The organism is Sporosarcina aquimarina, from assembly GCF_023715615.1.
In the GTDB taxonomy this organism is placed as follows: Bacteria; Bacillota; Bacilli; order Bacillales_A; family Planococcaceae; genus Sporosarcina; species Sporosarcina aquimarina_A.
Genome location: NZ_JAMBOM010000002.1, coordinates 1 through 57,671, shown reverse-complemented (window position 1 = coordinate 57,671; position 57,671 = coordinate 1). Strand labels below are relative to the sequence as shown.

Genomic DNA, 57,671 nt, shown 5'->3' with positions numbered 1-57,671 from the left:
TGTGCATGTTTTTTAATGAATTTTTGTTAGTCAAAACTTTTTTCAGATGCTGTCCGTCAAACAAGTAAGACGTGATCGCGACATGTTTAAAATTGGAGAAGGTGGATCATTTGTCATGACAAAAAATGAAAAGTTTGGACTGGTAGAGCGTTTTTTACTCGATAATAAAAATGCTCATTACCGTATTGCCTACAGCTATGTGAAAAACAAAGAAAACGCATTAGACATTGTGCAAGATGCGATATTCAAAGCACTTCAATCCATTGATCGTCTAGGTGAAATCAAGTATTTAAAGACCTGGTTCTATCGAATTCTGGTGAATACTTCTATCGATTTTATCCGAAAACATCAGCGTGTGACGGTGATGGACAATGAGATTCTCGATGGGTATTTGCCACAATCAGAAGATGATCCTACAGATATGGATTTGAACGATGCAATCGATGCGCTGACACCTGATGAAAAGTCGTTAATTATCTTACGTTTTTTTGAAGACCTGAAGATTGAAGAGGTAGCGGCTGTCTTGGGTGAAAATGTTAATACAACCAAAACCAAGCTATACAGAACATTAAAGAAGTTACGTGTAGAAATTGGAGAGGGGATTTAGGATGAAACAGATAAACAAACTTAAGAAGGAATATGATGATATTGAAATCCCTTCTGAATTGGACCAAATGGTAAAACAGTCTATACAACGAGCTAAAGCCTCAAAAAAGAAGCATACCCCTTTGAAGCAGTGGTCGATTGGTGTAGCTGCAGCAGCGGCCTTATTCATCGGTAGCGTCAATGTCAGTCCCACCTTGGCTCAGTCCATGGCGAATGTACCTGTCCTTGGTGCTATCGTGGAAGTCATCACAGTGCAGACGTTAACAATGGACAAAGAGACTTACCAGGCGGAACTGAAAACACCAGCAATTAGTGGTTTGGAAGATAAAGGCTTGCAAGCATCGTTGAATGAGAAGTACATCGAAGAAAACAAAGAGCTCTTTAAGCAATTTAAAGCAGACGTTGCGGACATGGAAGAGGTCGGTGCAGGCCACATAGGAATTGACACTGGGTATGAAGTAAAAACCGATACGGATCGATTATTGTCAATTGCTCGTTACGAGGTGAATACGGTTGGATCGTCTTCCACTACAATGAAATACGATACGATTGATAAGCAAAATAATATTTTAATTACACTACCAAGTCTTTTTAAAGATGATTCCTATATAGAAGTAATTAGTTCCTATATAGCAGGCGAGATGAAGCAACAAATGGCGGATAACGAAGACATTTCGTATTTTGCATTCGAAGGATCTGATCTGGACTTCCAAGCAATCCATTCTGATCAAAACTTCTATATTACTGCTGATCATAAACTCGTGATCTCTTTTGACAAGTATGAAGTAGCACCTGGTTACATGGGAGTTGTCACATTTGAAATCCCTTCCGCTATTTTGGGTGATGTTCTTGTGAGTGATACGTACATTCAATAATTTGCTTTTTTCAGCAGCAGATGACTGATTTGGTCTGCTGCTTCCCTCGTTTAAATAGAAAAATTTTTTAACTTACATAAGCTAAGAGAATGACACATTCAGCATAAGAATATTCATAAAGTGACAGGAGGATTAGTTTGAAATGAGTGCATTGCATCAACAAGAGACTAGGAAAAGGAAGAGGTTGAAAAAACACTATTTCGTAATTCTACTACTCATTCTATTTGGCACTGGTTTTTTTGTAGGGAAATCATATTCTGCCCGGGAACTACCAAATATGTCTGATGAACCTTCAAGTGCACAAGAAATAATCGATCAATCAGAAGATTCTAGTCCTCAACCTGAAGAGACAACTAAAGTAGAACCACCAAAAAAGGAACCTGTTGAAGAAGAAAAAAAGCCAGAAAAAGTAGTCTATCTGACGTTCGATGATGGCCCAAGTAAGTTGACTGAGCAGTTTTTAGATATCTTGCAGGAGCACGGAGTGAAGGCTACATTTTTCATGCAAGGAAATAATTTAAAGAAAGAACTCTTACAGAAAAGCGTGAAACGAGCCGTACAAGAAGGTCACTACATCGGCGCCCACAGCATGACTCACAATTACAAAACACTTTATACCAACCAGCAGTTTGTACCGGAGATGGTCAAAACACTAGAATTAGTGCACGATATAACAGGCACGAATCCTCACTTAGTCCGTCCCCCTTATGGCTCAGCACCAGGATTGAAGGACGAACGAATACGAACACAACTTGCGGATGCACATATTAAAGTTTGGGATTGGACCATCGATTCGAACGATTGGGAACTTGCAGGAAAGCCTTCTCGGATTTTACAGAACATAAAACAGGGCACGACTTCGGACAGAGAAATTGTCTTGATGCACGAAAAGCCACAAACCTTGGAGGCACTCCCTGGAATTATTAAGTTTTATAAAGAACAAGGATACGAATTTGCTGTCTATGACGAAGCGCATCACTTTGTACTCAATTTCCAGAATGATTTAGAGCTATAAGGATAGGTGTCAATTCTATTAAGGTGTAGAAAAATACAGTCTTGAATGTTCTGTAAAACATGGAAGTTTGGTGCACAAAATAACATACAAATAAAATTCATGGATATAGTGCGCTTTACAATAAGAGTTTTTAGTGATACTATTCATAAAATTAAATGCGACGAAGAGAAGAGTAAATAATCGTTTTCTTTTTAGAGAGCTCCGGTTGCTGAAAAGGAGTAAGAAATAATTATTGAAGCAAACCTCTGAGCAGCACCTTGGAACCTGAAAAGGGGGATATGGTTACAGGAGCTCCTGTTATAGAGCTAGAGTATACACATAACATTGTGTTGTACTTGATGAGATTAATATGGTGACATATTAATAAACTGGGGTGGCACCGCGATTATGGAATCTCGCCTCCAAGACACTTGTCTTGGGGGTGGGATTTTTTTGTTGGTCTTCTATAATAAAGGGGGAGAGCATAATGAGGATTAGAAAGTTAATGAACGGTTGGCGTTATCCCTCTATTCTGCTGTTCAGTATTGGAGTTTCTAGTGTTGGTAGTTGGATTTACTTCATCGCTTTAAATCTAATTGTTCTTAACCTAACTGGATCTGCAATGGCAGTTACAGGTTTGTATGTCGTAAGAGCTTTGTCCACCTTACTTACGAATAGTTGGTGTGGAAGTCTTATAGATCGCTATAATAAGAAACTGCTCATGATTATTCTTAGTTTTTTCCAAGCGTGCCTCATTGCTATATTGCCTTACTTTTCATCTCTTGTTCTTATGTATAGCATGGTATTTCTAATTACAATGGCGAGTTCCATGTATCATCCAACCTCAATGACTTATATTACAAAGTTAATTCCGATGGAGCAGAGAAAACGGTTTAACGCATTACGTAGTTTGCTCGATTCAGGAGCTTTTCTTACCGGTCCAGCGATTGCAGGACTTATGTTTACAATAGGAACACCCAATATGGCTATATACGTAAATGCCATAGCTTTACTTGTATCAGCATTTATTACAATGGCGATGCCTAATGTTGAAGCTGTTGAGGAATTCTCAAGAACTGAAGTTAGAAAATTGACTGTAGGTCTTCTGAAAGACGACTGGAAACTGGTCATACAGTTTACTCGAAACTATTCATACACAATGCTTATTTACTTTCTGTTCAGTGTCATGATCGTATTGATGACAGCTACAGATTCTTTAGAAGCTGCATTTGCAACTCAAGTACTCTCCTTATCTGAAGGGGAATATGGACTTCTGGTCAGTAGTGCGGGTGCAGGATTATTAATAGGGTCAGTAACGAATACATTCACTGTGGTAAAGGTACCTACTTCATGGCTGATAGGGATAGGCTCTCTATTGACCTCAGTGGGGTATATCGTTTTTTCATCCTCTTCTACTTTTCACATTGCAATCGTCGGATGCTTCGTCTTATCGTTTGCTTCTGCCTTTGCAAATACAGGTTTCTATACCTTTTATCAAAATAATATACCTGTAGATGTGATGGGGAGGATAGGAAGTATTTATGGGGTTATTGAAGCCTTCCTCGTCATCCTTCTTACAGTTGTTTTTGGGATTCTTGCAGAAGTGATTTCGATTAGAGTTGTTGTGATTACGGGGGCTTGGATAATGTTAGTAATCGCTATTGTCTTATTTGTTTACAATATACAATCTTCCAAATCAAACTTGTATTCCACTTCGATGAAAGACTTCAAAGAAGAGTAATGAACCTCTTTAGGCTAAAGTAGACCGGGAAAAATATAAACTACGATGAACAATTGTAATAATTTGGTGAGATAAAGACTTTTAAATTTTCTGTGTTTGTGCAATAATAAGTGAAATAGATTTTAAAAAGCGATGACAAGGAAAGTAAGTCAACCTCAATTTTCTAACAGAGAGCTCCGGAATCTGAAAAGAAGCAGAAAATAGTTGATCGAAAATGGCCTTTGAGTAGCAAAGTCGACTTTCATTTTGATGAGATAGGCTTTGACGAGATGTGACACTCGTTATAACTGTCAAAGTACATGCGTAATACGATGTACTTACTGAGGCTAATGAATAAATTTGTTAGCGAATTAAGGTGGTAACACGAGATAACCTCGTCCTTAGACATGCTTTATGTCTACGGGCGAGGTTTTTTATATTGGGGAGGGATAAGTCATGACAGTATTTATTGGAGGCGCATGGCCATATGCAAATGGTTCGTTGCATTTAGGACATATCGCTGCGTTATTGCCAGGTGACATTTTAGCTAGATATTACAGACAAAAAGGAGAAAAAGTACTCTATGTATCAGGTAGTGATTGTAATGGGACTCCCATTTCCATTCGTGCCAATCAAGAGAATACCTCGACTGAAACAATTGCCAACCGGTATCACGAAGAATTTGTCCAGTGTTTTCAGAAGTTAGGTTTTTCTTATGATTTCTACTCGCGTACTGATGCCGAACATCATCATGATTCCGTACAAAACATATTCTTAAAACTATATGAGAACGGACATCTATATAAAAAGACGATAGAACAAGCTTATTGTGAAACAGATCATCGCTTCTTGCCAGATCGGTTTGTCGAAGGGATTTGTCCGAATTGCGGCGCTAAAGCAAGGGGGGACCAATGTGATGCGTGTTCTTCGATTTTAGATCCACTCGATTTAATCGAAAAACGGTGTAAAATTTGTGGGAATCCACCTGCTATTAAAGAAACAGAGCACTTTTACTTCTTGTTTAGTGAATTCCAAAAACGATTAGAGACATTTGTAGAGGAAGCAAAGAAGGAAGGGAAGTGGCGTGAAAATGCGATTCGTTTGACCACAAGATATTTAAGCGAAGGGGTTCCTGATCGAGCTGTAACCCGTGATTTACCCAATGGTGTTGAAGTGCCCATTATAGGCTTTGAAGGAAAGAAAATTTACGTATGGATTGAAGCCGTCGCAGGATATCTAACGGCAAGTATTGAGTGGGCGAAACAGCACGGAGAATCACTTGAAGACTGGTGGAATGAGGAAACTGTTTCTTACTATGTACACGGGAAAGATAACATCCCGTTTCATACAATCATTTGGCCATCTATTTTAATGGGCATTAATAATCCAGCACTCCCTTCTCACATTGTTTCTAACGAGTATTTAACATTGGAAAAACAAAAACTATCGACAAGTAACAATTGGGCAGTTTGGGTTCCATATTATTTGGAGAAGTATGATGCAGATTCACTGAGGTACTTTTTGACAATCAATGCACCAGAAAACAAAGATACTGATTTTTCATGGAGAGAATTTGTGTATAGTCATAACAGTGAATTACTAGGTGCCTATGGCAATTTTATAAATCGTACACTTAAATTTATCGAAAAGTATTATGAGGGAAAAACACTCGAGGAAGAGATAGATACAGAAATTAGAGAGAAAACAAAAAATCTCTATCAAGACGTTGGTTTACTCATCGAAGAGGCTCATCTGAAAAATGCATTAGAGCATATTTTTGAGTTTGTACGATATGCAAACAAATATTTTGATGATCAGAAGCCATGGATTCAAGTTAAAGAAGACTTGTCTGCATGTAACCGGACAATGGCTAATTGCATCTACATCATTTCCAATCTTGCACAGCTCCTCAATCCGTTTCTTCCATTTTCAAGTGAGCGTGTGCAAGAAATGCTAGGACTTAATGAGATGACCTGGGAGGAGGTCGAGGTATCTGCACAGTCCCTTAAAGAAATTAAACCGCTATACACTAGAATTGAGCTTGAAAGGATTGAAGAGGAAATCGAGAATTTGAAAAAAGGAATGACTAATAATTAGGGGACGATGATTTTTGTTATGGAAGGGCATGAATTAGCAAATAGTTTCGGTCTAACTAAGAGGTTTGTTAGATCGAGATGTAGAAGGTTAAAAGGGGATAAGTTTGTATTTAAGGAAGTAGGGTGTGCACGTAGAAGTTAATAAAGAATGGGTTTGACTATAGTCTTTGCAGAGGAATATTTGTTAATAACATTGTAACCGGACAACAAAAATATGTGATAGCAGGAGAGAAAAAATGACGTTCACTAATTTTGAGGAATATGATGATCCGATTTTATACGATAAAGAAAATGAGGGGTATTTATCAGAACTACCATTTTTATTAAATTGGGCATCCAAAACAGAAGGAACGATTATTGATTTGGCTTGCGGTACGGGCAGACTGACAATTCCTTTAGCGAAAAGTGGATATAAACTTCTGGGAATAGATATCCATAAAGGAATGTTAAAAGAGGCAGAAAAGAAATCATCAAACCTTGGTTTGAAAATAGATTGGGTGGAGCAAGACTGTACTAAACTGTCTCTCCCGATAACAAGTAGTTTGATCTATTCAGTAGGCAACTCATTTCAACATTTCCTAACAAATGATGCACAAGATGCATTTCTAACTTCTGTGTATAAGCATTTAGATATTGATGGAGTTTTCATTTTTGGGACAAGATTTCCGAGTGTTGAGGAATTGTTGCAACCGAGTACGGAAGAGTATTGGAAATCCTACACGGATACTGAAACGCTGAATCGAGTGAATGTTTATACTCTAAGTACTTATGATTCTTTAAATCAAGTTCAACACTATACCACTATTAGAAGATACAAAGCCCAGGATGACGAAGTTGTAGAAGAGAAGAGAACAAACATAAGTTTAAGATATGTATTCCCTAGAGAGATGGAAAGAATATTGTTTTTACATGGTTTTGAAATAATTAACGTGTATAAAGATTGGAATGAAAGTTCTGTAACTAACGATAGCTATGAGATGATCTACGTTTGTAAAAAAAGAAAGCCATTGTAACTATTACTAGGTTGCATTCCATGGATAGGGAGGAAGAAATTTGGAGTTTCCTGAGTTAGAAACAGAAAGGCTTAACTTAGTACAAGTAACGAAAGAACATATCGAGAGTTTCTATGAAATTATGTCCCGAGATGAAGTTACTCAATACTATGGTATGGAGAGCCTAAAAAGTTTAGAAGAAGCCTCTCGAATCATTGAATCATTTGAAAGCACATTCAGTAATAATCGTGGAATTAGATGGGGAATAGTGACCAAAGATAAAGACGAATTTATTGGTACCTTGGGGCTTAATAATCTTAGTAGATGGAGCAAAAAAGCAGAAATTGGTTTTGAGCTACATCCTTTTTATTGGCAGCAAGGATATACTTCTGAAGCTGTAAAGGAAATAATAAGATATTCATTCGATGAACTTGGGTTGTTTAGAATGGGAGCTGTAACTTATCCGCAAAATGATCCATCCATCTTGTTATTAAAGAAACTTGGATTTTCTAAGGAAGGGACACTCCGTGGTTACTTATATCAGGGCAATCGATCGCACGACGCTCTCATGTTTTCACTACTCCAACCGGAATGGTGAAAATTTGTGATTCAGAAGAAGTGAATTAGTTAAGGGAAATTAGAATTCTACTTGAAGCGACGATAGCTGAGCCGAAGTTTGGAGGATTCGATGGATATTAGACTCGCAAGCACAAAAGACGTTGAACAATTAATAAAAATGCGATGGGATTTTACCGTTGAGTATGACGAAAGTAAGAAAGAGGAATCGTATGAGGATTTTAGGAATGAATGCCATACGTTTTTGGAAGAAACACTTAACAGTAACCAATGGACTATTTGGGTTGCGGAAGAAAATGAAAAGATTGTATCTCACATTTACGTGGAGTTGATCCAAAAAGTACCACGTCCAGGTAAACCAACGCGTCCATTTGCGTATATGACAAATGTTTATACGGTGCCCGAATACAGAAATCAGGGGATAGGAAGTATCATACTTCGTTCAGTGAATACGTGGGTTAAAGAAAATAATTTTGAATTTGTAATCGTCTGGCCAAGTGAAGATTCGATTAATTTTTATAAGAAAAATGGCTACGCCCATTGTAATGAACCCATGGAATATGTCCCTCAATAAGCTGTCGAAAGGACATACTTAATAATTGAGTCCTATAAAAACGTTCAGGATCAAGTGGTAATAGGTGTAGTTTTAACACATGAAATATAGCTAGAGGTGGTTTTGAGATGTACGGACTTATTTACTTATTTATTGTATTGGGGCTAGTGGTCTTAATCTTTGTATCATTTTATCTAAATATTAAGAGGATATTAAGAAATTCTGCAATAAGAGAAAGTGATTCGCTAAAAAATGGAGAAGCCCTTCAGATGATTATCAAACAAAATGAAAAGATAATATCCTTGTTAAAAGAAAAGTGATGGGTGGAGAGGTTAGATGGAGGTATTGATTGAGAAGTTACAAGAATCAGATGCGGAGGACTTGTATAAGTTTGAGCTTGAGAACAGAAAATTTTTTGAAGAAACGGTACCTACTCGAGGAGATGACTATTATGAGCCAGAGGTTTTTAAAATTAGGCATGAAACTTTACTCGAAGAACAAGCTGATGAGATTTCCTATTTCTATTTAATAAAAGATGAAAATGGTAATATTCTTGGAAGAATGAACTTAGTGGATATTGATGGAATTCATAAAATTGCTCATTTAGGCTATAGAGTGGGACGGCTGTATACTGGGAAAGGCGTTGCAAAACAAGCATTGGAATTATTATTAGAAACAGTAGTTGAGCGAGATATAAAACAGGTGAAGGCCAAGACAACAACTACTAACATAGCTTCTCAAAAAGTATTGGAGAAAAACGGATTTAAACAGATGGCATGCGAAGATGAAGAATATGAGGTGAATGGCCAAAGGGTAACATTCATTTATTATATATGGAATCGTCAGGTTTAAAATTATTAACATAACGACGCTAATTCGTAATGAGTCTTAGCGTCATCTAAATACATAAGGGCCAGTTAAAAGGAGAATAGGATAATGAAAAGAACAATACTTGTGTTGTTACTCTTTACGATTTTAGCTGGCTGTACAGGAATAGCCTCACACAATTCATACAAACAAGCACAAGGAACAGTTATCTGGAATGATCAAGCGTATACAATGGCAGTAGGTGAATTCGAATGGCAAGAAGAGGATTTTCAATTCAGGAAAATCAGTAATTCGGAGATGGATGAGCAATCTGCAGAATTCGACACCTTACTAGTGGAACAAGGTGGAAAATTGAAAATTATCATCGATCAAAACCCTTCTTCCATTACACTCCATCAACTGAGTGAAGATCATTCTCGTACGATTGTTGAACTTAAAGACAATGAAATGACCCTACCACGGGAAGCGGGGTATTATAGTTACGAAGTGAATGTAGTATGGCACCACGGAAAAGCGACTTATACGTTTAATGTATCTATAGAATGAAATTCCTCCTAATAGACGGGATACATATGTTTTCTGTCGACAATGTGGTTCTTTCAAAATCAGTAGAAAGCTCTATTGTCATCATACTAAATATCGCCAGCATGGGCGATAAGAAGAAAATCAAACTCCAATAAACGCCTTACTGACCTGGATTGAAACTTATGCTTCGGAAAAAGGAATATTATGATACAACTATGCATTTCAAAAGCCACTATCCTTCAAATTGGAGGATGGTAGCTTTTGAGTGCTATTAAAACGACTAGCTAAAATTATTTGAACTCCTCACTCTTCAAACTCACCCGGAACTGCATGAAATGCAGAAAATGTATCTTCCTCGATATCTGTAATCGCTCGTATGTAGAACTTTCCTTCCTCAGAGGGCATTCTTTTTTTGAACGTTTCACTCGTATACTCAGCTACCGGCCAACCGTTTTTCATCTCTGTTTCATTCACCAACATGGAATCGGTAGGTATGTGGTTTTTAACTCGTTTGAAGAGTTCATCTTTTGAAGGTAGGGGATCTTCAGAGTAGCAAGAAACCTAAAACCCATTTATCACCATTTTGTCATCTGCCTAAGCTTGTATATTATTATTTTTTGTTTCCAAAATAGGATGCACAGAGCCTTCGCCTTTATCGTGAAATGCGATCACTTCATCTATTTTAGCATTCCAGTCATTTTCACCATCAGGTCCTAAAATGTTCTCAAGAACTGGCAACGTATCCCCGAGACCGCCTTCTTTTGTTGCTTGGTCTTCATAAATAGAAGGATCAATGGTATCATCTAGAGCCTCATCATTTGTAGTATCTTCCGTTTCAACTTCTTTAGAATTGTCGATTTTAATTGCGTCTTTACTCTCTTCATTAGACTGACATCCTGCTTGTAAAAGTTCCCCGAGTAGAAACGGAATCATAACCTTTCCGTACTTCACAACAATCTCCTCCAAAGTATACTTTGTTTGAAAGTTCATACGTTTCTAAATCAAACAAACCTCCGAATGTAAAGCATATTAAAGGGCTGCTGCGGCATATTTAAGAACGAAGCTTCATAGATTATCTATTGAGGCATCTAGTGGTGAGATTAGAGATAAGGTGGGTGGTTTTTTGAACTATCAATCGAATCGTTTGGGACAAATCCCTCCGTATTTATTTGCAGAGATCAATAAGAAGAAAGTTGCGATGATTGAAGCGGGAGTGGATGTGATCGACTTAGGCATTGGGGATCCTGATTTGCCAACGCCTCCGCATATTGTTGAGAAGCTAGTAGAAGAGATGCAAGATCCTGCGAACTTCAAGTATCCCAGTTTTATAGGATGTCTTGAGTATCGGCAGTCAATTGCAGATTTCTATTTACGACACTATGGTGTGGAACTCGATCCCGAAACAGAAGTACTAGCCCTCATCGGCTCAAAAGAAGGGATTGCTCATTTAATCCCAGCGTTGATTGATCCAGGGGATACGGTCTTGATACCGGACCCGAGCTATCCTGTCTATAGAATGGCAACGTTACTTGCGAATGGACAATATTATGACATGCCATTGTTGAAAGAGAATAATTTCCAACCGGATTTCGATTCAATTCCTCAAGAAGTAGTTGACAGTGCCAAACTGATGTTTCTAAATTATCCTGGGAATCCAACTTCAGCCACGGTTGATGTTAATTTCTTCAAAAAGGCAGTCGCGTTTTCACAAGAGCAAGGCATTCCAATCGCCCATGATTCTGCTTACAATATGGTGACGTATTCAGACTATACTGCCCCAAGTATTCTGCAGGTTAAAGGTGCTAAAAAAGGTTCGGTTGAATTCGGTTCGCTTTCAAAAACCTATAATATGACGGGATGGAGAATTGGATTTGTCGTCGGCAATAAAGAGATCATTAAAGCGCTATCGGTCTTGAAGAGCAATACGGATACTGGACAATTCACCCCGATCCAAAAAGCAGCCGCATTTGCTTTAAATAGTGATCAGAATTGTGTCGTAGCGCACAACAGTATTTATGAAGAAAGAATGGCGGTCGTGTTGGAAGCTCTCTCTTCAATCGGCATACAGGTAGAACCTCCAAAAGGTAGTTTTTTTGTTTGGGCACCGGTTCCGGAAGGCTATACTTCCACTGAATTTGTCACGCATATTTTAGAGAAAACTGGGGTAATCGTTACACCTGGTAACGCCTTCGGACCTAGTGGAGAGGGATATTTCCGTATCTCTTTATCAGTTCCGACTGCGAGACTATTCGAAGCCATTCATCGAATCAAGGAAAGCATTTAGTAGATTCTTAAAATTATGAAGGAGGCAGTAATATGATAAATCGCAAAGGCATTCAAGTTGTTCATCCAAACAAAAAAGGAACTACCACTTACGAAGGAGAAAAAGTGAAAAAATGCCTTAACTATATAGACGGAGAATGGTGTGAATCCTCATCCGGTAAATTTGTGGACGTGCTAAATCCAGCTAACGGAAAAGTGCTAGGAGTAGTCTCTCAGTCATCAGAGATAGACGTGAATCGCGCTGTTCAAGCAGCAAAAAAAGCTCAAAAAGAATGGCGTCTTGTTCCGGCACCTGAGCGCGCAGAATACTTATATACCATTGCAAATTTGTTGAAAGAACGTAAAGAAGAATTGTCGCAGATCCTAACAAGTGAAATGGGAAAAGTGATTGACGAAGCTCGCGGAGAAGTACAGGAAGCCATCGATATGGCCTATTACATGGCAGGAGAAGGCCGACGCCTCTTTGGAGATACGGTTCCTTCAGAGTTGCGCAACAAATTTGCGATGAGTGTACGGGTTCCAATCGGCGTTGCAGGATTGATCACCCCTTGGAATTTCCCAATAGCAATCGCTTCCTGGAAGTCGTTTCCTGCCCTTGTGTCAGGGAATGCAGTCGTATGGAAACCCGCAACTGAAACTCCGATTATTGCGTACGAATTCGCAAAGATTTTTGAAGAAGCAGGATTGCCAAAAGGGCTCCTGAATTTAGTGAATGGTTCTGGAAGAGAAGTAGGGAATGCAATGGTCGAACACCCGGATATCGATTTGATTTCTTTTACGGGGTCAAATGAGGTCGGAAGTGCTATCAATGCTCGGGCTGGAGAACTGCTCAAACGAACTTCATTAGAAATGGGCGGTAAAAATGCTGTCATTGTATTGGATGATGCGGATCTTGATCTCGCAGTTGATGGTATTTTATGGGGGGCATTTGGTACAAGCGGCCAACGGTGTACAGCAACAAGCCGAATTATCGTTCATCAGGATGTAAAAGAGGACCTGGAGAACAAGCTTGTAGAGCGTGTCGGGGAATTATCCCTTGGTGACGGCACGGATGAACGTGTAAAAGTGGGTCCGGTGATCAATCGTTCCTCTCTAGGTAAAATCCATGAGTATGTGAAAATCGGTCTCGAAGAAGGAGCTACACTTCTAGTTGGGGGGAGAATGGTAACAGATAGCGGACTTGTTACTGGGAATTTCTATGCGCCAACCATATTCACCGATGCGACGGTTGATATGCGAATTGCTCAAGAGGAAATCTTTGGCCCGGTAGTCTCTATTATCCCTGTGAAAAGCCTAAAAGAAGCCATCGAAGTGAACAATAGTGTGAAATTCGGATTATCCAGCTCGATTTTCACTTCTAATGTCAATCTAGCGTTTCAAGCCATGAGGGATCTCGATACAGGGATTGTTTATATCAATGCGGGGACGACGGGAGCAGAAATCCATCTCCCTTTCGGAGGGACGAAAGGGACAGGAAACGGACATAGAGATTCTGGTGTAGCAGCACTTGATGTCTATACAGAATGGAAATCCGTCTATGTAGATTACAGTGGGAAATTGCAACGAGCGCAAATCGATAACTATTAAATTTTGAAAATAGTAGCCGCCAGCATTAGTGACGATCCGTGTCAGTAATGTTGGTGGCTTTTGAAATTCTTGTAGATGCCTTGAGATAGGTTCATGAATCATTCGCAAGGCTTGAACATATAGTTAACTAGCTTGTACCTCAATGGCATGGGACAAATAATCGATACGGATGGCATGAAAGGTGGAGATGTCACTCTATACTTGCATGTGCTCGTAAATATGTAAATTGGAGGGGTAAAGATGAAGAAAATGATGTGGCTATTGATTTTATCACTAGTATTAGCGGCACCTCTTGCAGGGTGTGGAGGAAAAAGTAAGGACAAGGCTGACGAAGTGGTCAAGACAGATGTGGCAAATCGGATCACCGATTCCAAAGTCATGAAAGTAGCCTTTGAAGGGACATACCCACCGTTTAACTTTTTGAACGACAAGGACGAGTTCCAAGGATTTGATGTCGATATTTCAAATGAAATCGCCAAAAGATTAGGTGTTGAAGCTGAATTCATCGCAACGAAGTGGGATGGACTAATCGGAGGACTGAAAGCGGACAAGTTTGACATCATTATTGGTCAGATGACAGTCACAGAAGAACGGAAAAAAAGCGTAGACTTCACGGACCCATATGTTGTGACTGGTTCTGTTTTAGTAACGCGCGAAGACACGAATGACATTACTGAACTCGCTGATATTAAAGGGAAGAAAGTAGGAGTCGGCGGAGGAACAACGTTTGAGGAAGTTGCGAACAGTGTTGAAGGCGCAGATGTAAAGCTGTATAAAGCTGTAAGCGATTACATTCAGGACTTAACGAATAAACGATTGGACGTCATCATCAATGACCAGTTGCTCATGAACTATAACATTAAAGAGAACAACTTACCAATTAAAGTCACGAGCGACATTTTAAATAAAGATGAAATTGGAATGGCTGTCAATAAAGGAAATGAAGACTTTATAGAAAAAGCGAATAGCGCTCTTAAGGAGATGAAAGAGGATGGAACTTATAAAGAAATTTATAAAAAATGGTTCGGAACAGATCCTTTAGATAAGTGATAGTACCCTAGAGTAACCAAAAGCAGGATCGTTGTTTACTCTAGGTCTTTCATTCACAAAAAATTGACAGAGGTGAACAAATAATATGAGAGTAGTCGTTTTAGGAACTGGGATGATTGGCACAACAATCGTAAGTGAACTGGCGAAATTCAAAGAAATTAAATCCGTCATGGCAGTCGATGTCAGACAGGAAAGTATCGATAAATGTCTCGAAATTGCGGATAATCCAAAGGTGTTTGGAAAGACGGTAACGTTATCAACGGAAGATGATTTCATAAAAGTACTCGAAGACGCGGATGTAGCAGTTGGATGTCTCCCTCATTCGTTAAGCTTAACCGCTGTAAAAGCTGCAATCGTTTCACAATGTCATTTAGTAGATCTAGTCGGGTCCATGTTCAAAGAAAAACTAGAATTACATACTCAAGCACAGGAGGCTGGAGTCACGATTATCCCAGGGTGTGGGGTTGCACCGGGCATCACAAACTTCTTGGCAGCACAAGGAATCGAAATGCTGGATGAAGCCGAGGAAGCAGTCCTGATTTGCGGGGGAATTCCTAGATGGCCGGTCCCGCCACTATGGTACCAGGTCGTTTTTCGCCTAGAAAGTGTATTGGGTCTCTATACAAAGCCTGCATTCGCGATCAAAAATGGCGAAATTGTAGAATTACCGGCGCTTTCTGAGCTTGAGTCAATGTCGTTCCCTTACCCGGTTGGTGACTGTGAAGCCGTCATAACAGATGCGCATAGCACTGCATTTACATTTAAAGGAAAAGTGAGAAACTTAACTGAAAAAACAGTTCGCTATCCTGGGCATTGGGAGAAAATGAAGGTACTAGGAGAGTTAGGCTTTTTAGATAATAAGTCCATTGAAATTGAAGGAGTTATCACTACTCCCGTAAAAATTTCTGAAAAGATACTTGCGCCAAAAATGGTAGGGGAATCAGTTGAAGACGTAACGGTTGTTCGAGTGGAAGTGAAAGGAACTAAAGAGGGCAAATCTAGAAACTATACATGGGAAATGGTTGATGTATACGACCATGAACGAAATATATCTTCGATGGCAAAAACAACTGCACTTCCTGCCGCGATAGCAGCAAAGTGGATTGCAGAGAAGAAGATACTAGAAACAGGTGTGGTTCCCATAGAATCGATCATTGTTAACGAGAGGTTTGATCCTTTTGTTGAAGAACTAAAAGAGCTTGGGATCCATATTGAATTTAAAGAGTAGCATTAGGAATAATTTGTTTTACTTTGATAGAAAGTCTGGAAGGAAGTGAAGTAGTGGATGTTACGATCATAATCGACTCATTGCCCTCCCTATTAAAAGCAACAATCATGACGCTTTTTTTAAGTTGTATCTCCGTACTTATTGCACTCGTGATAGGTTTTTCCACAGCACTAATCCGAATTCTAAAGATCAAGGTCGTATACGAAATCGCCAGTATCTATATTTCTGTTATTCGAGGAACGCCACTTCTGGTGCAAATATTTGTCATTTACTATGGATTGCCGCAAATCGGTATTTCACTAGATCCTATTTCTTCAGGGGTTATGGCACTAAGTTTAAATGCGGGTGCCTATCTTTCTGAATCATTCCGTGCATCCATCCTTGCGGTTGATAGGGGCCAAATGGAAGCTGCCATTTCAATGGGGATGACGTATGGGCAAGCTATGAGGAGAATTATTCTCCCTCAAAGTCTTCGGATTGCAATCCCGACATTATCAAATTCATTTATCGTTCTCGTGAAGGATACATCGCTAGTCTCTGTCATCACTGTTACTGAACTACTGCAAATGTCTAGTTTGATCATCGCAAAAACGTTTGAGCCATTAACGATTTATTTAACAGCCGCAGCCATTTATTGGATTCTAATTACGTTCTTTACAACATTGCTTGATAAATTCGAAAAGCGATCATCAAAGCATTTAGTTCGATAACGTAGGTAGGAAATCTAGGTTTAGGGGGAGGCTATCTTGCAGGTTATTGAAGTTAAAAATCTTAAAAAAGCTTTCGGAGACAATCCTGTTTTAGATGGAGTCGACCTGTCTGTAAACAAAAGTGAAGTTGTCGTCATAATGGGGCCAAGCGGTTCAGGAAAATCCACTTTTCTTCGTTGTTTAACTTATTTAGAAGAGCCGAACGCAGGCATAATTAGAATTGGTCCCCACGAACTTCATACAGGGGGGAAACTAGATCGAAAACGCAAGAAAGAGATTAGGGAGTTACGAAAGAAAACTGGCTTTGTATTTCAGTCTTTTAATCTATTTCCAAATAAGACCGCAATCGAAAACGTGATGGAGGGTCCCTTGACGATTTACGGCGTTACGCCGAACGAAGCAAAGGAGTTAGCGGAATCCCTACTTGTCAAAGTAGGTCTGGGAGATCGTTGTGATCATTATCCATCCCAGTTGTCAGGCGGTCAACAGCAACGAGTAGCAATTGCTAGGGCGTTATCTCTAAATCCTACCGTCATGCTCTATGATGAACCCACGTCAGCATTGGACCCCGAACTAGTCAGAGAAGTTCTACAGGTGATTAAAGATTTGGCAGAAGAGGGGATGACAATGGTCATCGTTACACATGAAATGAATTTTGCGAGAGAAGTGGCGGATCGAGTGATTTTCATGGATGGCGGTGTCATAATCGAACAAGGGGACCCCAAAGAACTATTTGATAATCCAAAGGAAGAACGGACAAAAAGATTTCTTACGATGGCGGAGTGAGATCGAAGTTTGTATTTGGGTCATTAACTACACAAATAAAAGCAGGAGGCGAAAAGACTTTCTTTTCGCCTCCTGCTTTTTTGGCTGGGAATAACAAGACATTGTGAACTACACTATAATAAGATTATTTGACCATTTTGTTGTCTAAACAACTACATACTTATGAAATGAGGGAGTACAGAATCAAATATCTATAAACCTTTTAAAAAATATTCAGAATAGGATTGACAACAATAATGTATTAAGCATATAATACGCTTGTAGTGTATGAACTACCTAATACATACACTGAATTGGTTTGGTATTACAAAAGGTTGATATAGGAGTTGTTTCAATGAATGTAAATTTTAATAATCGTGATCCGGTCTATTTGCAAATTGTTCGTTATTTTAAGGAAAAAATTGCAGTGGGAGGATTGAAACCTGGCGAAGAAATCCCATCAAGGCGGGAGTTGGCGAATCGGATGAAAGTTAACCCTAACACCGCGCAACGAGCGTATAAGGAAATGGAGGAACAAGGTTTGATTTATACGGAGAAAAATCATCCAAGTAGAATCACATCGGATAAAGTGACATTAGGTAAGGTAAGAGATGAACTACTTGCTGAGGCAGTTGATATGTTTGTGACATCTGTTCGTTCCATTAATGTACCAGTAGAAGAATTGCTGGACTTGGTAAAGGTAAAGTACACAGCTAACGGTGATAAGGAGGATTAAACATGATTGAAGTAAAATCGGTTGAAAAGAAATACGCACGTAAGAAAATATTAAAAGGCGTATCTTTCACAGCAAACAAAGGTGAAATCACTTGTTTAATAGGAATCAATGGAGTTGGGAAGACGACGATTCTAAATGCAATAATGGCGCTTACCCCGATTAATAAAGGACAGATATTAATAGATGGAGAACCACTAACTAAAAATTCATTCGAAAAAATCACCTTTATCCCTGATACTATTACAATGCTTCCACACATGAAAATAGCAGAAGCGATGGAGTTTATGAATGACTTTTATACTTGTTGGAATCAGGAACGCGCAAACGAATTACTAGGTTTTTTTAGATTAGATCCGAACGAACGAATTTCTTCCTTATCAAAAGGTAATACAGCAAAGGTTAACCTGTTACTTGGCCTAGCACTTGATGTGGATTATGTATTAATGGATGAGCCGTTCTCTGGAATTGACATGTTTAGTCGAGAGGATATTGCAAATGTATTCACAAGTCATTTGATTGAAAATCGCGGTGTAATTATTACAACTCATGAAGTAGGCGATATTGAACATTTAATTGATAAGGTTGTACTTCTAGATGATGGAATAGTTAGAAAGGAATTTAGCGCAGAGCAAGCGCGGGAAAACGAAGGGAAGTCTGTCATTGATGTAATGAGAGAGGTGTATCAAAGATGAAAAATTACTTGAAGCTCGTTAACTTTGAATTTAATCGCATTGCGAAACTATATGCAGTTTTAATTGGTGTAACTTTTACAATCCAGATTGTAGGGGTCATTGTGCAATCAAGATATTATCTTAACATGGCTAATGAAATTATGTATGATGTAATGTTATCGAAATCACAGTTTCTAGAAAATTACGATAAAATAAGTTTCTCACAAATAATGAATAGCATGTGGTTTCTAGGTTCTATTTGGTTCTGTGTCGCTGCTGTTGTTTTCTATATCTTTATTATTTGGTATCGTGATTGGATAGGGAAGAATACATTTATTTACAGATTATTGATGCTCCCTACAACAAGATTGAATATTTTCTTTGCAAAAATTACCACGATCTTAATTATGACATTAGGAGTAGTTGCAATTCAACTCATTATGCTGCGGATTGAAACACTACTAATGAAAGCAATTGTACCTAAAGTGTTTATAAGAGATATTAGCTTGAATGAAGTTGTTACCATTATGCCCGAATTTAATTTCATCATTCCTAATAGCCCGATTGAACTTATTTTAATCTATGGTGCAGGAGTGTCGGCTGTTAGTATTTTATTTACTGCGATCTTAATGGAAAGAAGCTTCAAATGGAAGGGGATTTTAGCAGGTCTCATTTATAGTGCAGTTGCTGTTGGTTTAATGATTTCACCATTATTTATAAATGAGTTTTTTCTAAATGGCTTCTTCTACAAAATTGAAATGTTTGTACTTGAAATCATAATGGGTTTCCTTGTTCTCGCAGGATCTATTTGGACTTGTAGATTCCTGTTAATGAAAAAGATTACCGTATAAGGGGTGTTGAAAATGATAAAATACTGGAAATTCACAGCAATCATTATAGTTATTGTGTTTAGTATTGGTACTTTCTATGTAAATTCTTCAACATCAGCGGAACAATCTCCGACGTTTCATATCAAAGCATTAAGCGGGGACGAAAAAGAGATTACACCGTTAATAATGGAGGGTTACTACGTAGATATTTCTTCTATGAATATTGGTAATTCGAGTCTAGCAATCAGCGCAAAAGGTACTACATATCAAAGTCATTCCTTTTTAGACCAAATTGCCGGAAATCCTCCGACTGTGATTAAGAGGTTACAAGAAAAAAATCGTGCATTCATGAGAGGAAAAAATTACTCGGAGGACTTGTTTTTTGAGAATAAACAGTTTCTAGCATATGCAGATGTAGCATCTAGTTCGGTAAAATCAAGAAACTATAAGTTTGATATATCTGTGTTAACCAAAAAAGATGACACTATCAACTCCTTCAAGTTGGATGTTCCAGAAGGTAAAGAAATGGATCATCTTCTTGTAGAAGATGTACAAATAATTGGGGATAAATTATATCTCATCACCCATAACATAATAAGCAAAAGTAGAAAACAGTATGAAGAAAAACATATCTATACAATCGATTTATCTACTAAAAAAATGATAGATCATGAAGCAATTATTCAGTTTTCCAGAATACAAAAGCATACAAGTATTGATGTACAACTAGTTAGAACAAGTCTTACAAAAACGAGTGAGCATCTTATTCTTCTGGAAACTGAAAATAAAGTAAACGAAGATATGGAGTCTACAAGTGATGAAGTAGTAATACAGGAAATCAGCTCTTACAATATACAAACTAAAGAAAAGGAAACGATTAACATCCCAGGTTTGCATTTAGGAGGTAATCGACTCAGCTTCTTCGATGATTCTATCATTTACTTCATGATGTTAGACGGACAAAATCTCCTAGTAACACCTTATCGTTTAGCAGACGATACGGTTGGTCAACCATATAATATCCAATTATCTGGTGAAAAGGGTACTGTTTCAGAACCTATTACAACTGTAAAAGATGGTAAACTCTATATCGCATCTTCCCAAATGAATGAAGATATAAATGCAGATGTAATTGTTGCGGATGCGTATACAGGAGAAATACTTTTTAAAGGTCAAGTAGCTCTAGATGGTTCATCAAAAGATAATGGAAATTTCGATTTGTCCTTGTTCGATCTATTTGTGAAATAGATTCTATGAAGATAGATTTGAGTTAATTTTTCTTTATAGAACAGAGGAGGTCAAAGTGAACACCATATCAAAGAAAGAGATTGTTTTAGCTAAATTTAACCTAAGTACGAAAGATCAAAAAGATAATGATCTCTATATGGAATGTAGGAAGAAAGTGCATCGCCTTGCACTTTCCTATGTGAAAGATAATTATTTAGCAGAGGATCTTTCTCATGAAATTCTTGTAAAATGCTATCTAAACCTTAAAAAATATAATGGAGATCTTTCCTTCTATCCATGGATGTATCGAATCGCGAACAATCATTGTATTGATTTTTTACGAAAAGGTTACCATCATCGAGTTGTGCTTCATGAAAATATGGAGCTACTTAACGATGAGGACGCGTGTACGCCTGAGTTAGAGGTTATAAATAGTTTGGATACAGAAGAACTCAGAAACAAATTAAGACAGCTGCCTTCAAAGTATGAAGAAGTTATTATTCTCTTTTACTTTAAAGACCAATCTTTAAAAGAGATCCAGCATCATTTAAATATTAATCTTTCAACAATAAAAACTAGGTTGTCTCGAGCCAAGAAGATGCTGAGGGATATGTATTAGGATGCAGAAGTTCCAGTTTACGTTTTATAGGTAGTGTTCGTTATAAGGGGGGACCATTAAAAGATACTTGTCCATTATGTGGTACCCTTTTGCATGATCCTGAAGTTCACGTCGAAGCTGACTAACGAACGTGGAGGTATTGTTAAACAGATGAAAAAGACCCTACATAGTAGGGTCTTAGACTGTAGACAAAAGGTTTGGAAAACGAAATGTTTTCCAAACCTTTTGATATTACTTATAGAACTTTTGATTATTTTGCTTCCAATCATCCTTCAATTTTATTTAAGTGGTAGTTACAACAATTGTAGACATTCTACAATCATCACTGAATTCTATGAGACTAGCTTGAATACGATTGGTGCACTGGTCACAGGTCGTACTAATAAAACAGTGTTTAATAATAACCAGAAAGCGGCAGAAATTTATGCAGGCGACGCTATAAGGGTTATCAAGCTAAGTGGATATTCCAACTAAGTAAAAAACTCAATAAACACCATTACAGTTTTTAATATGTAACAGTGTATTTTATCATTTTTTATTGTTGTCAAAATGTTACACTAATTATAAGCGCCGTAGATAACAAAGAAATGGGTATTGGACCTTGTTAGTCTACGGACCATTAATTATTTTATGTTTGAATTGGAGGGAATGAAATGAAATTTGCTTACCTTTTCTTAGTCTTATTTACTCTGAGTGCATGTGTAAAGGATACTAGTCCAACACCTATTTTAGAGGAAAGTAGTACTGATAGTGCTAGTGTGATAAAGACCGAAATTACGACTAGTAAGAAAAAAATCAAGATTCCCCTGAATATGTAGCTAAAAACGAAAGCAAACTTTCTATTGAGGATTCTGAAATGGCTTATGAAATGGCCGTGAAAGCATTGACGGATTACTATAATGCGGTCTGGAGCGGTACGGATATGAATTTGGATACTTTTATCGATAGCGAAAACCTTAAGTTGTATACGCAAAAAAAAATTCAATCTCAATATGATATGTATGTAAAGAATAATGTCACTTCAAATGTTAAGAATATCGAGATTGGCGCTTGGGAAGTGGAGTATACAAGTGATGTGGATGGGGGCTATCTATATTTAGACATGCCAGTGGAAATTAACAAAAATGTAGGTAGTTATGGTGAAAGTACCGAATTTCTTATAAGAAATATAAATGGTAAGTTAGTGATAGTTGATTGGTATACGGGTGGAAAAGATTCTTATGATTTCATGGTCCGTGGAGATAATCAAGCGATTGACGATCCTAATATTTGGAATGATAGTGAATGGATAAATGAGTTAAATACCAAACAGATTAATTTTTCAAGCACCGCTCGATAAAGACGTGTTCCGAGCTAAGTAGCCCACGATCTGCGACTTCCTTTAGTACTCGATAAAAGATCTGTTCGAATAGATCTGTATCTGCAAAACGGCAAACGTAGTTTTTTCCGAACGTAGAGAAATGCGGAACTTCTGTGTGAAAACCGAATCCAAGAAACCATCGATAGGCCATATTGGTTTCAATTTCTTTGATGGTCTGACGCATCGAGCGAATACCAAAGGTATATTGAATGAATGTCATTTTAATGAGTACAACTGGATCTATGCTGGGTCTCCCAAATAATGAATATAGATCTTCAACTAATGGATAAATGAAAGAAAAATCATTTGCTGCATCTAATTTACGAACCAGATGGTCTTGTGGAACTAACTGTTCGAGTGTAAGCATTTCCATCTATTCCCGTTCATTAACTTAATTCTTCGTCATCCTTTCCATCACCTCATTTGATAGTTGGGAGATTCTGTTGATTGTAGCGGAGAGCGGCGACTCCTGAGGGATCAGCGAAGCTTGAAGACCCTGGACTGAGCAAAGCGAGGGAAGCGGCTGAGAGCAAGCCCCTCGGAAAGCGTCCGCTCGCAGCGGAAATCAACTTTTCATAGTTAATACTATTGTAAAAGAAAAAGACTATAGGCAACCCCCCATAATTTCTGGAGTTTGTCTACAGTCTGAGACCCTACATAGTAGGTTTTTTTCTAGCTATATTATTAAGCTTTTTGAACGTTTGTAGCTTGTAGGCCACGTTGTCCTTGTTCGATTTCAAACGTTACACTTTGACCTTCGTCTAAAGATTTGAAACCTTCGCTTTGGATCGCTGAGAAATGTACGAATACGTCATCTCCTGCTTCACGCTCGATGAATCCAAAACCTTTTTCTGCATTAAACCACTTAACTGTACCTTGTTCCATAATAATTGCCTCCTAGTGCGGATATCCACACAGTAATGTTACTATACTTGCTCAAATACCTTAGACGAAAAACAAAATATATTCTCAATCTGAAAAGAACAAAAATAATACTTCCTTAGAATAACAGATATTGAGTGAAACCGCAAATTGTACGACAGATAGTACTATGAAAAATCTTCATTCTCCCTTTTGCGGACAGGATTTCATCAAGTTATTGGACAAAGTTTAATCAACAGGCTTTTGTACCGTCTTTAAAACCAACATGGTTCCATTGTTGGTATCCACTCTAAAAACACATGCTCTCTGTTTAGTTATGTCCTTATGAATGAATTGGCGCAGATCCTATTTTAAGAAAGCCACAAAATGTTTAACTGTTTGACTATGGTATACATCACTTTTTAGATTGGATTCTATAGATACATTTTTCCCCAATCACATGTACTCCGTAAAGACGTGCTCCTCATCGCTACTTACCATTGCTTCTAAAACTAAAGAATCGTTATTTCTGTCCTTTTCCCATATAACGAAAATCACGGCAATGACCTCCCGATTATTCTTCATCCAAAATAATCTCTTTGAAATGCTCATGCTGCTTTATAGCCAAATATAAAAGTGTGCATTGTTTAAACGAATTTAAATCAATGCTCAAGATTTCCTGAAGTTGTTGCAATCTGTACAACAACGTATTGCGATGAATATAAAGTTTTCTGGCGGCTTGGCTCATGTTCATTTTCTCATCACAATAGACGAGAAAACTATCGATGAGGACTGGACCATTCACGTGATTCATTAATTTTGTGATGTGAGTGTCCAGAGTCCACTGAGCAGGAAGCAAAATCTCTTCTACGCCATGGGCTAGTAAGTCCCAATCGTCTATTGAAACGATTGATGATTGCAAGTGATGGCGATTGGCAATCTCTAAGGCTTTTCTACACTGCTCATAGGCTTTTAAAATTCCGTCAATGGAGGAGGACGGATTACTATACGAAAAAAGGAACTTACTGACTATTTCACGGTTGTCTAAAAAGCTCCTCAGCTTGTCCGAGACGAACTCTAATCTCTTTATTAGCGTAGTCCTTTCAGCAGGTTGGTCAGAGAGTAAAATGAGCCATTGACCCTTAAATAAAGGAACAACAAAATCCTGATCATTGGTATTGAATAAATTTTTTAAGCATACATATAGCTCTTGTTCTTCCTGTTTGAATGTTCGGTTTTGCTGGATATACCGGGTTTGATCAATAGAAGTCTGTAGATCCAATAAAATACAACGTCTTGGTATTCCTAGTGTAAACCCGTGCATGTCACAATAGCTGCCAATACTAATGAAATCAGCGTTCTCTTGATAACTTGTGAGACGTTTAAAGAAATATCGCATCGTTTCCATTTCAGAAGCAACTGTTTTTGAACGAAAGTTTTCCATTAGTAGCATCTCTATGTGGGATTGGACAAATTGTGCGTATCGTTCGACGGTTGCGGGGTCTCCAATAAGACCGAGTACACCTACTGTTTCTTGTTGAAATCTTAAAGGCGTAGCAATACCAGGTAAGACGTTTACGAGATTGGCAGTTTGTTCCTTGGTAAAAAACATCATCTTTCCTGACCGTGTCACTTCTGTAGTAACTATATGATGTGAGCCAATTCGGTTAATGTCTGTGCTCCCAATTACCAGCCCATCCTTATCCGTAATACTAATTGGGATATTTAATATGGAAGAAAACTGTTCAACGATTGATTGTGCATAGTGCCCAATGTTCTGCAATTCGTTCATCCCTTTCTGCTATTAGATTTTCAAGCCTTTTTAAACGATCTGCCCTAAATTCGTACTCGATTGTTGTGCATTTTGGATGTATTACTTTCAAGATATGAAAGTATAGTGTAAGACAGAATCGATAAATTGGTGGGAGGGATTTCAAATATTAGTTTTGAGTGCTAAAAGCCAAATGGAACTAGTGGATATGAAAGAAATTTTACAGTGTATCGAAGTTGCTTTGGAAGAATTTTCAAGGTCAGCTACCGATACTCCCATTCGAACGATTTTACCGTTTGGGACTGAAAACTCTGGTGTCGTGATGCCATCAGTAGCAGAAGGTTTAGAATCGATGGGTCTCAAATATGTCAACGTTGTACCTTCTAATATAACTATTGGAAAAAAGGTCATTAACGGTGTTGTTTTACTTTCTGACATTACAACCGGAGAACCAATTGCATTATTAGAAGGCTCTTACTTAACGCGATTACGGACAGGAGCTTTGTCAGGAGTTGCTACAAAGTACTTATCTCGTAAAGACTCCAAAACACTAGGCATTATTGGTACAGGTGAACAAGCCAAAGGGCTGTGTGTCGCAATTCTAGCAGTAAGAGATATTGATACCATCTATGTTTACAATCGAAGTGAAGAGAAGGCAATTGCATTTTCCGAATTTGTCGCAACTCAGTTCAACAAGCAAGTTGTCGTTTGCGATGATCCAAATGAAGTAGTTAGAGAATCGGATATTCTTGTCACAGCTACGACCGCAATGACCCCTGTATTTACAGAAAAACTAAAACCTGGTGTGCATGTAAATGGAGTGGGTTCTTTTAAGACAACAATGCAAGAGTTACCGACATCAGCCATTTGCAGTGCTACTAAGGTAGTTGTGGAATCCAAAGAATCGGCATTGGAAGAAGCGGGGGATTTAGTTGTTCCAATCCAAGCTGGTATGTACTCGAAGGATGCAATCCACGGCGAACTCGGACAAATTATAAGTGGGAAATTAACAGGAAGAGAAAATGAACATGAGGTAACTGTATTTAAATCAGTCGGATTAGCAATTGCTGACATCGTCATTGCAAAGTACTTTTACGACAAAGCCTTCAAAAATAAAGTTGGAGTAACCGTTGACCTTACATGAGATAACGAGAATAGAGCAACTATTTTAGGGGGTACAGGCTATGAAAAAAGCAGATATTATCATTGTCGGTGGTGGAGTCATGGGTTCAAGTACAGCTTTTGCATTACGTAAGAATGGGTTCGAGGGAAATATTCTAGTATTTGAAAAGGATCCAACGTATGAGTATTCCTCCACATCCCGAAGTGCGGGTGGTTTCCGACAATTATACTCGACGTCTATTAATATACAGCTTAGTCGATTCAGTTTGGAAGTCTATAAAAACTTTACAGAAGACATGGCCATAGACGGGGACAAGGCTGAAATTGACTTCAAACAGCGAGGCTATCTATTTTTAGCGACTGACCGGATGATAGCTGCATATGAAAAGCAACTCAAATTACAAAATTCTCTCGGTGTCCCATCTGAAATCCTATCGACCAGCGATCTACTGAACATCATCCCAGAGCTAGAAACAGGTGATTTAGCAGGAGGATTATTCTGTAAGGAAGATGGTTATCTGGATCCGTATTCGGTTATGCAGGCGTATCGTAAAAATGCCCAACACTTAGAAGTGGATTATGTAACTGCAGAAGTCTCTACATTACTTACAGAAGGCAGAAAAATGCGGGGGGTTCAATTAATAGACGGATCCATTTACACTGCACCCGTTGTCATTAATTGTGCAGGTGCCTGGGGCGCTGCTTTAAGCGGAGAAATCGGATTACCGTTGCCGGTTGTCCCGTTGAAGCGCCAGATGTATGTCTTTGACTCTACGAAGAGATTGGAAAAAATGTTACCGCTTACAATCGACCCGACTGGAGTCTATTTCAGACATGAGATGGATCGGGTAGTCGCTGGCTTTTCGGATGATGTTACACCTGGCATCGATTTTAACTGGAAGCGTTCTTCTTTTGATCATCTGTGGCCGATTTTAGCGCATCGAATTCCAAACTTTGAGAATCTCAAACTGGAATCCGGATGGGCGGGTCTGTACGACCATAATACAGTTGACCAAAATGCAATTATTGGGGAGCACCCACAAATGAAAGGGTATTACGTTGCACTTGGATTCAGTGGACATGGTATGCAGCAAGCGCCTGGAGTGGGACTTGGATTGGCTGAGCTTATCTGTAAAGGGAGGTATGAAACACTCGACCTGTCTCCACTAAGAGTCGAACGTTTTGCGGAGAATGATTTAGTGTTGGAAGATGCAATTGTTTAACCTGAGTTGTAGAAATTCGAATGAGAAAACCAAAGGAGATGAGTGAATTGCATACGGTTATTATGGTCGAATTCGTTATGTATCTCTTGATCATGTTGGTTGTTGGATATCTCGTAAGTCGGCGTACTAAAAGCCATGCGGATTTCCTTTTGGGCGGCAAGCAGTTGCCGGGTTGGGCGTTAGCATTTTCAGAGCGTGCTACGGGTGAATCTGCATGGCTCTTGCTAGGCTACACCGGTTTTGTTTTTGCAACAGGTTTATCAGGAGTTTGGGTAGCAGTCGGAATCGCTTCAGGCATTATCTTCTCCTGGCTGTTCTTGGCGAAACGTTTCATGAAAGAAGCTGAGAAGACGGGTACGATGACGTTACCTAGTTTTCTTGCAGCCCGCTTCGGTAAACAAGGTAAGATCATCCTTTGGCTTTCTACTATTCTTATTTTTAGTTTTATGATGTTTTACTTTGGAGCACAAATTGCTGGAGCTGGAAAAACCTTGTTAGCTGTTTTTAATATTCCAACAAAGGTTGGCGCGATTTTAAGTATTGTTGTGGTCGTAATCCTTGCCTATGTTGGTGGCTTCGTAACAGTTGTTTGGACAGACATGATTCAATCCATCATGATGCTAGTTACATTAGTGGTATTACCAATTGTAGCCTTATTCCAAATTTCATCAGCCGACTTGTCAATCAGTCAGGCTCTTGTGGCGGCAGGACCTTCGATGGATTCATGGACCGGCGGGGCAATTGGGTTCTCATTAGGTTTGTTGCTTTTTAATAACTTTGCCTGGTTTTTCGGTTTCCTAGGTGGGCAACCACAATTAAGTGCTCGATTTATGGCATTGAGAAGTGAAAAAGAAGCAAAACAGGGGAGTATTGTAGCAATCACTTGGACGATTTTAGCTTATAGTGGAGCATTTATGATTGGTATCACGGCGCTCACATTATACCAAGGCCAAGTATTTGCAGATGTTGAGATGATTTTACCATTTATGATACTGGACTTGATGCCGCCGTGGATCGCAGGAGTTTTACTTGCAGGGATTCTTGCAGCAATCATTTCTACTGCAGATTCACAGTTATTGGTCATTACTAGTTCCGTTAGTGAAGACATCATACAGCGTGCCATGAAATTGAAGCTTTCTGAAAAGAAACTAGTCGCCATTTCGCGTCTTACTATCGTCGGTGCTGGAATCGTAGGCTTAGTCATCGCCTTAACGTCAAAATCCCTCGTGTTTCTCGTGGTCAGTTGGGCGTGGGCTGGAGTTGGATGTACGCTGTCGCCAGCGGTCATGTTAACGTTCCTTTGGAAACGATATTCAGGAATCGGTGTCATCGCGACAATTATTTCGGGGTTCGTAAGTACCGTTATTTGGATTTCAACTCCGCTCGATGCGATTGCGACATCCCGATTCACAACGTTTTTTATTGCAGCAGCATTCGGTATCGTCTTCAGTCTATTGTTTCCAGATAAAAAAGAAGAACCGGATACATCTTCAGTACAAGTATCGGATTCAACATCTGTTTGAGTACGATGACTATGAGTTCAAGGTGATGAACTAAAGACGCAGACTTTTGGGTTTGTGTCTTTTGTTTGTATATGACATGATCTATGAATTTAGGATATCAGAATTTGAACGTATGACAGTAAAGAACTTGGAATATACATGGAGTGAAGCAGAATAACAATTTCGATTGTAGCTAATAGATACGTACCAAAAAAAGTTTTAAAGAGCGTTGGGTTTGAGCTCATAGTCTAACTAGGAAGGAGATCGAACTTGGAAAAACTGTTAGAGAAAGAAGAGTTTATTAAATTTGTGAAAGATGGTGACAAACTGCTCGTTGGTGGTTTTGGAATGTCTGGAACTCCATTGACTTTAATAGATGAAATCGCTGCTTCCTCGTTGAAGAATCTGACAGTGGTTAGTAATAACTTAGGAGAGCCTGGCAAGGGATTGGGTATTCTTTTAAACGAGAAAAAATTAAACAAGGCGATTGGGTCTTACTTTACGACAAATCGCGATGCGGTCCAAGCTTGGGTCGATGGTGAACTGGAGATTGAATTGATCCCACAAGGAACTTTAGCGGAAGCCGTCAGGTGCGGTGGCGCAGGGATTGGTGGTTTCTATACTAAGACAGCAGTCGGTACCAAATTAGCTGAAGGAAAAGAAGTGAGAGTGATTGAAGGTGAGCGATTCATTTTGGAGAAAGCAATCAAAGGCGACGTTTCGCTTATCAAAGCGCACAAAGCAGATCATTTAGGAAACTTAGTGTACGACCATACGGGAAGGAATTTCAATCCGGTAATGGCAACTGCTAGTAAAGTCGTCATTGCGGAAGTGGATGAAATCGTAAAAAACGGGGAACTAAACCCTTCGGAAATTGTAACGCCTCATGTATATGTGGATTATATCGTAAAGAGTCATTACGTGAAAAAGGCAGGTGTTTTCGTTGCATCAGATTGATCGCATTAAAATTGCGAAACGCATAGTCCAAGAATTAAAACAAGGTCAAGTTGTTAATTTGGGTGTCGGGATTCCGACTTTAATACCTGATTATTTAGGAGAGAAAAAACTTGTTCTTCAATCTGAGAACGGGTTGCTTGGAATGGGTCCTACTCCGTCTGCGGAAAAAGTGAATATGGATTTGATAAGTGCAAGCAAAGCGCCTATCACAATGGAAATTGGCGCTTCACTATTTGATAGTTCAAATTCGTTTGCAATGATTAGGGGTGGCCATATAGATGTAGCTGTCCTAGGTGTGTTACAAGTCGATCAGACAGGTGAAATTGCAAATTGGGCTGTACCCGGCCAAACTATTTTAGGTGTTGGAGGAGCTATGGATTTAGTGGCAGGAGCAAATAAAATCATTGTAGCCACGGTACATTCCTCCAAAAACGGAGAGCCCAAACTTGTGAAGGAACTGACATTTCCGTCGAGCGGAAACCGCAAAGCGGACCTGGTTGTTTCAGAACATGCCGTTTTTAAGTTTGAGGATGGAACAATGAAGCTCGTTGAAATTTTGTCTGATATTCGCATAGAAGAACTAATAGAAATAACTGGCGCTGATTTTGAATACAATTCGGAGATAACGAACGCCTAATAGGAAAACGCTATTTCTGAAGAAAACTGAAGGCTAATTAGACAAGCGTTGGTCAGGTGAAGTAACCCTTTAACCTAAGAAGAACATACAGACTAGATAAAGCTGAAGTAACTTTTGAGGAGGCTGAGTGTTGAAGCAAATTACAATTGTTGGTTCTGGTGTCATGGGAAAAGGAATCGCATATTCGTGTGCAGTGTCTGGATATAAAGTAGTTTTGAATGATTTGAACGGGGACATACTCGCTAGAGCGAAAAAAGAGATCGAAGAGTTACTAGATTCAAGTTTAAGTGGAGGCTATCTAAAAGAAGGGACATACAATAGTGCAAAAATAAATCTCATCTATGAATCCAATCTAGAAGTAGCAGCAAAAGAAGCTGATCTAGTCATCGAAGCGGTTCTCGAAAAAATCGAATTAAAAATTGAAGTATTTCAGAAGCTAGATCATATTTGTAAGCCAGAAACGGTTCTTGCTACAAACACCTCGACCATGAGCCCGACTGAAATCGGTGCCCAAACAACTCGACCTGACAAAGTCGTCGCAATGCATTTCTTTAATCCTGTGCATAAAATGAAGTTGATTGAAGTGGTAAGAGGTCTCGAAACATCTGATGAGACAGTAGAATTTGTTAAGGGAATTGCTGAGTCACTTAGGAAAGAAGCTATTGAAGTTAACGAGTTTCCTGGTTTCGTAACCTCCAGAATGAACTGTTTGATTGGCAATGAAGCTATGAATCTGCTGATGGAAGGAGTTGCTTCCGCTAAAGATATCGACAAGGCGATGAAGCTAGGTCTGAATCATCCGATGGGTCCGTTAGAACTTGCTGATTTAGTCGGACTAGATACTAGACTTCGAAACATGGAATATTTATATGCGACGTTAGGAGAGAAATATAGACCTTGTCCTTTACTTATTAACTATGTAAAAGCGGGACGACTTGGAAAGAAAAGCGGCAAAGGGTTTTACGAGTATACGTAAGGGAGGAAACGATATCACAATGTATTCGAACATTGTTGTGGAAAAAGAAGAAGGTATTTTGTACCTCACACTTAACCGTCCGGAAATAAGAAATGCCTTAGATACACAAACCTTAATGGAAATCGATTCAGCCTTCTCTGATGCTGAAAGGGACAAGGAAGTGCGAGTAATTGTTCTCCAAGGCGCAGGTGGGAAATCATTTGCCGCTGGAGCAGATATTCAACAACTTCATGATCGAAATGCACTTGAAGCGCTTATCCCTGGAATGCAAGGCTTGTACTCTAAAATTGAAGCTTGTTCAAAAGTGACCATTGCTGTGGTGACGGGTTTTGCTCTTGGTGGCGGTTGCGAATTAGCATTAGCATGTGATATCCGGGTAGCAACGAAACGGGCAAAGTTTGGATTACCGGAGCTGAATTTAGGAATAATTCCGGGAGCGGGTGGTACTCAACGACTTTCTAGAATCATCGGGAAAGGACGTGCACTCGATATGATTTTGACAGGAAAAATAATTGATGGTGAAGAAGCAGAGCGGATAGGCTTAGTCACTTACTTTACAGATGAAAACGCGCTTAATGAGACTGTAGAAAAAGTTGTTTCAAACGTCTTAAAAAAAGGTCCTGTTGCCGTTCAACTTGTTAAAGCTGCAGTCCATAAAGGATTCGATATCGATTCTGGAACAGCGATGTGGATTGAGAAACTATCCCAGGCAGTCGCTTTTACTACTGAAGATAAAAGAGAAGGTACGCTAGCATTTCTAGAGAAAAGAACTGCGAATTTCATCAATCGATAAGGGGAGAAATGGTATGGATTTCAATTTCACGGAGGACATCGATTTTCTAAGAGCAAACGTCAAAAAATTTGTAAAAGAACAAGTTGAACCGGTTGCAATGGAAATTGAAGAAAACGATTGCATTCCAAAAAAGATTGTGGATTTGTCGAAAGAGATGGGACTCTTCAGTCTTGGAATCCCTGAGGAATATGGTGGGCTTGGTCTGGATATGGTTGGTAAATGTGCGATTTATGAAGAACTTGGAAAAACACATAATGGATTTACGACGCTGATCGGTGCTCATACAGGAATCGGTACAGTGGGAATCGTGGACCTTGGAACGGAAGAACAGAAGAAGAAATATCTGCCGAAGATGGCTACGGGTGAATGGATTGGTGCGTTTGGACTGACGGAGCCAAGTGCAGGATCGAATGCTGCGAATATAAAAACAACCGCTGTAAAAAAAGGCGATAAATACATCATTAACGGGTCCAAGCATTATATTACGAATGCTGTGGATGGTCATGTCTTCACTGTAATGGCGGTAACAGACAGTTCAAAAGGGGCACGTGGAATCACCTCGTTCATCGTTGAAAAAGACACGCCTGGATTCATCCTCGGTTCAGTCGAACAGAAAATGGGGTTAAGAGGCTCTCATTCTGCTGAATTGTTTTTCGATAATATGGAAGTACCCGCAGAAAACGTCTTAGGAGAAGAAGGATCAGGTTATATTAATGCTCTGAAAATCCTTGCGAATGGTCGAGCAGGTTTAGCCGCAAGAAACTTAGGATCATGTGTTAGATTGCTGGAACACTCTCTTGAATATGCCCATGAACGAGAACAATTTGGGCAAAAGATTGTCGACATGCAGGCGGTCCAGCATATGCTTGCTGAAATCAGTATGCAAATCGAAGTCCTTCGTTCCATGACATATCGTGTTGCTTGGATGACGGATCAGAATAAGCGTGTAGTAAAAGAAGCAGCTATTGCTAAACTTTTTGCTTCAGAAGTGTATAACAAAGTTGCAGATCTTGCTTTACAAATTCACGGTGGAATTGGTTATATGAAAGACTATCCAATTGAACGTTATTACCGAGATGCTAGAATTACGAAAATCTATGAGGGTACTTCTGAGATACAAAGAAACATCATTGCCAGTGAACTGAAACGTGATTATGCAAATAAGGGGCTGTAAAGTTGCGGGATTCTTATATTGTTGAAGCGGTAAGAACTGCGATTGGGAGAATGGGTGGTTCACTTAAAGACATCACAGTCGATCTTTTAGCCGAAAAAGTGATTCGGGAAGTGATGATAAGAACGAATAACGACATTGAAGTGGATGAAGTTATTTTAGGCCAGGCTAAACAAAGTGCTGATACGTCGAATTTAGCCCGTCTGGCTGCATTAAGGGCAGAACTACCCGTCACTGTTCCAGGTTACACAGTCCACCGACAATGTGGTTCAGGCTTACAAGCCATTAATAATGCGGACCAACAAATTCGATTAGGGTTATCAGACGTGGTAATTGCGGGTGGTGCTGAGAGTATGAGTACGGCTCCCTATTATATTCGAAAGGCACGGTATGGTTTCGGTGCGGGGAATGGAATGATCCTAGACCCGAATACGGAGAGCCAACCATGTTCACAACCAGCAGAAGTATATGGGGAATTGACAATGGGGTACACGGCTGAAAATTTAGCAGAACACTATAATATTTCACGAGAAGAACAAGATGAGTTCGCGATGAGAAGTCAACTTCTTGCAGAAAAAGCCATTCAGGATGGACGCTTTAAGAAAGAAATTGTTTCTTTTGAAGTGAAGTCGAGAAAAAGTAGTTTTCAATTTGAGGTGGACGAACATCCGAGAAACTCGACGAAAGAGCAACTGTCAAAACTTCGAGCTGTTTTTAAAGAAGGTGGAACTGTCACTGCAGGAAATGCTAGCGGAAGAAATGATGGTGCATCCGTCGTACTCATGATGTCAGAAGACAAATTGAAGGAATATGGATTACAGCCGAAAGCAAAAATTATCGCACAAGCAGTGAGTGGCGTTTCTCCAGAAGTGATGGGGATCGGACCGGTGACTTCTACACAGAAAGCTTTAAAGCAATGCGGGCTAACCATTGAGGATATTGACTTGATTGAGTTAAACGAAGCATTCGCTGCCCAAGCTTTATCTGTTATTGAAGGAACTGGAATGGACATTGAAAAAGTGAATGTAAATGGTGGAGCCATAGCGCTTGGTCACCCGATTGGAGCTACAGGCGCTGTGCTTATGACAAAATTACTTCATGAAATGGCACGTAGAGATTCGAAATATGGATTGGTAACACTTTGCATCGGCGGTGGCCAGGGAATTACCACGATTATCGAAAACTTACAATGACGTGAAGAAAGGGGTTGTCCATTGTCTTTGCATATCCTTCAAATTTTGCCGATGTATCATCCTGATGGGGAAAAAAAGCTGAGAGAACTTGCAGAAGTGAAACAATTTCATGAGTTTGACGAGCAAGAAATTATTAAATACTTACAACAGCATGCTGTAGATGGGATTATTTTAAGAGCACCTGCAAAAATAACTCCGGAAATTTTAAATCACTGTGAAAACGTGATTGCCATATCAGGTGCCGGAATCGGACTCGACAATATAGATGTAGAATACGCTACGACTAAAGGAATTAAAGTATTACATGCCCCGAAAATGAACAGTACCGCAACTGCAGAACACGCTGTAGCTTTACTGCTATCTGCTATGAAAGATATAAGTATGTTTCATACAGAAATGCAAAAAGGGAACTTCTCTTTTAGGGATGGAAGATATACAACTGAACTAAAGGGGAAAACTATTGGACTGATTGGGTTCGGATCTATTGCTCAAAAAGTGGCGAAAATAGTGAAGAACGGATTTGAAATGAATGTAGTTGCCTACGTGCGAACGATTTCAGATGCAAGACAAGAGCTTGCAGATTCCCTAGGAGTGGAAGTGACTACTTCCATGGAGGATGTGTTCAGAAGAAGCGATGCAATTAGCCTCCATATCCCACTGACAGAAGAAACAAAAGAATTGATTGACAATAAATTCTTCAAGGTTATGAAGCCGTCTGCCGTTCTGATTAATACTTCTCGTGGTGGAGTAATCCAGGAAGCGGATTTGGTTGAAGCACTAAAGAATAAGACTATGCTGAGGGCAGCAGTTGATGTATTTGGAGTGGAACCGCCAGCAGGGGATCATCCGTTCTTCGGTATCGATGAAATCACGATGACCCCACACATTGGCGGAATCAGTATCGAAGCTGCAAAAAAAACATCAGTTGTGATTGCTGAAAACTTAATAAAGGCAATCCATGGGGAAGAATTATCTGTAATAGCAAATACTGAAAAACTTGTTAAGATAAAAAAAGGTTAATAACTGATCAAGAGTACAGGAGGAAGTTATGAAGGAATTTAGAATTGCGCTCATACCAGGAGACGGTATAGGTCCGGAAGTCGTGTCAGAGGGTGTAAAGGTATTAAAAGCGATTGAGAAATTAGATCCGTCCATTTGTTTTTCATTCACTGAGTTTCCTTGGGGATGCGAGTATTATTTGGAACACGGCAAGATGATGGCAGACAACGGGATTGAACAGCTTAAAGAATTCGATGCCATCTATCTGGGAGCTGTGGGATATCCAGGTGTGCCAGACCATATTTCCTTATGGGATTTGTTACTGAGGATTCGAAAAGAATTTGATCAGTACGTGAATCTACGACCGATTACATTATTGAACCCAACACTTACGCCGTTGAAAGACAAAACGGCAAAGGAAATCGACTTTCTTGTGATTCGTGAAAATAGTGAAGGCGAGTATGCGGGGGCAGGAGACTGGTTATTTAAAGGGAAAGCAGAGGAAGTCGTCTTGCAAACTGGGGTGTTTTCTCGTAAAGGGACGGAACGGGTTATTCGGTATGCATATGAGGAAGCAAGCAGGTCAAACCGGACATTGACGAGTATTAGCAAAGCGAACGCATTGAATTATTCAATGGTGTTCTGGGATCAAGTTTTTGACGAGGTCGGAAAGGAATATCCTGATGTACAAACGTATTCGTATCTTGTAGATGCGGCTAGTCTTTACTTTGTGACAGAGCCTGAACGCTTTGAAGTAGTAGTTACATCAAATCTTTTTGGAGATATTTTGACGGACATAGGGGCAGCAATTACCGGTGGAATGGGTTTAGCTACTGGCGCAAATATTAATCCGGAACGGATCTATCCCGCCATGTTTGAACCAGTGCACGGTTCAGCACCGGATATTTCAGGAAAAGGAATGGCAAATCCCATAGCTGCTATCTGGTCGGTTAGTCAAATGATGGACTACTTTGGTGAAGAAAAATGGGGGGGAGTTATTTTAGCTACAATTAAAGAGATACTGAATGAAAAAGAAGCACTTACCTCAGATTTAGGTGGGGGAGCATCGACCTCAGACTTAGGGAACCGGTTTGTCGAATTGCTTTCAGCAAAAGTTAGTCAAGTAGGGGTGTCCCGGGAGTAATTCATTGTGAATATTGTAGTATGAACAATCGATTGAATGAAAATTGAAAGCAGCTCATTCCAGTGTAATAAAGGAATGAGCTGCTTTTTATATCGAACATAGGAGTATCTCTACTGTTAAATTAGCATTTTGTCTTGCTGATGGAGCACGTAATTCAACGAATTCAGCTGTATATCCGTCAATGGCACCATCGGCAATCGAACGCTGCCAACTGCGACGCCTTCTAAGTTCAAGGCAGCTTTCACAGGTGAAGGATTCGGAGCTGAGAACAATTCTTTCATGATTGGTAGCATACGACGGTGCAATGTTGCCGCTTCACGAATACGACCATTGTTGAAATGGCTAATCATTGTTTTCATCTCAGGTCCTATGACGTGGGCAGAAACAGATACAACACCAGCTCCTCCAATAGATAGGACTGGGAGCGTCAGACCATCATCTCCACTATAAAGCGCAAAGTTCGATGGAGTATTCTCGATGATATCCGCCATCGCATCCAAGTTACCGCTAGCTTCTTTGACAGCTACGATATTCGGAATAGAGGCGAGTCGGATAATCGTTTCTGGACTCATATTAACCGAGCTTCGGCCCGGGATATTATAAAGCATAATTGGCAGTGAAGTCGATTCTGCAATGACCTTAAAATGTTGGTACATTCCTTCTTGAGAAGGCTTGTTGTAGTAGGGAACAACGAGCATGATACCGTCGACTCCTGCTGCTTCAGCTTGCTGAGTCAGCTCAGTGGACTCTCTTGTACTGTTCGATCCTGTCCCTGCAATGACAGGCACTCTTCCTGCAACCACCTGTACAGCAAATTCAAACAAATTTACCTTTTCTTTTTGAGTTAATGTTGGGGATTCTCCTGTTGTTCCTGCAACTACCAAACCATCGGATCCGTTTTCGAGTAAATGATGAATCAGATTACGGGTAGCGACAAAATCAATTTCTCCTTGCTCATCAAATGGGGTAACCATAGCGGTAATCAGTTGTCCAAAATTCATCTGTTCTCCATCTCCTTTTGTTTTTATTCAAAACATAGAGGTGGAAGGCAGTGTATCCTGAAACGCAAAAAGCAACAGCGAAGGTACGCTGTTGCTTGGAAATAATAAATTATTTCTCTGCATCAGATAGCCCTCCATATAGTTTCCTATATGACAGTTCTGCACTTGTTCAGTCCAGAACCAGCTTCGAGATAATGAGCATCTCTCCACTTCGGCAAATTCCCCTTTCTACAATCGTCGTCGAATCTCATCATTCTCAGATTGTGTACTGATGGTTTTTGCGCCTCTATCCTCATTTCGAAAGTTACGAAATAAGTGAATGTTTAATTACATGTATCTTACACTGTATCGAATAAAAATGCAACTATTAGGATGTTACTGTTATTTAACTATTATGTATGAGTAACCCAATAGGAGCTACAATAATGCATTAACATGGGGTTAATCAACAATAAAATTCTACATTGGGAGCAGGAACCATAAAAATGAAGGAAGATAATTCCAGCCTTCAATGAGTGCAGAAACGAATCTAAAATTTATTTAGATTTTGAATACAATACTTTGACTTGGTGTGAATGAAATATTTGAGAACATAGTGATTAAGTATAACGATAACGAAAAATATAGGAATAAATCTCAAATAAAGAAAAACTGAAAAATATCTATCTGGCTTAAGCGACTGTGCATTATTTAGTATCATAAGAAATAAATATGCAATGTAAAGAGAGGGAGCTTTGATGCTTACCTCTTCTTTGTGTTTCAAAAATGGTTGTTTTCAATAAGAATATTATTGCAATAGGAGTTAAATTAATTAAAAATCACATCAATAAAAAATTGAATATATGTTAAAAGAAACTGTAATTTGTAGAATTCAATATTAAAAAGATTAATTATTAACAATAATTTCGTTTTTATAAATTCGACTATTTAGTAATATTGCTATAGTATTTTAAAGCGCTTACATGTATTATAAGTTCATATTAAGGAGGGGTTCTTTTGACAAAAGTAACAAAGCAAGAAATGCTGGAAGAAATCCCACAGACGGGTTTCTTTGGACATCCTAAAGGTCTTTTTACTTTGTTTTTCACTGAATTCTGGGAGCGATTTTCGTATTATGGAATGCGGGCTATTCTCGTGTTCTACATGTATTATGAGGTATCGAATGGGGGGCTTGGGTTAGACAAAACCGTAGCGCTATCTATCATGTCGATTTATGGTTCACTCGTCTACATGTCAGGGATCATTGGTGGATGGTTAGCCGATCGAGTATTGGGAACTTCCAAGTCTGTTTTTTATGGCGCTATTCTTATTATGTTTGGTCATATTGCCTTAGCGATACCAGGAAATATTACAATGTTCTTCGTATCTATGGTGCTCATTGTACTAGGAACAGGCTTATTGAAACCAAATGCTTCTAGTGTTGTTGGTGAGTTGTATCCTAAAAATGATAACCGAAGAGATGCAGGATTTAGTATCTTTTATATGGGAATCAATATGGGGGCGTTCATTTCACCTTTCATTGCTGGAAGTCTTATGAAGACAAGTTTCCATCTTGGATTTGGAGTAGCAGCAGTAGGGATGTTCCTTGGATTAACGGTATTTATCGTTACTAAGAAGAAAAATCTCGGACACGCAGGCACTAGAGTTGCAAATCCATTATTAGCTTCAGAGAAAAAACGAATTTATTCTACTTTCACCATCGTAGCAATCCTTATTGGTGTGATGGTGGCTATCGCCATTCCTCAAGGTTGGCTAACGTTCGATTCGTTTGTAGGGCTAATTGGTATTCTCGCTTTTGCAATACCAACAGCTTATTTTGTTGTCATGTATAGAAGCCCAAAAACAAATGAAGTAGAGAAGTCAAGACTCTTGGCATACATTCCTCTCTTCGTTGCATCAGTATTGTTTTGGGTAATTGCAGAGCAAGGATCGACTATTTTAGCACTTTACGCAGATACACGAACGAATTTAAACTTCATGGGTATTGAGCTTTCACCAGCGTGGTTCCAATCGTTTTGGCCATTATTCGTCATTATTCTAGCACCAATGTTTGCTTGGCTTTGGGTTAAACTTGGGGATCGTCAGCCGAATATCCCACAGAAGTTTTCCCTTGGCCTGTTATTCGCCGGATTGTCATTTATCGTGATTTTACTGCCAGGTTATTTAGGCGGATCGGATACGCTTGTCAATCCACTTTGGCTTGTGCTCAGTATTTTCTTTGTTGCAGTTGGGGAACTATGTCTTTCTCCTGTTGGTCTCTCTGCAACAACTAAGCTTGCACCTGTTGCCTTTTCTGCACAGACTATGAGTTTGTGGTTCTTATCAAACGCCGCAGCTCAAGCACTAAACGCTCAGCTGGTTAAGCTATACTCTACTGAAACAGAAGTGCTCTATTTTGGTACAATTGGCGGAGTGGCCATTTCAACAGGAATTTTACTGTTCTTCATTTCACCAATCATTATGCGATCTATGAAAGGAATTCGATAGGGGATATTAAGGTTTTATTCATAGAGAAATAGTACACTTATATATGTACAAAGAAAAGAGAGGGAGTAGGGATACTCACCTCTCTTTAAATTTTTTAAAATCTGATGAAAAAATAACCGAACTCGTCCTTAAAGATGGATTCGGTTATTTGTGTTTTTGAAATGTATTTTAGTCATTTTGACAAATATACTTGTCAAAATGAAAAGCATACATTACACTTTTCCTAAGAGGTGAGATTAGTGAGAACACGTTTGAAGGAATTGCGTGCACGAAATGGACTGAATCAGACCGAGCTCGCAAAACGGGCTAAAGTATCGAGACAGACGATCAGTTTAATTGAGAGGGAAGAATTTATCCCTTCTTTGCTTATCGCCGTTAGGATTGCTCGGATTTTTAATGAAGCGATTGAAAGTGTTTTTCTATTCGAGGAGGAGGAGATTGAATGAGAATGGTCATTTGGGCATTGCTGGGTGCAGTGGTTGGATTTGTTGTCATGTATATGGCGCTTTCAGTTCAAATGGATTTTAACTTTTATGCAATTGCATTTCAAGTGAATGTGATTTTAACTGCACTCACTCTTGTTTTACTACTTTATATAGGGGTAAGCATCCTGCAAATGCGTAAAAAATCGGAAGCAAAAGTATCGGATGATGAGGAAGATGAGCGTGACATATGGTTGTATAAAAAATTTAGTGATACAAACATGCTTGTTATGGCAACAATAGTAATCGGGATTGTAGCAAGTGCAATTTCTCTCATTACCAATCAGCCTCCTTGGCTGGAGCTAATTTCAATAGTGGCTGTAACCATAGCTTTCATTCTATCCCTAGGTGTTTCAAGTTTAGTCAATAAATTTTATCCTGATCGTAATCTGCCTTCTGTTTCGGAAAAAAATTATGCGAAAAAGTTGCTAGCTGCTTCTGATGAAGGGGAGCGACACGTGATGCTGGAGGGGCTTTATCGTTCATTCAATATGTTAAATGGCGCACTTATTCTTGCATTGTTTCTGCTTGTTGTATATTCAATTGGTACAGGGGTTTCGCAGTTGTTCTCCATTTTTGTCATTGCTGTTATTCTCCTTGGAGCAAATGCCAAATATTTTCTGTTGATACGAAAGAAATCGTAACGTGAATATCTTATGAAAATCAGTAATAGCATGTCAGGTTAATATTCCTCTCATTGCAACCCTGCCAAACAACAAATTTGATTCCACACCTCGTCTATAGTAACTTGTATAATAGGTTACTAAAAGTAAGTTTGGCTTTAAAATGAGCGATGAGGAGTGGTCGAGAGTGACTTCAACAGCTAAAACATTTAACGGGATTCCATTATCCGTATTAGATCTTGCGCCCATCAATGAAGGTGGGAGTCCGATTGAAACTTTCAAAAACAGTGTGGAATTGGCTCAACATGTCGAAAAACTAGGATTCAATCGGTATTGGTTGGCGGAGCATCATAATATGCCAGGTGTCGGCAGTTCAGCAACGTCTGTGCTAATTGGTCATATTGCGGGTGCGACGGAGCGGATGCGTATTGGTTCAGGTGGTGTCATGTTGCCAAACCACGCACCACTTGTGATCGCGGAACAGTTCGGTACGCTCGATGCGCTCTATCCAGGACGGATTGACCTTGGATTAGGCCGTGCGCCTGGTAGTGACCAAGCGACTGCCTATGCGTTGCGACGGACATTGCATAGCAGTGGGGAAGAATTCCCGGAGCAAGTGGCCGAGCTTCGTTCGTATTTTGACCCACAACCTAATGCCCGCGTCCGTGCGTTTCCTGGTGAAGGGCAAGACATTCCGATTTGGTTGCTTGGTTCTTCAGGTTTTAGTGCACAGCTTGCTGCGCAACAAGGGTTACCGTTTTCGTTTGCAAGTCACTTTGCTCCTGCCTATGTAATGCAAGCATTACAACTGTACCATCAGAACTTCAAGCCTTCCAAAAACCTACAAGAACCATATGCAATGCTTGGCGTCAGTATAATAGCTGCAGATACTGATGAAAAAGCACTGTGGCTCGCAACATCATTCCAACAACAGTTCTTAAGTCTTCACAGGGGAATGCCGACTCAGTTTAAACCACCTTTGGATGATCCAGATGCAGTATGGAGTCCAAGTGAAAAGGTTTCAGCAGCGAATATGCTGGATTCTCCTGCCACAATTGTCGGCAGTCCAGAAACTGTGAAACGACAACTGGAAGCATTCTTAAACCAGACGAAAGCAAATGAGTTCATTTTGAGCTCACCGGTCTTCTATCAAGAGGATCGACTGCATTCTTTTGAACTTATTGCGGATTTAATGGATTAAATGCTGCCTTGTCGGTAGTATGAAAACTTTAGAAAAGACCGGATTTGTCTGCTGACAGATTCGGTCTTTTTGACATGTACTGTTTCAAATCTGTTCTTCAACTAGTTATTCGTGTATAATTGATTTTGAAAAGTCTAACTTTTTACTCTTTAACCTAAATAATCGAACACTACAAGTGAATATAATGGATTGACGGGCAAGTAATTACCTCAAAGAGATTGGAATAAAGAAATCTAAACAAGAGGAGAGATGCTGGGTGAATGAACGAGAAGGAACGCTGATTGACTACTTTGAAAGTACTGAACCAATTGAGATGCTAGAAGAAATTGGAGGACATTCACCTTTTCCTGCAGATGTGGAGTTGATCAATCGTTTACAAACGTTGCACGGACTCACAAAGCCGGTCATCAATGTATTGTTGCAATACGTCATTTTGAGTGATAATGGAAAAATTCATCAAACGCGTGTTCTCAGTATGGCAAGCCATTTGGAACTGAACAATATAAAAACTGCACAGCAGGCTTTCGAGTTCTTCAGAGCACAGCATGCTCTGAAGAAAAATTGGGAGGAAGAGAATTTGGGAGAGCAAGGTGGAAAGAATCTAAGGCTTTTTACTTCTGATGAAACCTATAAAAAATTCACAGAGATCCTACAACATAATGGACAAACCAATGTTGATGATGGCTTCCAATCTCTAGTGAATCAAGCATATAAGGAATATATCGAGGTTGAACAGAATTCTCCTCAAGGTAGCTTAGTAAAGAAACATTAACTATTAGTTTAAACTTTTTTTGAGGGATCTTTGGTATGTAGTTAATACTTGATATCTGCTCGTGTTTTGCATACATTCAAAGTAAGTGAGTAGTCAATTAGGACAAGTCGACATAAAAATAGTTAAAAGCCTTTGATCCCAAAGTGGGAGTCAAAGGCTTTTTCCATATAGATTACTGACTGCTATGTCGAACAAGGAATTCCGACATAAGCTTGTTGGTCAGCTCGTTTTCATCCGAAAAAAGACTGTGACTACTGTCCTTTAAAATATGAAGTTCACTCTTGTCGATCAACTCATGAATCTCTTCACTCTCAGAGCGAGCAGTGATCCAATCATGATAACCCGCAAGTATTAGAGCAGGGACATTCAATTCCTTTAACTCTCCTCGAACGTCGTACGTACGAAGGAATTCTGCGAACCCTTTGTTAGCGGCCTCCACATTGCGCTCAAGTGGTGGTCGTTTAACAGTTGCTAGAGAGTGAGAATCCGAATCGGCAACTACCTTTGAATAGAGTGGACCCATGATTTTGTCATATTCTTGAAGTTGTTCAATAGATTCAAATTTACCGTCCCATAACAAATTTGCCATGGCAATCTGTTCTGCATTTCCGAATTGTTCTACGTGTTTCTTCGCTTTCTCTAAGAAACTGTATGAAGGGGAGGTAGCTGCCAAAATTAGTCCCGCTACATTCTTTTCGTATTTTACCGCATAACTCATCGCAACAATTCCGCCGTATGAATGGCCTAAAATCCAGATCTTTTCAAGCCCGAGGTGTTGTCGAAGTGCTTCGACATCTTCCACATTTTGCGTCAAAGTGTAGTTATCAGGATCGTCCTTTTCTGAGAAACCACAGCCGCGTTGGTCGATATAAACGAGTTGTGCCGTTTTTGTCAATTCATCTAAATAAGGTTTAAAGGTAATATGGCAGCCACCTGGACCACCGTGAATGACGAATACGACTGGTTTTTCTTTAAGACGGTCTCCATCGATTTCAATCCCTTGCCCATCTACATCGTAAAAGATTTTTGTTTTGTTAATATGTGCATACATAATGTGAAAACCTCCATTGACATTAGTTTGATTGATTTTCGAGTTCAGTGACAGTGACTTTTTCCTTCTTTTTAGGCATGACGAATGCAAACAGTGCAATGACTCCCACACATAGTCCGATGAGAGAACAAGCGATCAATAATGGCCACATGTTGATGAAGTTAATAGAAATCATAAATGCGGCATAGATGACGACACTTCCTGCAAAGATTCCATAATCCTTTTTAGTAACCGTTTTGAATAAGAATTTTTGTCCTTTGTCTCCTTCTTCTTTGAAGAGCAGGCTAAATAGGAGTGTGCCTGCTAGGGAGACTATCAGACCAAGAATTACGGGATCTATGCTAGTTTGCATGATGCTGCAAAGGATTGTAGTAACTCCACCTCCGATAATCCCGGCCATTGCACCATAGGAATTCGCTTTTGGCCAAAAGAGTCCAAGCATAATAGGAACGAATGTCGCACCAGCGAATATTTTCAGTGTGAACAATAATAATCCCATGATGGATGGTGTTAAAATCGCTGCAACTGTAGAGAAAGCTCCAATAATAACAAGAGTCCACCGTGTAAGTCGTATGGTTTTTTTGTCATCAATAGGCAAACCTTTTCTCTTTAGACGATGCTCGTACAAATCTCTCGTGACATGGATACCTGCACCAAGCAAGTTTGAATCGATGGTCGACATGCATGCTCCCAGAATTCCAGTAACAATAATCATGCCTATCCATGGATTAATAATTTCCATTGAAAGAACGGGTAATATTGTTTCTGGATTTGCCAGATCGGGCAATAGCGATTTCCCAATTCCACCGATTAGCGTAAGTCCAAATGCCATGGAAACTCCCATGAACAAAGCAACGAGCAAGCTGATCCGTTGAATGGATTTTACGCTTTTTGCTGAGTAGATACGTTGAATCTGTGTTTGGCTGACCGTATTGAGTGGCATGAATGTAATCACCCATCCGATAACCAACATAAACGTAACAGTTTCAGTGGTACTCATGAACTCAGTTCCAAGTACACCTTTTAGTAGCTCACCGCCATTGAGTGATGCACTAAAGACAGAACTTCCAGGGTCCATTGCTTGGAAACCAAATAGGATTACTAAAATCAATCCAATTAGCATAATAATTGTTTGCGCCCAGTCTGTTAGAGCAACTCCCATTAGACCTCCAAATGTCGTGTAAGTAATTGTGATAGCAGCTGTAACGACAATCGCCACAATCGGATTAATACCTAAGATTGTATTTAGGATCATACCGATTCCAAGAATACTACCACCAGCACTTCCAATTAACGCGATGAGCGAGCAAAACGTAGTCAGTGTAGCAACAGGACGGTTGTATCGTTCCGCCATCAAGTCAGGAAGCGTAAAAACCTCATAATGCTCTGCAATCTTACGAATTCTTCCTGAGATGAAAAATAAAACAAAATAGGACGTACTAGCAGCAACTAACATCCAAATCAGCGAGAATCCTCCAGTGTAGACCAATCCACTAAAACCCATATACGTATTCGCACCAACTACAGTAGCGAGAACCGTACTGAATAATACAGCAGAATTCATTTTGTTATCAGCTACATAGAAATCTGCTCTGGAATCCTGTTTACCCGAAACCATAACACCAATCACTATCATGGCGATCAAATAGATAATAGGGATTAAATAATACGTATGCCATTCCATGATGTTTTCCTCCAATTCAATATTTAAAATTTAATATTCTAAATAATATCACTGTGTATACAGTATATCAATGGTATTCTGAAAATATATAAAACATAATTTTGTGTGACTTTTGATGAAATCCCAGTTTGAAAGTAATAGAACTCCTTACATTGTTTATTAAAGTTCTGACATGATTTGATACAGGGAATCGGATAGCATAGGGGATATAGATGGGGGAATCAAATATAAGAGATATCGTATCGACAAGGTTATGTAGGCTTAATATCTTTAAAAAAACTTAATAGCCCTTGACCATTCCGGTATGGAAAGTCAAAGGCTCTAATGTATTACATATATAAACCGTGCGTGATTCTATGCTTGATCTCGTTAGATTAACGAATAAAGCAGTTTATAAAAGCTCGATTCCTAATAGGTTTGCAATCTTTTCTCTATAGATATCAAACTCTTTAACTGTTTTTAAATTGGCCAACATTCCTTGGAATACATATTTCTCGATAGTAGGTTTCTGAAGTTCACTGATTAGAAACGCTATTACTCCAGCGAGGCCATTCCTTTGATCATCACTGAAATTCATAATCTCAAGCTGTTCTTGCATATCTGCCAGTAAAGCAGAGACTTTTTCAATATGATTTAATGATCCGCATGAATTGTTTGTAAAAAGATCCAACAAGTTATTTTTCATGATTGGTTCTTCACCATTTTCAAAAGAGACCACCATATCTTCAATACGATTCATGATGAATGTTGGAACGAGCGTTGCATCGATCTGGGAACCTTGAATAAGAATCGATGCTAAGTAACTGCTTCTAATTCCTTCAATCAGCATAATAATATCACCTGTGTAGCCATTTATTTTATCTCCATATACTTCTTTCAAGTTCTTTTCGTACCAAGTCAACATTTCAAATTGAGTTTTCCCCATAACTTCACGAAGTTCTTTATTGATAGTAAAACTTTGTTCCCGCATATATACCATGAAAAAGTCTTTTTGTTTGGTAAGTTGTTCAAATGGGACGCTTAACAGTTTTGCAAGTTTGTCGCGGGGAGGTAACTGTTCAGCATCTATTTCGTGTGTACGTGATCTCATCTGTTCGAAGTAATATTCGAAGATGGCGATGTGTAACGCCTCTTTGGATGTGAAGTAATTATAAAATGCTCCTTTAGAGATTCCGCAGTCGTTTACAATTTCTTGGATGGATGTGTTCGTAAAGCCGTTTTCTGCAAATAACTTGATGGCCGACTCAATGATTTCTTTTTGTTTTCGTACCTTCATTAGTCTCACCTTTTCATCGTGCATATTTTTTATGTATTAGCGTTCAGTTTACCAAGCAGTCACATGTTGTCAACAAGAGGGAGGCACGATATAGAATGGTCTTTTCGTATAAATCATATGAAGTGAATTTAAACGAATTCACAGTTACTCAAAGTTGATAATAGGATGCTATTATTCTTGCATTTGACTGACTGGTCATTTATAGTATAAAACATCGTGACTACATGGTCAATGATAGAGAGAACTATCAAATACGGGGAGTGTAACACTTGAAAAAAATCACTAATTTCGCACTCAACAACAAATTCGCAGTGTGGATACTGACAATTATGGTTGTTGTTGCTGGATTGTACTCTGGTTTCAATATGAAACAAGAAACAATGCCTACGATAACTTTACCGAACGTAACGGTTTTGACTACCTATCCTGGAGCAGCTCCGGATGACGTAGCTGAAAAAGTTACCGTTCCAATCGAACAACGAATTCAAAACTTGGATGGTGTGGAACTGGTTAGCTCTTCTTCTTTAGCTAACGCATCATCTATTCAAGTTCAATTTGGGTTCAAAACTGATATGGATAAGGCAACCGAGGAAATAAAAGAAGCCTTGTCGAAACTTTCGTTACCAGAAGGCGTGAAGGACCCAGAAGTCTCACGATTAAGTTTTGATGCGCTACCAGTTATGACATTAAGTGTTAGTGATAACAAACGAACTGCGGAAGCTATGACCACTGTAGTGGAAAATGATGTGCTGCCTGCTCTAGAAGGCATAGAGGGTGTGGCAGATGTTCAAATTACCGGACAACAATTGAAAAAAGTAACAATAGATTTTGATGAAGAACAGTTAAAGAAATACGGATTGTCACAGGATACGATCCAGCAAATCATTCAAGGATCGGATATTACATTCCCATTAGGTTTAACAAATTTTGATGGCAAGGTGAAAAACCTAGTCATTGATGGAAATATTGCCAGTGTAGACGATTTGAAAAAGTTGGAAATTCCTGCCGTTCCTGCTCAAGCAGGACAGATGGATCAAGCCCAACAAGGGAACCCACAAGCAGAGCAAGGAAATTCACAGGCACAAACACAACCACCAATGGAGATTCCTTCTGTCAAGTTAGGAGATTTAGCTGAAATCAAGGTCGTGAGTGAGGCTGAATCGATTTCAAGAACGAATGGAGAAGACTCCATCGGTATTCAAATAGTAAAAGCAGCTGACGGCAATACTGTTGAAGTTGTAAACAGTGTAAAAGATGAAATTTCTACTATTGAAAAAGACTTGGATTTAAAAGTTATTACTACGTTGGATCAAGGGGAACCGATTGAGGAAGCAGTCAGTACTATGCTTAGTAAAGCATTGTTTGGGATCATATTTGCGGTCTTGATCATCTTGTTGTTCTTGAGAAGTATTAAAACGACACTCATTTCCATCGTTTCAATTCCATTGTCATTACTTATGGCAATCTTCCTCCTGCATCAAATGGATATCACTTTAAATCTTTTAACGCTAGGTGCATTGACAGTTGCCATAGGCCGTGTAATCGATGACTCGATTGTCGTTATGGAGAATATTTATAGACGTATGGCATTGCCAGGAGAGCAATTACGTGGAAAAGAGTTAATACGTGAAGCAACACGTCAGATGTTTATCCCTATTTTTTCATCTACGATTGTAACAATCGCTGTATTCTTGCCAATTGGTTTAGTTGGCGGCCTAGTTGGTGAGATGTTCTTACCATTTGCATTGGCGGTAGCATTCGCCCTAGCAGCTTCTTTGATTGTTGCTGTGACCATTGTTCCAATGCTTGCTCATTCATTGTATAAAAAGCAACTGAGTCAGGTTGGAACAAAAGAAAATCGCACAAAAGAAGAAAAGCCAGGAAAGCTAGCTAATGCATATGGTCGTATCTTGGAATGGACATTGAATCATAAACTGATTACCTTCGGGGGATCTGTAGTGATCCTCGTGTTAAGTTTCTTCTTAGTGCCATTAATTGGTGTCAGCTTCTTGCCTGACGAAGAAGAAAAAATGATTGTGGCTACTTATAGTCCGGACGCGGGTCAAACAAGAGAAGATTCAGAAGAAATCGCACTGGAAGCTGAGAAATATCTAAGTACCCATGAGGGGATTACGACATATCAGTATTCACTAGGTGGCGGTAGCCCGATGGATGCGATGATGGGAATGGGCGGAAGTAATTCTGCATTATTTTTCATTGAATACGATAAGGATTTCAAAAATTTCAGTGAAGAAACGTCAAAGGTCATTGACACCCTTAACGAGAAATCCGAACAAGGTGAATGGAAGAGTATGGACTTTGGCGGCATGGGCGGTAGTGGCTTACAATTATTTGTCTATGGAGATAATAAGGAAGATATCGAGAAAGCAACAGATCAGGTCTTGCCTATTTTAGAAGACAATAAGAATTTGGAAAAAGTCGAGTCTAGCCTTTCAGAAGCATATGACCAATACACGCTAGTCGCAAATCAAGAGAAATTGAGTAGCCTAGGGTTAACAGCAGCACAAGTAGGCATGAATCTCATGTCTCCTGGTGAAGCATCTGCAGTCACAACGGTAAAACAAGATGGAAAAGAGTTAAATGTCTATATCGAAGTCACAGAAGATCAGTATAAAAATATAGATGAGTTGAAGAACAAAGTCATTCAATCACCGTTAGGCATCCCAGTTAAATTGGGTGATGTGATGGAAGTTGAAGAAGGCAAAACGCCAGATACAATCCAGCGCAGAGATGGCAAAATGTATGCTTCACTGACTGCTGATGTGAAGAGTAAAGATGTTGCTGCGATTTCAAGCTCTGTAGAAAAGAAAATCAGTGACTTGGATTTACCAAGTGGAGTGAAAGTGGACTTCGGTGGTGTGACAGAGCAGATCAATGAGTCTTTCTCACAATTAGGAATCGCCATGCTAGCTGCAGTAGCGATCGTCTACTTTGTACTTGTAGTAACATTTGGTGGAGCATTAGCGCCACTCGCTATTTTGTTCTCACTACCATTCACAATTATCGGTAGTTTAGTGGCACTTTGGATTGCCGGTGAGCCGATAAATGTATCTGCAATGATTGGTGCCTTAATGCTGATCGGTATTGTTGTTACGAACGCGATTGTTTTAATTGACCGCGTGATTCATCAAGAGAAGGAAGGACTTTCTACACGAGAAGCCCTTTTGGAAGCAGGTTCTACTCGTCTACGTCCAATCTTGATGACAGCACTTGCTACTATCGGTGCGCTCATACCATTGGCACTCGGTGTAGAAGGTGGCGGTGGCGGACTGATTTCTAAAGGTCTCGGTGTTACGGTTATCGGGGGTCTGATCAGTTCTACGCTATTGACACTTGTAATTGTTCCGATTGTCTATGAGACGTTCATGAAACCACGCAAGAAAAAAGTGAAACGATAACTTTTTGAGCTAAATGCTTTGGTTCCATCAACCTCTAACTGCAAACAGGTAGCTTGCCCATAAAGGCGAGTTACTTGTTTTTTTATTGGAAATGACTCGGTTACCGAATCTTTCTAAATTCATTGATAACGTTTACAATAGATCTATAAGGGGAGTGAATTAAATTGAAATATAATGCTACTTGGGATTTAGAGAGTATATTTAAAGGCGGAACCAAATCGGAAGAAGTACAAACGAAACTTGCATCTGTTAAAGAAGATATTGTTCATTATGCGGAACTGTTGAAAGCGTGGAATAGCGATTCAGGTTACGATGCTTCTACTTTGCTAGAAATATTGAAACAACAAGAGGTAATCGGCAAAGGATTAGGCCAGGTTGGGACATTCATTAATATGTGGCATGATGCTTTTATGGACGATGAACATGCAAGTGTTGTTAAGGGTCAAATAATGGAACTTGTAAGCGAAATTCAGCAACTATCAACAATCTTCACTAAAAAACTAGTAGCAATCTCAGATGATCAATGGAGTAAACTCTTGAAGGATGGAGCCTTAAAAGAAATTAGTTTCTCACTAGATGAGATACGTGAACAAGGCAAACGTCTATTGTCAGAAGATGAAGAGAAACTGATTGCTAAATTAAATAAAGACGGGATCGCAGCATGGAGCGATTTGTACGATACAGTAGGCTCTACAATGACTGTTCCCTTTACAGATAAAGACGGTAAATCAACTGACTTATCCATTGGGCAAGCGATGAACAAAATGTATGCTGATCCTGATTCAGATGTGCGGGCTGAGCTTTTTGAAGACTGGGAAAAAGTCTGGTCTAAAAATGGAATTATTTTTGCAGACATTCTCAACCATTTAGCAGGCTATCGCTTAACATTGCAAGATGCACATGGACGGGGAGGTCATTTAGAAGTACCGCTTGAATATAACCGGATGACGGAAGAAACGTTAACAGCCATGTGGTCAGCAGTTGACGCGCAGAAACAAACGTTTCTTGATTACTTAGCACAAAAAGCGAATTTGTTAGGAATGGATAAGTTGGGCTGGCAAGACGTGGATGCACCCGTTGCATTAGGAGAAACAAAACCAACGCGTTTTACCTATGATGAGGCATGTGATTTTATAATTGAGCATTTCACTTCATTTGGACCAAAACTGACTGAGTTTACAAAACATGCGCTTGAAAACCGCTGGGTTGAAGCGGAAGATCGTTCGAATAAACGGCCAGGAGGGTATTGCACGAGTTTACCTGAATTTGAAGAGTCTCGTATTTTCATGACCTTTACAGGTTCACCGAGTGATACGAGTACATTAGCACATGAATTAGGACATGCTTTCCACAGTCACGTCATGAAAGATTTGCCGGAACTAAATCAAGGATATGCCATGAACGTAGCGGAAACTGCTAGTACATTTGCTGAAACCATTATTGCGGATGCAACTGTAAAAAATGCTGCGACGGATGAAGAAAAAGTATCTCTTTTGGCGAATAAATTAGAAGGCGCAACAGCGATGTTCTTAAATATTCGTGCTCGTTTCTTATTTGAAGATAGTTTTTACACGGAGCGTGCTAAGGGAATTGTTTCAGAAAAATGCTTGAACGAATTAATGGTGGACGCACAAAAAGAAGCATTTGGGGATAGCCTATCTTCTTATCACCCGCATTTCTGGGCAGCCAAGTTACACTTCTTTATTGATAGTGTCCCGTTTTATAATTTCCCGTATACATTTGGGTATTTATTCAGCCTTGGTATCTACGCAGAATACTTAAAAAACCCTGAGGGCTTTGAAGAGAAGTATATTGCCTTACTAAGAGATACAGGTTCCATGAGAGTCGAAGATTTAGCAAAGAAACATCTAGATGTAGATTTAACTAAGAAAGACTTCTGGGCTGCGGGGATTGAGCTTGTCGGAAAAGATGTAGAAGAATTTGTTGAATTGACAAATAAATTACAGAAATAAAATTTAAAAGGTACTTATCTCATTTTGTGATGTGAGGTAAGTACCTTTTAATAAGCTTAGATTAAGGGGTGTTAGGTGTTTTTTGTAGAATAATAAGGTGTGTCATGATTTTAATGTTTAGTTGACTTAGGAATTACAGTTCTTAATCTGTTAGATGGATAGATTTTAATAAACAAAGGAGAATGTCATTTTGGAAGTAGTCTATATTGCAGGTGGATGTTTATGGGGAGTGCAAGCTTTTGTTAAAACGTAACCTGGCGTTGAGTTTACAGAAGCAGGAAGAGCCAATGGAGACAGTTGTACACTTGTGGGTGATTATGACGGGTATGCTGAATGTGTAAAAACAGAATTTGATCCGACCGTTGTAACAATCAGAGAATTAATGGGCTACTTATTTGAAATTATTGATCCATATAGTTTGAATAAGCAGGGTGAGGACGTTGGTGAAAAGTACAGAACAGGTGTATATAGTGAGGTCTCTGAACACCTTGAAGAAGCGAAAGCGTTTCTTAGTGGAAGAGGTGATTTTGATCATATCGTTGTTGAAGTGTTGCCTCTTACAAACTATGTAAAAAGTGCAGATGAACATCAAGACAGGTTAGATAGATGTCCAAATGATTATTGTCATATTTCACAAGAACTATTATCCAAATACAGGCGGACCAGATAGGTATAAATTGCTGTCAGTATGGAAGTGTTCTACTGTCATGTATCCATAAGTTTGCATGTTTCTCAATCAAATGTGATTGGCAGAAATCAAAACCATAAGCCTAATTCCTCTTTTGTGATGCCGAGGAATTAGGCGTTTTTTCCTCACAGTATTACTGTTGTTTTATCAATATATAAAGCGTTTCTAAGTCTTTTTTGTTCAACATTCGAGGGACTGGGTAAAGGGGATTCGCTTCTTTATATGCACGATCCAAGGATCCATTAATCCAAGCTGGGAAATGCCTTCATCAGTAACAATGAGTACATTTCCAATCGATTGACGTTGTAATAAGGTTGGTAATTCTGCCAAACTGTTTTCGCCTTCTAACAAAAGAGGGTGCCGCCAAGGAAGAAATTGCGCAACTGTTTTGTAGGAGAATTGATAGGTTCTGCAGTAAAGAGAGTACACGGGGGAACTCCTTTCTTTCGACTGTTTTTTATGAAGCAAGTTCCTACATAAAAACAACCAAGGCTGTTGTAGTACCAGCTTTGGTAAAATCACATTTCCTGTTTCCATCTAAAGTAGTTGTATACGAGCTGGAGAACTAATGTGGCAGTTAACACCCAAATTGCAACCGTTTTAAAGAGTAATGAAAACCCTGGTGAATTGAGAAGGATAATAATAAGGATTAGGGCAATTGGTATCATCCAAACTGTTCGAACAAACTTTTTGTGATACGACAGACTCCAATAGAAGAAACCATGTTCTTTGCCGTTTTTCATATATTGACCTCCTTATGAAAGGTGATTTAGTCAATTCCAATGAACGATTAAGTGTAGTATACTAGAATTTAACAGTATTAACAATTAGGAATAAACGGATTATTTGCAAGCTACTCGTTCTTTTGTATGTAGTATTCTCGCATGAAAGCTCCTAGAGCTCCTGATATTAAAATAATAACCAATATATTTAGAAACCTTACAAATGTGTAGGGAGAAAAAATTGCTTGCACACTATTGGCAATTACGATTCCTGTGAAGCATATAGAACCGATAACTATCTGTTTTTGAACTTTTTTCATGCACTGCCTCTTTTCTTTAAGGATTCATGTAAGTGTTTGTGTTAGGTATAAAGTGCTGGATAATTCTGGTCAATTATACTGATAATTTTATGTGATCTACAGGAAAGAAATAGATTGAAGAAAAAATAAGTTGGAGGTGTGGAAGTGAATACAAAACGACTAACGAAGTCATCAACTGATTCTTCATTACAAGGTGTTTGTGGCGGCATCGCAGAATTCTTTGGCATTTCTTCATTTCTCGTAAGACTAGTTTTTATTATGACGCCTGTCTCGTTAATTGTATATATTTTACTGGCAAACATGTTGCCTGACGGTCCAAGACGGTTATACTCTAAGTATTAGATTTAAGACTGAAATTAGATGCGGAGTTCAAACTCTATCTATTATTCATGATTTTCGTTTTGACGATTGTATTAATCATTTGGAAGCCAAAAAAACGATCTATGGCTACTGTATGGTTAAAGAATATAAGCAGGGCTGTTCCGATACGTCGTGTTTATGACCTACAGTACAGTCCTGCTTTTATTTTTACTTATTTTTTGTTGTTCGCTTTATACACTTCTGCTGCAAACTCAGCGACATATCCGCTTCCACCATTATCTTCTACATTTTCAATCATCATCGCAAGGATAAATGCTGGATTGTTCGTATTGTAACTAACAAAAAAGCCATTTTCTTCTCCCCGGCCTTCTGCAGAAGTCTTCAACTCTGCAGTCCCTGTTTTCCCTGAAATCGGGATGTCTGGAATATTGGCGGCTTGGGCAAAGCCATCCACTACGATACTTCGTAAATCATTTTTTAGTACTTCTGCGGTGTCTTTGCTGATAATTCCCTCTTTCCATACTTGCTGGGTTCTATCATCTAGCAATAACGTCGGCTTATACATAATGCCATTCGTTAATATAGGTTCATAAATCGTTGCGAGATGTAAAATATTTGCTAACATTTGGCCTTGTCCGAAGGAAGTATCGGCGAGTTGACCTTCTGAAGCAATCGTCCCATCATTCGAAATCTGAGAAGGGGAGATGTTGAGCATGAAAGGAATCTCTTCACCAAATCCGAATTTTGTTAAACCAGATATGAAATCTTCCTTGCCAATTGCTAGCGCCTGTTGCGCAAAGTAAATGTTATCGGAATAGATAAGCGCATTTTTTAAGTTCAGAGGATTCGGTGCTTCCGGGTGGAGACGTGAAACCCGATAAGCTCCCCAAGATGAATCCTTTTGCCATGTTTGTCCTGAAATTGATAGACCCTTTTCTGGTTTTAATGTTCCTTTTTCCATTCCAATTACCGCTGTTATGGGTTTTAAGGATGAACCAGGTGCGTAAGCCGCTGCAAACCGGTTAAACAGAGGTTTCAGTGGGTCTTCAGATAGTTTTTTATAGCGCTCTCCGCTAACTCCCAACATGAATTCTGTAGGTTCGAAACTAGGGGAGCTGACAAGTGCTAGCGTTTCGCCTGTCTGTGGATCCACTGCTGCACTTGCGCCTGGTTCACCTTTCATAGACGTAAAAATCTTTTTCTGTAACTCTGCGTCAATCGTTAATGAAATATTCTCTCCATTTACAGCTTCGGTCTCTACTACTTTTTGCAATGTTGCACCCGATTCTGGACTTTTTATATAAATCCCGACGCCGTCTTTTCCTCTCAACCGATCTTCCAAGATCCGTTCAAGACCTTGTCTACCGATTAAATCCGTTTCTTTATAGCCTTCATCTTTGTGCTTTTCCAATAATTCAGCGGTGATTTTCCCGATATATCCTGTTAAATGGGCAGCAGATTCACCATACGGATATTCTCGCATTTCTGTCTCTTGATAGGTGACTCCAGGGATGGTAATGAGTTTATCCAACAATGCTTGATTGTTTTTGGAAACAGGGGCAATCGGTACAAAATAGTCAGGTTGTACCCAACTTTGATTAACTTGCTTATCGATAAACTTGACAGTTGTATTCAGAAGTTTAGCCAGCTCGCTTTTTTTTGTTTCGTCTGTAAACTTACCTGGAACAATTCCTGCTTCATAACCTGTTCCATTCACGGCAAGAGGATTTCCATTCCGGTCAAATATTTTTCCGCGTTTTGCTGACATCGTAGAGATTTGAATTTTATCTTTTTCCGTTAGTTTCGGAAGAATGAAAGATGGGTCCCACTCAGCAAACCAATTTTCTGTATCCCCATGAGTTTCGAAGTGCCACGTTAGTTCCTTTTCGAATTTAATAGGACCGGCTATGGTATCCATTGATATTTGAATTGGGAAGGCAGCTGGCTTTTCCTCGTCCCACTTTGTTTCTTCCTTAGGTTTTTTGTACGTGATTTTCAGGTTTTTGATCCCTAAATCTTCTGCTAATTTCTCTTGTCGATCCACAAATTCATTAGCATCGAACATTTTTTTCGTATCTGTATTTAAAAAATCTTTATACATCTCGGAGAATTTACTTTCATTCCAATTACTGACGTAAGTTTGCATGCGATCTCCAGGCGTTTCTTTCTCTTTGCATCCTGTCAGGAGAATTGCAAGAAATAATATTGAAATGGAACACAACAGTTTTTTCAAAAAATGGCCCCCTCACTCTATCTGTAGTAGTTGATTTGTCTATTTATTTATTATAACCATCGTACTAGAACTTACCCAAGAATTAAATAACAAAATGGAATATTATCTCTATAGGAGCATTCCTGTTAGAAGCTTTTTCGGGGACTTGAATAGAAAAAGCCCTCTTGGTATGATGCGGGGTGTCAAATCTGCACGAATTGACCCCTAATTTGCATACCAAGGAGGACTCATCATGAAT

General features: G+C 39.2%; 54 protein-coding genes, 2 pseudogenes, 1 riboswitch and 2 other annotated features. Of the genes and pseudogenes, 43 read left to right on the top strand and 13 right to left on the bottom strand.

Translation table 11 applies throughout. The features are described from left to right. Window positions 1-46 precede the first annotated feature (46 nt). The 11 genes from sigV (at window position 47) to M3197_RS07280 (ending at window position 9,786) form a co-directional block, all read left to right on the top strand. The gene (gene sigV, locus M3197_RS07330) at window positions 47-607 is read left to right on the top strand and encodes an RNA polymerase sigma factor SigV (RefSeq protein WP_285851232.1); all 561 of its coding nucleotides are present in this window, start codon (window positions 47-49) and stop codon (window positions 605-607) included. A gap of 1 nt (window position 608) precedes the next feature. Next, complete coding sequence (gene rsiV, locus M3197_RS07325) at window positions 609-1,481, top strand: anti-sigma-V factor RsiV (protein ID WP_251660247.1); 873 nt, start codon at window positions 609-611, stop codon at window positions 1,479-1,481. A 142-nt stretch (window positions 1,482-1,623) separates the two neighbouring features. Further along, a complete protein-coding gene (locus M3197_RS07320) occupies window positions 1,624-2,496 on the top strand; it encodes a polysaccharide deacetylase family protein (RefSeq protein WP_251660245.1) in 873 nt (290 codons plus the stop codon). Window positions 2,497-2,647: 151 nt separating this feature from the next. Further along, window positions 2,648-2,902, top strand: a binding site (T-box leader). A 60-nt stretch (window positions 2,903-2,962) separates the two neighbouring features. Beyond that, window positions 2,963-4,216 carry an MFS transporter gene (locus M3197_RS07315; RefSeq protein WP_251660243.1) on the top strand — a complete coding sequence of 418 codons (1,254 nt, stop codon included), beginning with the start codon at window positions 2,963-2,965 and terminating at the stop codon, window positions 4,214-4,216. A gap of 123 nt (window positions 4,217-4,339) precedes the next feature. Then, window positions 4,340-4,601, top strand: a binding site (T-box leader). 50 nt (window positions 4,602-4,651) lie between these two features. Then, entirely contained in the window at window positions 4,652-6,292 is a 1,641-nt protein-coding gene (gene metG, locus M3197_RS07310; RefSeq protein ID WP_251660241.1) for a methionine--tRNA ligase, read from the top strand. Window positions 6,293-6,527: 235 nt separating this feature from the next. Next, the gene (locus M3197_RS07305) at window positions 6,528-7,304 is read left to right on the top strand and encodes a class I SAM-dependent methyltransferase (RefSeq protein WP_251660239.1); all 777 of its coding nucleotides are present in this window, start codon (window positions 6,528-6,530) and stop codon (window positions 7,302-7,304) included. 40 nt (window positions 7,305-7,344) lie between these two features. Beyond that, window positions 7,345-7,881: a GNAT family N-acetyltransferase gene (locus tag M3197_RS07300; protein ID WP_251660237.1), complete on the top strand. Its 537-nt coding sequence runs from the start codon at window positions 7,345-7,347 to the stop codon at window positions 7,879-7,881. 90 nt (window positions 7,882-7,971) lie between these two features. Then, entirely contained in the window at window positions 7,972-8,433 is a 462-nt protein-coding gene (locus tag M3197_RS07295) for a GNAT family N-acetyltransferase (protein WP_251660235.1), read from the top strand. Between the two features lie 107 nt (window positions 8,434-8,540). Further along, window positions 8,541-8,732, top strand: a complete 192-nt coding sequence (locus M3197_RS07290; protein ID WP_251660233.1) for a DNA mismatch repair protein MutT — start codon at window positions 8,541-8,543, stop codon at window positions 8,730-8,732. 16 nt (window positions 8,733-8,748) lie between these two features. Further along, entirely contained in the window at window positions 8,749-9,264 is a 516-nt protein-coding gene (locus M3197_RS07285; protein ID WP_251660232.1) for a GNAT family N-acetyltransferase, read from the top strand. A gap of 84 nt (window positions 9,265-9,348) precedes the next feature. Beyond that, window positions 9,349-9,786 (top strand): hypothetical protein, encoded by a 438-nt coding sequence (locus M3197_RS07280; RefSeq protein WP_251660230.1) that lies wholly within the window; start codon window positions 9,349-9,351, stop codon window positions 9,784-9,786. A gap of 282 nt (window positions 9,787-10,068) precedes the next feature. On the opposite strand, the gene M3197_RS07275 is transcribed toward M3197_RS07280, so the two are convergent. Both M3197_RS07275 and M3197_RS07270 read right to left on the bottom strand, forming a co-directional pair. Continuing rightward, window positions 10,069-10,242 carry a hypothetical protein gene (locus M3197_RS07275; RefSeq protein WP_251660228.1) on the bottom strand — a complete coding sequence of 58 codons (174 nt, stop codon included), beginning with the start codon at window positions 10,240-10,242 and terminating at the stop codon, window positions 10,069-10,071. A gap of 117 nt (window positions 10,243-10,359) precedes the next feature. Beyond that, window positions 10,360-10,755: a hypothetical protein gene (locus M3197_RS07270; protein ID WP_251660226.1), complete on the bottom strand. Its 396-nt coding sequence runs from the start codon at window positions 10,753-10,755 to the stop codon at window positions 10,360-10,362. Between the two features lie 133 nt (window positions 10,756-10,888). Here M3197_RS07270 and M3197_RS07265 point away from each other — a divergent pair, with 133 nt between their 5' ends. From M3197_RS07265 to M3197_RS07210, 12 genes are all read left to right on the top strand, one after another. Next, window positions 10,889-12,049 (top strand): LL-diaminopimelate aminotransferase, encoded by a 1,161-nt coding sequence (locus M3197_RS07265; RefSeq protein ID WP_251660224.1) that lies wholly within the window; start codon window positions 10,889-10,891, stop codon window positions 12,047-12,049. Between the two features lie 104 nt (window positions 12,050-12,153). After that, complete coding sequence (locus tag M3197_RS07260) at window positions 12,154-13,635, top strand: aldehyde dehydrogenase family protein (protein WP_251661004.1); 1,482 nt, start codon at window positions 12,154-12,156, stop codon at window positions 13,633-13,635. A gap of 240 nt (window positions 13,636-13,875) precedes the next feature. Beyond that, entirely contained in the window at window positions 13,876-14,685 is an 810-nt protein-coding gene (locus tag M3197_RS07255; RefSeq protein WP_251660222.1) for a transporter substrate-binding domain-containing protein, read from the top strand. Window positions 14,686-14,770: 85 nt separating this feature from the next. Continuing rightward, window positions 14,771-15,913, top strand: a complete 1,143-nt coding sequence (locus M3197_RS07250) for a saccharopine dehydrogenase family protein (protein WP_251660220.1) — start codon at window positions 14,771-14,773, stop codon at window positions 15,911-15,913. A 53-nt stretch (window positions 15,914-15,966) separates the two neighbouring features. Further along, window positions 15,967-16,623, top strand: a complete 657-nt coding sequence (locus M3197_RS07245; RefSeq protein WP_251661001.1) for an amino acid ABC transporter permease — start codon at window positions 15,967-15,969, stop codon at window positions 16,621-16,623. Between the two features lie 36 nt (window positions 16,624-16,659). After that, window positions 16,660-17,409 (top strand): amino acid ABC transporter ATP-binding protein, encoded by a 750-nt coding sequence (locus M3197_RS07240; RefSeq protein WP_251660218.1) that lies wholly within the window; start codon window positions 16,660-16,662, stop codon window positions 17,407-17,409. Window positions 17,410-17,743: 334 nt separating this feature from the next. After that, window positions 17,744-18,124 carry a GntR family transcriptional regulator gene (locus tag M3197_RS07235; protein WP_025783424.1) on the top strand — a complete coding sequence of 127 codons (381 nt, stop codon included), beginning with the start codon at window positions 17,744-17,746 and terminating at the stop codon, window positions 18,122-18,124. Between the two features lie 2 nt (window positions 18,125-18,126). Continuing rightward, the gene (locus M3197_RS07230) at window positions 18,127-18,816 is read left to right on the top strand and encodes an ATP-binding cassette domain-containing protein (protein WP_251660216.1); all 690 of its coding nucleotides are present in this window, start codon (window positions 18,127-18,129) and stop codon (window positions 18,814-18,816) included. 8 nt (window positions 18,817-18,824) lie between these two features. Further along, window positions 18,825-19,646 (top strand): hypothetical protein, encoded by an 822-nt coding sequence (locus tag M3197_RS07225; RefSeq protein WP_251660214.1) that lies wholly within the window; start codon window positions 18,825-18,827, stop codon window positions 19,644-19,646. Between the two features lie 12 nt (window positions 19,647-19,658). Further along, the gene (locus M3197_RS07220; protein ID WP_251660212.1) at window positions 19,659-20,873 is read left to right on the top strand and encodes a hypothetical protein; all 1,215 of its coding nucleotides are present in this window, start codon (window positions 19,659-19,661) and stop codon (window positions 20,871-20,873) included. Window positions 20,874-20,928: 55 nt separating this feature from the next. Beyond that, entirely contained in the window at window positions 20,929-21,471 is a 543-nt protein-coding gene (locus M3197_RS07215; RefSeq protein WP_251660210.1) for an RNA polymerase sigma factor, read from the top strand. An 856-nt stretch (window positions 21,472-22,327) separates the two neighbouring features. Continuing rightward, a complete protein-coding gene (locus M3197_RS07210; protein ID WP_251660208.1) occupies window positions 22,328-22,810 on the top strand; it encodes a hypothetical protein in 483 nt (160 codons plus the stop codon). Here M3197_RS07210 and M3197_RS07205 read toward each other — a convergent pair. The 4 genes and pseudogenes from M3197_RS07205 to M3197_RS07195 all read right to left on the bottom strand — a co-directional run. Further along, window positions 22,803-23,204, bottom strand: a pseudogene (locus tag M3197_RS07205) (transposase); the annotation flags it as partial. The gene M3197_RS07210 and the pseudogene M3197_RS07205 sit on opposite strands and share 8 nt — an antisense overlap. Before the next feature lie 311 nt (window positions 23,205-23,515). Then, window positions 23,516-23,716 (bottom strand): cold-shock protein, encoded by a 201-nt coding sequence (locus M3197_RS07200; protein WP_053165969.1) that lies wholly within the window; start codon window positions 23,714-23,716, stop codon window positions 23,516-23,518. A 432-nt stretch (window positions 23,717-24,148) separates the two neighbouring features. Continuing rightward, a complete protein-coding gene (locus M3197_RS17360; RefSeq protein WP_285851229.1) occupies window positions 24,149-24,277 on the bottom strand; it encodes a hypothetical protein in 129 nt (42 codons plus the stop codon). Then, window positions 24,267-25,484, bottom strand: a complete 1,218-nt coding sequence (locus tag M3197_RS07195) for a sugar diacid recognition domain-containing protein (protein WP_251660205.1) — start codon at window positions 25,482-25,484, stop codon at window positions 24,267-24,269. Before M3197_RS07195 ends, M3197_RS17360 begins: the two co-directional genes overlap by 11 nt. A gap of 145 nt (window positions 25,485-25,629) precedes the next feature. Between M3197_RS07195 and M3197_RS07190 the strand changes: the two genes are divergently transcribed. The 11 genes from M3197_RS07190 to M3197_RS07140 all read left to right on the top strand — a co-directional run bounded on the left by M3197_RS07190 (window position 25,630) and on the right by M3197_RS07140 (window position 37,180). Further along, the gene (locus M3197_RS07190) at window positions 25,630-26,607 is read left to right on the top strand and encodes an ornithine cyclodeaminase family protein (protein ID WP_251660999.1); all 978 of its coding nucleotides are present in this window, start codon (window positions 25,630-25,632) and stop codon (window positions 26,605-26,607) included. Window positions 26,608-26,647: 40 nt separating this feature from the next. Then, window positions 26,648-27,808, top strand: a complete 1,161-nt coding sequence (locus M3197_RS07185; RefSeq protein WP_251660203.1) for an NAD(P)/FAD-dependent oxidoreductase — start codon at window positions 26,648-26,650, stop codon at window positions 27,806-27,808. A gap of 47 nt (window positions 27,809-27,855) precedes the next feature. Next, window positions 27,856-29,331, top strand: coding sequence for a sodium/proline symporter (locus M3197_RS07180; protein ID WP_251660997.1), 1,476 nt, complete (start codon window positions 27,856-27,858; stop codon window positions 29,329-29,331). Between the two features lie 249 nt (window positions 29,332-29,580). Further along, window positions 29,581-30,267, top strand: coding sequence for a CoA transferase subunit A (locus tag M3197_RS07175; RefSeq protein WP_251660201.1), 687 nt, complete (start codon window positions 29,581-29,583; stop codon window positions 30,265-30,267). Continuing rightward, a complete protein-coding gene (locus tag M3197_RS07170; RefSeq protein ID WP_251660200.1) occupies window positions 30,254-30,904 on the top strand; it encodes a 3-oxoacid CoA-transferase subunit B in 651 nt (216 codons plus the stop codon). The genes M3197_RS07175 and M3197_RS07170 overlap by 14 nt, the downstream gene beginning before the upstream one ends. A gap of 130 nt (window positions 30,905-31,034) precedes the next feature. Then, a complete protein-coding gene (locus M3197_RS07165) occupies window positions 31,035-31,880 on the top strand; it encodes a 3-hydroxyacyl-CoA dehydrogenase NAD-binding domain-containing protein (protein WP_251660197.1) in 846 nt (281 codons plus the stop codon). 19 nt (window positions 31,881-31,899) lie between these two features. Further along, window positions 31,900-32,673, top strand: a complete 774-nt coding sequence (locus M3197_RS07160; protein ID WP_251660195.1) for an enoyl-CoA hydratase/isomerase family protein — start codon at window positions 31,900-31,902, stop codon at window positions 32,671-32,673. Between the two features lie 13 nt (window positions 32,674-32,686). Further along, window positions 32,687-33,847 (top strand): acyl-CoA dehydrogenase family protein, encoded by a 1,161-nt coding sequence (locus M3197_RS07155; protein WP_251660193.1) that lies wholly within the window; start codon window positions 32,687-32,689, stop codon window positions 33,845-33,847. A gap of 2 nt (window positions 33,848-33,849) precedes the next feature. Then, window positions 33,850-35,037, top strand: coding sequence for a thiolase family protein (locus M3197_RS07150; RefSeq protein WP_251660190.1), 1,188 nt, complete (start codon window positions 33,850-33,852; stop codon window positions 35,035-35,037). Window positions 35,038-35,058: 21 nt separating this feature from the next. Further along, a complete protein-coding gene (locus tag M3197_RS07145) occupies window positions 35,059-36,057 on the top strand; it encodes an NAD(P)-dependent oxidoreductase (protein ID WP_251660188.1) in 999 nt (332 codons plus the stop codon). 28 nt (window positions 36,058-36,085) lie between these two features. Next, window positions 36,086-37,180, top strand: a complete 1,095-nt coding sequence (locus M3197_RS07140; protein WP_251660187.1) for a tartrate dehydrogenase — start codon at window positions 36,086-36,088, stop codon at window positions 37,178-37,180. Between the two features lie 116 nt (window positions 37,181-37,296). Here the strand turns inward: M3197_RS07140 and dapA are convergent, their stop codons facing one another. Beyond that, complete coding sequence (gene dapA / locus M3197_RS07135) at window positions 37,297-38,181, bottom strand: 4-hydroxy-tetrahydrodipicolinate synthase (RefSeq protein ID WP_251660186.1); 885 nt, start codon at window positions 38,179-38,181, stop codon at window positions 37,297-37,299. A 119-nt stretch (window positions 38,182-38,300) separates the two neighbouring features. Further along, window positions 38,301-38,478: riboswitch (Lysine riboswitch) on the bottom strand. A gap of 723 nt (window positions 38,479-39,201) precedes the next feature. Here dapA and M3197_RS07130 point away from each other — a divergent pair. The 5 genes from M3197_RS07130 to M3197_RS07110 all read left to right on the top strand — a co-directional run bounded on the left by M3197_RS07130 (window position 39,202) and on the right by M3197_RS07110 (window position 43,746). Continuing rightward, entirely contained in the window at window positions 39,202-40,668 is a 1,467-nt protein-coding gene (locus M3197_RS07130; RefSeq protein WP_432813988.1) for a peptide MFS transporter, read from the top strand. 239 nt (window positions 40,669-40,907) lie between these two features. Continuing rightward, complete coding sequence (locus M3197_RS07125) at window positions 40,908-41,114, top strand: helix-turn-helix transcriptional regulator (RefSeq protein WP_251660182.1); 207 nt, start codon at window positions 40,908-40,910, stop codon at window positions 41,112-41,114. Further along, window positions 41,111-41,794 (top strand): DUF3169 family protein, encoded by a 684-nt coding sequence (locus M3197_RS07120; RefSeq protein WP_251660180.1) that lies wholly within the window; start codon window positions 41,111-41,113, stop codon window positions 41,792-41,794. Before M3197_RS07125 ends, M3197_RS07120 begins: the two co-directional genes overlap by 4 nt. Before the next feature lie 166 nt (window positions 41,795-41,960). Beyond that, the gene (locus M3197_RS07115; protein WP_251660178.1) at window positions 41,961-42,974 is read left to right on the top strand and encodes an LLM class flavin-dependent oxidoreductase; all 1,014 of its coding nucleotides are present in this window, start codon (window positions 41,961-41,963) and stop codon (window positions 42,972-42,974) included. Between the two features lie 256 nt (window positions 42,975-43,230). After that, window positions 43,231-43,746, top strand: a complete 516-nt coding sequence (locus M3197_RS07110; RefSeq protein WP_251660176.1) for a DnaD domain protein — start codon at window positions 43,231-43,233, stop codon at window positions 43,744-43,746. Between the two features lie 172 nt (window positions 43,747-43,918). Here the strand turns inward: M3197_RS07110 and M3197_RS07105 are convergent, their stop codons facing one another. The 3 genes from M3197_RS07105 to M3197_RS07095 form a co-directional block, all read right to left on the bottom strand. Next, window positions 43,919-44,797 carry an alpha/beta fold hydrolase gene (locus M3197_RS07105; RefSeq protein ID WP_251660174.1) on the bottom strand — a complete coding sequence of 293 codons (879 nt, stop codon included), beginning with the start codon at window positions 44,795-44,797 and terminating at the stop codon, window positions 43,919-43,921. A 22-nt stretch (window positions 44,798-44,819) separates the two neighbouring features. Next, window positions 44,820-46,481, bottom strand: a complete 1,662-nt coding sequence (locus M3197_RS07100; protein ID WP_251660172.1) for a sodium:solute symporter family protein — start codon at window positions 46,479-46,481, stop codon at window positions 44,820-44,822. Between the two features lie 391 nt (window positions 46,482-46,872). Further along, entirely contained in the window at window positions 46,873-47,757 is an 885-nt protein-coding gene (locus M3197_RS07095) for a TetR/AcrR family transcriptional regulator (RefSeq protein WP_251660170.1), read from the bottom strand. A 269-nt stretch (window positions 47,758-48,026) separates the two neighbouring features. Between M3197_RS07095 and M3197_RS07090 the strand changes: the two genes are divergently transcribed. From M3197_RS07090 to M3197_RS07080, 3 genes and pseudogenes are all read left to right on the top strand, one after another. After that, a complete protein-coding gene (locus M3197_RS07090) occupies window positions 48,027-51,176 on the top strand; it encodes an efflux RND transporter permease subunit (protein WP_251660168.1) in 3,150 nt (1,049 codons plus the stop codon). Between the two features lie 164 nt (window positions 51,177-51,340). After that, the gene (locus M3197_RS07085; protein ID WP_251660166.1) at window positions 51,341-53,149 is read left to right on the top strand and encodes a M3 family oligoendopeptidase; all 1,809 of its coding nucleotides are present in this window, start codon (window positions 51,341-51,343) and stop codon (window positions 53,147-53,149) included. 190 nt (window positions 53,150-53,339) lie between these two features. Further along, window positions 53,340-53,819: pseudogene (locus M3197_RS07080) on the top strand (peptide-methionine (S)-S-oxide reductase). Window positions 53,820-54,017: 198 nt separating this feature from the next. On the opposite strand, the gene M3197_RS07075 reads toward M3197_RS07080, so the two are convergent. Then, entirely contained in the window at window positions 54,018-54,167 is a 150-nt protein-coding gene (locus M3197_RS07075) for a hypothetical protein (protein WP_251660164.1), read from the bottom strand. A gap of 188 nt (window positions 54,168-54,355) precedes the next feature. After that, window positions 54,356-54,580, bottom strand: coding sequence for a hypothetical protein (locus M3197_RS07070; RefSeq protein ID WP_251660162.1), 225 nt, complete (start codon window positions 54,578-54,580; stop codon window positions 54,356-54,358). Window positions 54,581-55,023: 443 nt separating this feature from the next. Between M3197_RS07070 and M3197_RS07065 the strand changes: the two genes are divergently transcribed. After that, window positions 55,024-55,221: a PspC domain-containing protein gene (locus M3197_RS07065; protein WP_251660160.1), complete on the top strand. Its 198-nt coding sequence runs from the start codon at window positions 55,024-55,026 to the stop codon at window positions 55,219-55,221. 190 nt (window positions 55,222-55,411) lie between these two features. Here M3197_RS07065 and M3197_RS07060 read toward each other — a convergent pair whose 3' ends face one another. Continuing rightward, window positions 55,412-57,433, bottom strand: a complete 2,022-nt coding sequence (locus M3197_RS07060) for a penicillin-binding transpeptidase domain-containing protein (RefSeq protein WP_251660159.1) — start codon at window positions 57,431-57,433, stop codon at window positions 55,412-55,414. Between the last annotated feature and the right edge of the window lie 238 nt (window positions 57,434-57,671).

Excerpts from the sequence above, each read along its gene's own strand:
- M3197_RS07230 (WP_251660216.1), top strand. The coding sequence starts at position 18,127 with ATGATTGAAGTAAAATCGGTTGAAAAGAAATACGCACGTAAGAAAATA.
- metG (WP_251660241.1), top strand. The coding sequence starts at position 4,652 with ATGACAGTATTTATTGGAGGCGCATGGCCATATGCAAATGGTTCGTTG.
- M3197_RS07155 (WP_251660193.1), top strand. The coding sequence starts at position 32,687 with ATGGATTTCAATTTCACGGAGGACATCGATTTTCTAAGAGCAAACGTC.
- M3197_RS07105 (WP_251660174.1), bottom strand. The coding sequence starts at position 44,797 with ATGTATGCACATATTAACAAAACAAAAATCTTTTACGATGTAGATGGG.
- M3197_RS07290 (WP_251660233.1), top strand. The coding sequence starts at position 8,541 with ATGTACGGACTTATTTACTTATTTATTGTATTGGGGCTAGTGGTCTTA.
- M3197_RS07250 (WP_251660220.1), top strand. The coding sequence starts at position 14,771 with ATGAGAGTAGTCGTTTTAGGAACTGGGATGATTGGCACAACAATCGTA.
- dapA (WP_251660186.1), bottom strand. The coding sequence starts at position 38,181 with ATGAATTTTGGACAACTGATTACCGCTATGGTTACCCCATTTGATGAG.
- M3197_RS07285 (WP_251660232.1), top strand. The coding sequence starts at position 8,749 with ATGGAGGTATTGATTGAGAAGTTACAAGAATCAGATGCGGAGGACTTG.
- M3197_RS07120 (WP_251660180.1), top strand. The coding sequence starts at position 41,111 with ATGAGAATGGTCATTTGGGCATTGCTGGGTGCAGTGGTTGGATTTGTT.
- M3197_RS07200 (WP_053165969.1), bottom strand. The coding sequence starts at position 23,716 with ATGGAACAAGGTACAGTTAAGTGGTTTAATGCAGAAAAAGGTTTTGGA.
- M3197_RS07100 (WP_251660172.1), bottom strand. The coding sequence starts at position 46,481 with ATGGAATGGCATACGTATTATTTAATCCCTATTATCTATTTGATCGCC.
- M3197_RS07255 (WP_251660222.1), top strand. The coding sequence starts at position 13,876 with ATGAAGAAAATGATGTGGCTATTGATTTTATCACTAGTATTAGCGGCA.
- M3197_RS07185 (WP_251660203.1), top strand. The coding sequence starts at position 26,648 with ATGAAAAAAGCAGATATTATCATTGTCGGTGGTGGAGTCATGGGTTCA.
- M3197_RS07270 (WP_251660226.1), bottom strand. The coding sequence starts at position 10,755 with ATGAACTTTCAAACAAAGTATACTTTGGAGGAGATTGTTGTGAAGTAC.
- M3197_RS07315 (WP_251660243.1), top strand. The coding sequence starts at position 2,963 with ATGAGGATTAGAAAGTTAATGAACGGTTGGCGTTATCCCTCTATTCTG.
- M3197_RS07280 (WP_251660230.1), top strand. The coding sequence starts at position 9,349 with ATGAAAAGAACAATACTTGTGTTGTTACTCTTTACGATTTTAGCTGGC.
- M3197_RS07210 (WP_251660208.1), top strand. The coding sequence starts at position 22,328 with ATGGCTTATGAAATGGCCGTGAAAGCATTGACGGATTACTATAATGCG.
- M3197_RS07095 (WP_251660170.1), bottom strand. The coding sequence starts at position 47,757 with ATGAAGGTACGAAAACAAAAAGAAATCATTGAGTCGGCCATCAAGTTA.
- M3197_RS17360 (WP_285851229.1), bottom strand. The coding sequence starts at position 24,277 with ATGAAGAATAATCGGGAGGTCATTGCCGTGATTTTCGTTATATGGGAA.
- M3197_RS07305 (WP_251660239.1), top strand. The coding sequence starts at position 6,528 with ATGACGTTCACTAATTTTGAGGAATATGATGATCCGATTTTATACGAT.
- M3197_RS07320 (WP_251660245.1), top strand. The coding sequence starts at position 1,624 with ATGAGTGCATTGCATCAACAAGAGACTAGGAAAAGGAAGAGGTTGAAA.
- M3197_RS07160 (WP_251660195.1), top strand. The coding sequence starts at position 31,900 with ATGTATTCGAACATTGTTGTGGAAAAAGAAGAAGGTATTTTGTACCTC.
- M3197_RS07140 (WP_251660187.1), top strand. The coding sequence starts at position 36,086 with ATGAAGGAATTTAGAATTGCGCTCATACCAGGAGACGGTATAGGTCCG.
- rsiV (WP_251660247.1), top strand. The coding sequence starts at position 609 with ATGAAACAGATAAACAAACTTAAGAAGGAATATGATGATATTGAAATC.
- M3197_RS07070 (WP_251660162.1), bottom strand. The coding sequence starts at position 54,580 with ATGAAAAACGGCAAAGAACATGGTTTCTTCTATTGGAGTCTGTCGTAT.
- M3197_RS07195 (WP_251660205.1), bottom strand. The coding sequence starts at position 25,484 with ATGAACGAATTGCAGAACATTGGGCACTATGCACAATCAATCGTTGAA.
- M3197_RS07220 (WP_251660212.1), top strand. The coding sequence starts at position 19,659 with ATGATAAAATACTGGAAATTCACAGCAATCATTATAGTTATTGTGTTT.
- M3197_RS07235 (WP_025783424.1), top strand. The coding sequence starts at position 17,744 with ATGAATGTAAATTTTAATAATCGTGATCCGGTCTATTTGCAAATTGTT.
- M3197_RS07130 (WP_432813988.1), top strand. The coding sequence starts at position 39,202 with ATGCTGGAAGAAATCCCACAGACGGGTTTCTTTGGACATCCTAAAGGT.
- sigV (WP_285851232.1), top strand. The coding sequence starts at position 47 with ATGCTGTCCGTCAAACAAGTAAGACGTGATCGCGACATGTTTAAAATT.
- M3197_RS07295 (WP_251660235.1), top strand. The coding sequence starts at position 7,972 with ATGGATATTAGACTCGCAAGCACAAAAGACGTTGAACAATTAATAAAA.